This window comes from Clostridium sp. MCC345, assembly GCF_018785345.1.
Taxonomy (GTDB): Bacteria; Bacillota; Clostridia; order Lachnospirales; family Anaerotignaceae; genus Anaerotignum_A; species Anaerotignum_A faecicola.
Genome location: NZ_WQPP01000064.1, coordinates 265015 through 322685, shown reverse-complemented (window position 1 = coordinate 322685; position 57671 = coordinate 265015). Strand labels below are relative to the sequence as shown.

Here is a 57671-nt window from a genome sequence, read left to right as displayed (position 1 = left end):
CCATCATAATCTTTCCCATCAGATCGGAAAGTGTCGGAGACAGATCATCCGGGCAGGGATTGCCCAAACTGACCGTCAGGGAAGCCTGGGGATCGGTGTCTACCAGAAGCACCTTTTTTCCTTCAAGAGCCAAGCCAACGCCCAGATTCTCGGTGGTGGTGGTCTTTCCAGTGCCTCCTTTCTGATTGACCACCGCAATGATGGTTGCTTTTTTCGACATTTATCGTCACTCTCCTTCCTCTCGCTTCATTTTCAATTTCTTAAATCCTCCTTCCAAATATCCGTGTGACATATCGTGCCGAACAAGAGCATCGTAGTAGGTGTCTATTGTCGTCGGCGCATTGTATATCGTAGTCAGCATATACTGACGGATATTTCTAATCTTTGTGGTGTTCTCCTTGAAGCAGTCCATAACATATCGAATGTGTTCGGCATTCAGTTTCATAAACCGACTGCGGACAATTTCTGCCGGACGCTCCTCTGCACCAATGCGAATCAACGGTCGCTTCGTGCAAACTGTTTCAACGATCAACTCCAGAATGTTATCCAGCATTTCGGAATCGTAAGGGTAATCCTTCTTCAACAAATCCATACTGAGCTGATCCGAGAAATAATCAAAGTATTCTTGATACCGGTCATTCTCGTCCATCATTCCACCATTTCCGGAAGGAAAGATAGAATCAGTATCACTAAATTCAGTATTTTTAATATCAGTATTATTACATTGTGATTTCGGAAGTTCTTGAGTTGTGATTTCCATTGTTCCAGAATTGTGATTTTCACAATTCAAGAGTTGTGAATCCACAGCAGAGATAAAGTTCTTCACATAGATCAGGTTGGGCTTTCCCAAACCCTGGCGCTTACGTTCAATCAATCCTGCTTTCTTCTCAAGTTCACTGAGCAGCTTGATAGCCTTTTGTTCAGCACAGTTCAGAGCCATCTTCGCTTCGTCGATTGTAAAAATGATATACACTCTACCGTTTTTATCTATCCAACCATTCTTGGCAGACAGGCTCATGCGGTCAAGCAAAATGCCATACAGCATCTTGGCATCGGCAGAAATATTCCAGAACCTCTCGTTCGTGAACAACACCTTCGGAACTCGATAGAATGTGAATAGATCGGATTGCTGACCGTAAAAATAATCAAAACTCACACGGCTTCACCACCTTCTTTCTGCGGAAAACTTTCTGTTGTCAGCGGAATGCTGCGGAAAGTCGTATCCGTCTTTTCGTAAGGACATCGGGCAAAATAGTAGAAGCGGTATTCCTGTTCATACACATCCATATCAACGAAGCCCCACTTCACGCATAACCTTCTTCGTACACCAACCAATGCACGGGTGATCTCGCCCATAGGGACAGCCATCACATTCCGACTTGGGTTTCGGCGGCAAAGAGATTAAGTAGTAGCAATTATTTCTACCCAGACGGCAGCCCTTTCTGCCATTCGTCCAGAAGTAGCAGTAATGACAGTCGCTCGGCTTGTCTGCGGTATAAACAGGCTTGCTCAAATAAAACACCTCCAATCTCTTGTATTTGCCCATGGGTTTGGGCATAAAAAAAGAGCGCCTATCCATCCCCAATGCGGGGCAAATAGACGCTCTATGTACATAACGATATTTAATTTTATCTGCTATAACTGCATGGTATTCAAAACATCCGCCTTTTTTGATTAGCTGGATTTTTGGCACGATTTTGGGGCTGATTAGCAGGAAGGGCATTTTCATTAGCAAGAACAGCCCGTTTTCTGCTAAAAATTAGCTGGCGATTTTGTCTTATAACAACCGTTCGATTCTGGAGGGGTTGTCAAAAATCAAATTTTGGAGTAGAATTTTATCTCATACAGTGAAAGAGCTTTTTCGTAGCTTTTTATATAAGAAAAGCCGAAAACCCTTGAAAACAAAGGCTTTCGGCGTTGTTCACTGGCGTCCATAAGAGGATTTGAACCTCCGACCCCACGCTTAGGAGGCGTGTGCTCTATCCAGCTGAGCTATATGGACGTGTCTGATATATGATTATAGCCCGATCAAAGTCGAACTGCAATCCCTTATTTAGTTTTTTTTGAGGTGGCCGTTGTAACGCAACCTTAGGAGGCGAACGCTCTATCCTGCTGAGCTACAGAGACATCTATTCAATTAAAATTGGTAACGATCACTTTTCATCGTAAGGCGGCCGGTAGAGCATAACCTTAGGAGGCGGACGCTCTATCCAACTGAGCAGAAGGACAGCATGGTCGGAGAGTTCTCCGACCTATATTCCAATCTATATTGTAACGGGAAAGGAATTTTCTGTCAATCCTCAGAAATCACTGCAAACGTTCTTCGATGAGCGCAGCAAGCTTTCTTGCCTCTGCATCCATTTTTTTAATATCTGTCCCTTCAATCATCACGCGTACCAGTGGCTCTGTGCCGGAGGTACGAATCAGCACGCGTCCGTCCTGTGCGAATTTTTCCTCCAGCTCCGCAATCCCTCTGCGTACCACATCATCCTCCATGTAGCTGTTTTTCTTTGCATTATTCACGCGTGCATTGACCAGAACCTGTGGCATGGTCTGCATAATGCCTGCCAGCTCGGAGGCCTTCTTGCCGCTGCGTTTCAGTACGGAAAGCAGCTGAATGGCAGTCAGCGTACCGTCGCCCGTAGTGTTGTGGTCAAGGAAGATAACATGACCGCTCTGCTCGCCGCCGATGTTGTAGCCATCCGCAAGCATCCGTTCCAAAACGTATCTGTCCCCGACAGAGGTCTGCAAAATATGGATATCCTTTTCCTTGCCCATCATCGTCAGCCCAAGGTTGGACATCACCGTTCCGACAATCGTATCCTTCGCCAATGCGCCTCTTTCCTTCATATCCAGACCGCAAATGGCAAGAATCTTATCCCCGTCGATTAGGTTGCCCTTTTCATCCACAGCCAGACAGCGGTCAGCGTCCCCGTCAAAGGCGAAGCCGATATCTGCGCCGTTTTTCACAACCATTTCTTTCAAATCATCCATGTGGGTGGAGCCGCATTTATCATTGATATTTGTGCCGTCAGGCTCATTATGGATGATGCACAGGCTTGCGCCCAAATCAAGCATGGCAATGGGAGCCGCTTTATAGGCTGCCCCGTTTGCGCAGTCCAATGCAACCTTGATGCCGTCAAATTTTTCGGTGGTTGTCCGTGTCAGAAATGCAATATAATCATCTAATGCATCCTCGGCATATTCCTTCGTGCCAAGCCCGATGCCGGTAGGACTGGGCAGAATTTCCGGATGACTCATGATAATGTTTTCGATTTCATCCTCCAGTGCATCGCTCAGCTTATAGCCCTGATTGTTGAAGAATTTAATCCCGTTATATTCCACAGGGTTATGGGATGCGGAAATCATAACACCTGCATCCAGTCTGTATTTTCTTACCAGATACGCAACCGCAGGCGTGGGGATCACCCCTGCCACAACTGCGTGCGCGCCGACAGAGCAGATGCCGGAAACCAGTGCGCTTTCCAGCATATCCCCACTGATACGGGTATCCATAGCAACCAGAATACGAGGGGCGTGCTTTGTTTCCTTTGTCAGCACATACGCACCGGCTCTGCCTAAGCGAAACGCCAGCTCGCCTGTCAATTCTGTGTTTGCAACACCTCTTACGCCGTCTGTACCAAATAATCTAGCCATTTTTCTTCCTCCAAAACCTTATTCGTTCGCCGATGCACTGCCGTCACCGGAAACGGTTACATCAATATAAACAGGGCTTGCGTTCAAGCCGTTGGGCAAATCCAGATGCACCAGAACTCGATGCGTCCCTTCGGACATGCCGTTTACATGCACACTGCCATTCAGATCCTCTGCGCGCAGTCCGTTCAGGCTGCTGCTGTCGCCTGTAACGGTGACATGTGCCGTCCCGAAAGAGTAGGTCTTGCCGTCCTCCTGCCCCAGAATGGTTAAACGGGATTCATCCAGTGTGAACTGCTTTCCTTTCTGCGCCGTCTCGATGGCAACCGTTACCTGTACGCTGCTGCGGCTGTCATCATTTAAGGAAATGCCGTCCGGCAGATAATTTTCCAGATTGAATGTCTTTGTCACTGCGGCAGTGCGCCCCGAAACGTCAATGCTGTCCAGATGAATGGAAAGCAGGGCATCCAAATCCTCTTTAGAGCCTGTCACCTCTGCATATTTCGGCGAGCAGGAAACCGTGCCGACCTGATAGCCGTTTGCAGGCGTGCCTGTGATATCCACCTGAATCAGCACCTGCTTTGCATCATGTACCGCATAGGAAACCGTTACCTCGCGGATGTTCAGCGAAACGCCCGTTACCTCTGCGCCATGGTAATCATAGCAGGCAAGCTTTGCGTGAATATCTGTATTTTCTTCCAGCTCCTCCGCGTTGATGATTGCCTTTACCTTCGCAACCTGCCGCACCAGAGATACGGGACCGGAAACGGTTACGGTCTCTGCGCTCAGAACAGGGTCGGAAAGGGTAATGTCACTGTCGGGCTTGCCGTTTAATTCTACCTCAATTGGAAATTCCTTTGTTCGCAGGGTTTCCACCTGTGCCTCCACAACGGCAGGTGCCTTGCTGCTGATGGCATAGGCTGTACCGCCCTGATCAATGGAAACATTGACGGGCAGCGCAACGGAATCCCCGTTCACTGCATAAGCCAGCTCGGATAAATCCACCGAGGCGGTAATCCAGTCGGGGTTCTGGCTCAGTCTGTCCAGTGCGGTTCGCTGTGCCTTCACCTTTACGGTAATTTTTGTGTTTTTCAGCTCCTCTGCGTTGCCGACGGTCAGCCCGCGGGAGGTCAGTGTATCCATATTTTCCAAGGTTAAAGGTCTGCTGTAGCTGCGCGTATCCACAGGCTGTGTGATGTTGATTACCATAAACCACATGGTCGCGGCAATGGCAATGGAAAGCAGCTTCCAGCCAAGATCCTTCGTCAGTAATTCCTGAAATTTTTTCATTCTTTCTCCTGCCGTCCTTTCCAAATGGTTGCAAATGTCTTCTTGCTGCCTTCCTTGCGCGGCTGAGAAATCATATTTTTCAGCTGCTCAGGGGAGAGGTCACGGTAAAGCACGCCGCCCCTTGCCAGAGAGATGGCGCCGGTTTCCTCGGAAACCACAATAACATACGCATCGGAAACCTCGCTTGCGCCGATAGCGGCTCTGTGCCTTGTGCCAAGCTCCATGCTGACCTCGTTGCTGTCCGTCAGGGGCAGAAAGCATGTAGCGGCGGCTACGCGGTTGCGCCGCACAATCACTGCGCCGTCATGCAGTGGTGTATTGTGTTCAAAAATATTGATGAGCAGCTGACTGGAAACGATGGCATCCACAGGAATCCCCGTGCGTTCAAAGTCTCCAAGAGGAACCTTCTGCTCAATCAGGATTAAGGCACCTGTTTTCACAGAACCCATTTTTTCAGCAGCCTTCACAATTTCATCCACGGTTCGTTGTGCAGCTTTATCATCGGTTTCTTCAGAGCTTCTGGCGAAGGCGGTGAAGAATTTTCCTTTGCCCAGCTGCTCCAGTGCCTTTCGCAGCTCCGGCTGGAATACAACGATAACCGCAATGATGCCGACGGAAATGGTGTTGGAAAGAATCCAAAGAATCGTATTCAGCTTTAAGAGCATGGCAACCGCCGCAAGGGCGAAAATAACCAGAATCCCCTTGAACAGCACCCACGCGCGTGTTTCCTTGATCCAGAATATGATTTTATAAATAATATAGGCAACAATGAGGATATCCAGAATATCGGAAATGCCGAGGGATGGCCTTGCGAATTCTGTGATTCCGAGGTTGTCGAAAATGTTTTTGAAAACTTCCATCGTTCACACCCTGTCTATGCTTGTTTTCTCTGTCATGAAATGGTAAGATGTACTTCGTTCGGTACATCAATATGGGCGCAGAAGCCCAATATTTTTCATTATAGCATAAACTATGACAAAGTAACATGAAAAGATGCGGAAAAAATGAAACTTCTTTTCCTATTTTTCCTATGAAAATAGAATGTATATGATTTTTCTATCGGTTTGCTAAAAATATCGAATTGATGTAAAATTCCTGAAAATCATTTCCATGTTTTGGTTGTTTTTGTTTTTGTACAAAAGGCAGAAGGGATTGACTTTGTTTATTTTTTGTGTTTTAATAACGGTATGAAGGAATATTTTTGATATTTTGCCAAAATAAAAGAAAATTCCTTTATTGTTGTCTGACACTAATGCACGTATTCATTTTATATTCTTAAGGAGGAAGATCCAATGGCAGTTAAATTTGCAAACAGAATGAATCTGTTAAAAGGTTCCGAAATCAGAGCTTTGTTGGCACTGACAGCAAAACCCGAAGTTATCTCTTTCGCAGGTGGTATGCCCGCACCCGAGCTGTTCCCTACAGAAGGCGTTAAGGAAGCGGCTTGTAAGGTAATGGATAATATGGGTAGAGTTGCGCTGCAGTACACAGGTACAGACGGTTTTGCATCCCTGCGTGAAAAAATCGTTGCAAGAATGGCAGCGAAAAACGATATCCATGTAAGCATCGATGATATCCTGATTACAAGCGGTTCTCAGCAGGGTCTGGATTTCTCCGCTCGTGTATTCCTGAACCCCGGCGATGTTGTTCTGGTAGAAAGCCCCTCTTATCTGGGTGCAATCAATGCATTCAAGGCTTGTGAACCTACTTTCGTAGAAGTTCCTACAGATGATGCAGGTATGATTCCCGAAGAGCTGGATAAGATTCTGGCTACAACAGAAAACGTAAAAATGATTTACGTTATCCCCGATTTCCAGAACCCTACAGGCAAAACATGGACTCTGGAAAGAAGACAGAAATTCATGGAACTGATTAACAAATATGAAATCCCCGTTATCGAAGATAACCCTTACGGCGAACTGCGTTTTGAAGGCGAATTCCTGCCCTCCTTGAAATCCATGGATACAAAGGATCTGGTAATCTTCCTGGGCACAATGTCCAAGATTTTCGCACCTGGTCTGCGTATCGGTTGGGTTTGCTCCACAAACGCAGAGGTTCTGGGCAAATACAACTTCATCAAACAGGGTGCTGACCTGCAGTCCTCCACAATCGACCAGCTGATTACAAATCAGTTCTTGGAGGATAACGATCTGGATGCACACGTTGAAAAGATCAAAGCAGTTTACGTTAAGAGACGTGACGCAATGCTGAAAACAATGGAAGAAACCTTCCCGAAGGAAGTAAAATTCACACATCCCGAAGGGGGTCTGTTCACATGGTGCGTACTGCCCGAATACATGGACGCAAAGGTTATCGCGCCTCAGTGTCTGGAAAAGAACGTTGCTTACGTTCCCGGCGGCAGCTTCTTCCCTAACGGCGGTAAGGAAAACCACTTCCGTCTGAACTACTCCTGCATGCCTGAAGACAAGATTGTTGAAGGTATCACAAAGATTGCAGAGGTTCTGAAAGCAAACTTGAAATAATTTCTGCTTACACAGAGAATCAAGCCCTCCTTTTTGGAGGGCTTTTTTATGCCGAAATTGACAGTCTGTTTCAAGGAGAATATAATGGATACAGTATGAAAAAGGGTGGACAGAGGATAGACAAAGTGGACAGAGTGGACAGGTAAAAAACACGAAAAAATTGCGAAAGCGGACAGGCAAAGGGTGGACGAAAGAAAGGAAAATTCCAATGGCAAAAGAGAATTTGTCCATACAGATTGAATACGAAAAAAAAGAGGGCGGCGTGGTGCTGAAAAAGCTGCATGGCCGCTGTGCGGAGCTGCATGTTCCTGCCAAGATTGACGGACTGCCCGTCATTGCGGTTGCCGAAAGGGCATTTGCGGCAGAAAAGGAGGCACCCCCTGCGGAAATCGGCGAGGAGAAGGAGGCGAGCCTTTCCTTTGTGACGGAGCCACCTGCCGAAACCGCGGAGGGGCAGGCATTGCGAAGGGTTTTCCTGCCGGATACGATTGCGGAAATTGGGGCGTTTGCCTTTTCGGGCTGTGCCGCACTGGAGCGGGTACATCTGCCGGAGAGATTGACGGCGGTTTCCAAGCGGATGTTCGATGGCTGCGGGGCGCTGCAGGAAATTTCCCTGCCGAGGGCGGTCAGAAGCATCGGGGATTATGCGTTTTACGGCTGTGAACGGCTGAAGGAGCTTCGCCTGCCGGAGAGCGTGGAAAGCATCGGGCGATATGCCTTTTATAACTGCCGCAGGATGGAGAAAATCAATATCCCGCTGGCGGCAAGGGAATTAAATACGGGGCTGTTTCTGAACTGCGACAGTCTGAAACACCTTTCCTTCGGGCGTTGCAGATATATCTCCGATTTGATTTCGGGACTGAACCATGAATTGCAGCTGTCGATTGATTTCCCCATCGAGGGCGGCGAAACGAAGCACGCAGAGCTGGTACTGCCCGATTTTCAGTATGAATATATTGAGGATACGCCGGCAAGGCTGTTCCATCAGGTGAATTATGGCACGGGGCATATTTTCCGCCAGTGCATCGGGAATTCCGAGATTGACTTCCGCCGCTATGATGAGATTTTCTATCTGACGAAGCGCGAGGATGCCGCGGAAACGGTGCTCTTGCTTGCCATGAGCCGCCTGCGGTATCCGTATCGCTTGCAGGAGAAGCACAGGGAGGTCTACCTTGATTATCTGCGGGAGCATTTGCTCTGGGCGGCGGCGTATTTCATGGAGCAGAAGGAGGGGGAAACCCTGCGGCTGTTCGCGGATTGGGGACTGCTGACGGCGGAAACCACACCCGAATTGATTGCCCTTGCGCAGAAAAAGGGGCAGACCGCAGTGCTGAGCTTTTTGATGGATTATCAGCATAGGCATTTTGCCGCAACCAAAAAGAAAAAAACATTCGACCTATAATAATACATATTTTTGATATACCGCAGAACCATGAAATGGTTCTGCAAATGGGGGTACAGGGGAATCATTCCCCTGTCAGGGTGTGGGACAGCGTCCCACGGTTTTAGGGTTATAGGAGGTGAGAAGGCATGAACGAAACACATCAAAACCTCATCCGTATCGGTACGGATATTTTAAGCGCATCGCGTAACGAGCTTTACCTTTCCATGCGCTTTCTTGATTTGGCACTCAGCGGTCTTAGGTACGAAATGAACCTTTCCTCCCTGTACGTCGGGACAGACGGCGAAAAGATACTGTTTAACCCGCGCTACCTCGTACAGCGCTATCTGAGCGACCGCGTGCTTGTCAATCGCGCCTATCTGCACATGGTTCTGCATTGCCTGTTCCGCCATCCCTTCCATCTGAACCATCGGGATGAGGAGCTCTGGCACCTCGCCTGCGATATCGCGGTGGAATCTATCGTGGATTCGCTGTCTGTGAAGGCGGTGCGGCTCGTTGTCTCCGATAAACGAAACGAAATGTACGATATGCTCCGCAGAGAATTGAAGGTGCTTTCCGCCGAGGGCATTTATCGCGTGCTGGAAGAAAAAAAGCTTTCCTTGCAGGAATTCGGTAAGCTACAGCTGGAATTTTGGGTAGACGACCATGTCTTCTGGGAGCATCAGAAGGATGACGAGGACGAGAATAACAAGGACGGAGATAACCAGGATAACAGCAACGACCAACAGCAGGAGCAGGAGGAACAGGACGAAAAGCAGCAGCAGCTGGAGGAAAAATGGACAGAAATCGGGGAAAAGACCGAAACTAACCTCGAAACCTTCTCCAAGGATATGGACGCAGAGGCAGGGGAGCTTCTGCAATATCTGAAGGTCGAGAACAGGGAACGCTACGATTATCGGCAGTTTTTGCAGAAATTCGTGACGCTCAAGGAGGATATGCGCGTGGATGACGATGCCTTCGATTTTATCTTCTATACCTATGGCTTGCAGATGTACGGCAATTTGCCGTTGATTGAAGCACTGGAATATAAGGAAGTGAAGAAGGTGGAGGAGCTGGTGATTGCCATTGATACCTCCGAATCCTGCGAGGGGGAAACGGTGAAGCGGTTCTTAGAGGAAACCTACGCGATTCTTTCAAGCAGTGAAAGCTTTTTCCATAAAATGAACGTGCATATCATACAGTGCGATGCGGCGGTGCAGATGGATAAAAGGATCACCTCCAAGGAAGAACTGGCGCAGTTTATGGAGGACTTTGAGCTGAGAGGGAGCGGCGGTACGGATTTCCGCCCTGTGTTCCAATACGTTGATCAATTGATTGCCGAAAGGGCGTTTCAGAACCTAAAGGGTCTGATTTATTTCACAGACGGCTATGGCACCTTCCCCAAGCGCCGACCGCCTTATGATGCCGCCTTTGTGTTCTATCATGAGGATTATACGGATGTCGGCGTGCCGCCATGGGCGATGAAGCTGATACTGGGGAAAGAGGATTTGTCCTTGGGACTGCCGTCTCATGGGCGTTAGGAGGATAGCATGAATATTAAAAAAGCGAAGGAAGAAATCAAATATGCCATTCAGGCGTATCTGGCGAAGGACGAGTTTGGGGAATACCGTATTCCGGCGGTCAGACAAAGACCCGTTCTGCTGATGGGCGCGCCCGGTATCGGGAAAACCGCTGTGATGGAGCAGGTAGCGAGGGAGTGCGGCGTGGCACTGGTATCCTACAGCATTACGCATCATACGCGTCAGTCTGCCATCGGGCTGCCCTTTATCAGCAAGAAGGAATACGGCGGAAAGGAATACACCGTAACGGAATACACCATGAGCGAAATTATCGCATCGGTTTATGATAAAATGGAGGAAACCGGTTTACAGGAGGGGATTTTGTTTATTGATGAAATCAACTGTGCCTCCGAAACGCTTGCGCCTGCCATGCTCCAATTTTTGCAGTGCAAGACCTTTGGCGCGCATAAGGTGCCGGAGGGGTGGCTGATTGCCGCGGCAGGCAATCCCCCCGAATACAACAAAAGCGTGCGTGAATTTGATGTGGTAACGCTTGACCGTGTGAAGAAAATCGACGTAGAGCCTGATTTTTCCGTCTGGAAGGAATATGCCTATCAGCAGGGCATCCATGGGGCGATTCTGTCCTATCTGGAAATTCGCAAGGATCATTTTTATGCCATGGAGACAACGGTGGATGGCAAGCGGTTTGTGACGGCGAGAGGATGGGAGGATCTTTCTACCATCCTGAGGGTGTATGAGGATATGAATCTGCCGGTAGAGGAGGGGCTGATTTATCAGTACTTGCAGCACCGCAGGATTGCAAAGGATTTTGCGAATTATCTGGATTTGTACCGCAAATATCGCACCGATTACCGCGTGGACGATATTTTGCAGGGGAAATATACCAAGCAGGCGGTGACGAAGTTGCAGGATGCACCGTTTGACGAGCGACTGAGCGTGATGGGACTTTTGCTGAGCAGGCTTTCCGAGGGCTTCCGAGGGGCATACGAGGCGGATTTGACCGTAACGGGACTGCATGGCGCGCTGCTGGAGCTGAAGGATCGGTTCAACAGCCCCTATTGCCAGGAAACGCCATGGGAGAACCTCTTTACGGGACTGCTGGAGGAAAGAGAAGCCGCCTTTGCGAAGGAACGGAAGGCGGGACTTCTGGAGAAAACGGCGGAGCATGCCTGCTTGAAGGAATTGGAGCGGCTGCATTTCTTCCTTGCGGAGGGAAAACGGAGCGGCTGTCGGGAAAAGGAGGAGGCGTTTGCGCTGGTGAAGGGACTTTTCGCAAAAGAGGCGGAAGGACGGGAAAACGCCATTGCGGATGCGTCTGCGATGCTGGACAATGCCTTTGCATTTCTGGAGGAAGCCTTCGGCGCAGGGCAGGAGATGGTTATCTTCATTACGGAGCTGACCACGAACTTCTATAGCGTGAAATTCATCAGCGAGAATGGCTCGGAGAAATATTATCGGTATAACGCGGAGCTGCTGTTTGATGAAAAGCAAAAGACGATTTTGCAGGATATTGAGAAGGCGAAAACGGAGCTGAATCTTCTGTTTTAAAGAAAAGAAAAAGGCTGTCATCCCTTTTACTGGAATGACAGCCTTTTTGATTGCTTTCGTTTAATATTTGCTCCAATCCGGCTCTGCGGTCAGTGCTGTCCATGTTTCATACTTGGAATCCTTCTGCTCATAGGTGTGGCTGTTGGTTGCCTCCTGCACAGCCAGATAATACCATGCGCCGGGCTGATTATCGGGCCATTTGGTCATGCTGTCCAAAAGGTCGGCCTTTGTTTCGGGCATACGGCAAAGCACACGGTTAATCAGTGTCATTGCCTCTGCTCTTGTAATCGGGGCATCGGGGTGGAAGCTGCCGTCCGTATAGCCGCTTACCCAGCCAAGGGTGGCGGCACGCTCAATTTCCTTTTCCGCCCAATGGCCGGAAATATCCGTAAAGCCGCTGTTTTCCTCTGCCTTACCGCTGTCAAAACGGGCGCAGATGGCGGCAAATTCCGCACGGGTGATGGGGGCCTGCGGTGCAAAGCTGTTTGCTGTGCGGCCCTTGAGAATATTCATGCCTGCCATGGTGGAAACTGCTGTGTTGTACCAGCTGTCCTCTGTTACATCGGCAAAATCGTTGTGCTTGCTGAGGTTTTCGCTGCGCACCTCCTCCTTCAGCAGGCGGAAGAAGATAGCGGCGGTTTCCGCACGGGTGATGTTGCCCTGCGGCCTTACGTTGCCGTCTTTATAGCCTACAACATAAGCAAAATGATTGCTGCCGTTGAGCAAAGCGGGAACCTTTGTCGGCGTGGTTTCGTCGGTATTGTTGTCTTTGTTATTTTCTTTGTTGTTATCCTTGTCCTTGTTTTCGTCTTTGCTGCTATTGCTGTTGTCATCACTGCTGCTGTGGTGCTTTTTGCCGAAGATATAGGTATAGGTTACATTGCCGCTGATACCGTTTTCTTCGGTATTTGGTGTCACATCCCAATGACCGGGGGTGTTTTCATAGCCTGCGGCAGGAATCATAATGGCGGGAACATGGCTTGCATCCAATGTGCCGCTTGCAGAACCATTTGCCTGCGGATGCAGCACAACGGTAACCGTTTTATCCTCTGCGGTATTGCCCGACCAATAGCCGTTTACGATTTTGAAGGTGACGGTGGCATTTTTTGCCCAGTGTGCATAAACGGTTGCCGCACCATCGAAGGTTTGGGTTTTAAAATCAATGGGTTTTTCGGAGGAATTTTCTTTACTGTCATACCATCCAAGGAAGGTGTAGCCTTCCCTTGCGGGGGGACGCAGGGCATCAATATGGTCGCTGTTTGCAGGTACGGGGACGTAGCGTTCGGTAGGTCTGTCCTCCATAAGCTCCCAATCGCCGCCGTTGGCATTAAAGGTAACAATGGGCCACCATTGTGCCACGAAATTCAAGTCAGACTTTATCGTCATATCCTGAATTGCCTTACTGGTGTAGAAGGTGCCTGTGACGGCAGAGGAATCCGCCGCATGGGTCGCAGGCTCGTCTGTGTCCTCTGCATCCTGTGTATCCTCCTGCTCTTCCTCTGTATCCTCCTGCTCTTCCTCTGTATCGAGGAGAGATGTTTTATAATCATCCCTCCAACCCTCGAAGTAGTAGGTGTGCGCAAGCTCTGTGACGGGTGTGGGAACGGTATCCTGTTCCTTGGCAAGTGTAGAGCCGTAAGGAACGGTATAGCTTATTGAGTAATCATCTGTATTAAAATGCCCCTGTGCAGGCTGGAAGTAGTCCGCATAGAAGGTTACGGTGCAGGGATCGTGTGTCCATTTGCCGTAAAGCGTGAGGTTTTTTGTGTCATTTGCGTTGTCTTCAGGGAAGGTATACCTGTCGCTAATTGCTGTGCCGGCTAATGCTTCGTTTGTATACCAACCGCTAAAGCTCCATTTTTTATCAGCAGAGGTTACGGTTGCAATCTCAAAGGTCGGATTTTTGCCGGCACTGCTTTCTTGTTCTGTCTGCTGTGCAGGCAGGCGCACACCCTCAGGTACCTCTGTGCCTACCCAACGATAGGTAATCGTATAGGTGTCTGCTTCGGGGAAGGTATAGGTGTAGGCATAGGTGCCGTTCTCGGTGATGGCATCCGCATTGGTATCGGGGGCGTTGTTCCCCCAAGTGCCGGGTGCTTTGTAGCTTTTTGCGGGTTTCATATCCAGATTATCTACATGAGGAACCAAATCGGGTGTCAGCGTGCCTTTGCCGTTGCGCAGGGGAACATTGACGGTGACGGTTTCAGTAGTTGTATCTGCATCTGTATTTCCGATGTTATTTTGGTACCAATCGCTTTTCGTATTCCAGCTGCCGTTTACAACGGTAAAGGTAACCTTTTTTGTGCCGATTTTTGTCCAACGGCCATAGAGGGTGATATTTCCTGTCAGGGCTTCGCCGCTTTTGTTATAAGGCTTTGTGCAGGCGGAATCCTTATACCAGCCGTCAAATTCATACCCCTCTTGGGATGGTACGGCGGGGGTAAAGGAAGCGGTTCCGTCATCGCTCAGTGCAAGGGAAACGGTGGAAGGCGGTGTGGCATCTGCGGGGATGACAGAGCCAATCCATTGGAAATTTACATCAATGGAAGGAATCCAACGCCCATACAGGGTTAAATCACTGCCGAAGGCATCATATACGTTATCCTGATAGGCAACGTATTTTTTCCCGTCATACGTCGTCCAAGTTTTCTTTCCATTCTCCTCATGGTCAATGTTGTCATCCCAAAGACGGTACCAACCGTCAAATTTTAATTTCATGGTGTCGCTTGTGGTTTCATTTTGTTCCGGATTTGTGGGGCTGTGCTTCACACCACGCGCGGCGTGCTCGTGGTCGGGCGGATTGAAATCCGGTGTCCAACGCCCTGCCCATTTATAGTCCACACAGACGGGATCGGTAATGGTAATGACTGCTTTTTCGCCGTAGGCAGTCCCTGTTGTTTTTGCAGGGGGAATCGGCTGAAGGCTGAGTGCCGTTTGAATACTGTCGTTACTGCCGCTACTGTCGCTACTGTCGATACTGGAAAGGCTCAGCTCGAAGTGCCGAAAGGGGGTTGCGGCAAATTGCGGATTGCCGTTTTCATACCCCGTAAAGCGGTAATAATCCACAGAGGCAGTTTCGTTGATGGCACTGCTTGTAAGAATATGGTGTTTCTCTTTCAATTCCTTCCAAGTATGCGAGGTATGCGAGGTAGGCTCTGTGGATTTTTCTTGGAAGTTCTCCACATTGATATGCCGGCGTTCCGCATTTGGATTGACATTTGCGTCAATCTGAATCAGCAGTTCATTGAGCGCCTCATCAATATCATGCACTTGGCTCAAGCCCTTGAAATAGGGTGTGCCATCCAGTGTGTTGGAATTGCCGCAGATTCCGGCCATGGTTTCATTGAATTGTGTACGCTGTTCCTCTGAGGACATTCCGCTTTGCAAGGTCAGCGGACGGAAGTCGCCAAAGCCGAAGATGGTAGCGCCATAATCATCTTTCAATTTCTGTGCCGCTGCTTGTGCCGCCTCGGGGCGGAGATTCTGAACGCCTACGCCGTTCTGATAGGGCAGAGAGCTGGCGGCAACAAAGATGATAAGGTTGCGGTCCTTGCTGTTTGCTTTGTGTGCTTGTGCAATTTTTGCCAACTGCTCTGTGATTTGCAGACCTGCATCCATACGGGAGGCACCTGCGTGCCAAGATACCATTTTATCAACATCAATGACATCCTCTGCATCGGAGATGCTCATAAAGACTTTATCGTAGCTTTCATCGGCAAGATAGCCTTCCGGCATCTGCGGCAGGGTTGTGTTGTCGCCGCTCCACTCTGTCCAACCGCCTTGGGAATGGAATACAGGTGAGCCATCTGCGTTGGTATAATAGCCTGTGTTCAAGCTGGGGTTTTGGGTTACAGATAGCCTTGTGCCGGGGTGCTGACTTGGGATGTATGGATCGGATGAGCCGTTGTTATTGATACGCCCAAAGCCTGCGATTGCCACCCGATGTGCGCCTGTGGTGGGGGCAGGAAGATTTTGCAGCAGACTTTCCATGGAATTGAGAATATCCGCTCGCTCCTGCCCATACTGCGTTGTATCATTTTGCGTATTCATAAAGGCGGATTGCTCTATCAAGAAGATGATATCGCAGGGCTTAACGGTGCGGGATTGGTTATCCTTATCCGTCAGATAGGCTTCGATTTGCGCTGTAATCTGCCCCGTTTCCGCTCCGCCGCTGTCCAAAGCGTGTTTCACTGTGGCGGTGATGTGCGGCGTTGTGGTACTTTCCTCTTCTGCCAATGCGGAAGCAGGCAAAAGGGCGAGTATCATGGAAAACACCAAAAGATAAGAGAGTATGCGTGTTTTCATGAGATTCCTTCCTTTCTGCTATGAATGATTTTCGATAAAATTTGCTGTTTTTTGACAATTTTTATTTTATTATAAGGGAAATACCAAGTCAAGCGGCTGCAAATAATTTCGAGTGATTTTGTATGGATCGAACAATCGCTATCAGGTTATTCTTCTGCCTAAATAAGTCGAAAGCCTGCTTTCGACTTTACTCAAAATGCTCCGGATGAAGCCCCGACCAGCCTGTCTGGGGCATAGTCAGCAGACGATAGATATCCTCCTGCTCTATTTCGAAATCGAAGATATCGAGGTTTGCCTTCATGCGCTCCGGTGCAGAGGATTTCGGCAGGGGCAGGACGTTATTTTGCAGGCAGAAGCGCAGACAGATTTGCGCCGGACTTTTGCCGTATTTTTTCGCAAGCTCCAGAACCAGAGGGTCCTCCAGAAGCCGCCCTCTGCCAAGGGGACTCCATGCCTCCGCCTGTATGCCGCGGCTCTGGCAGAACTGTAATGTTTCATACTGCGGATAGCCGGGGTGGAATTCAAACTGATCAATCATGGGGACGGTATTGGCGGTTTTCAGAACGTGCAGGAGGTGCTGCGGCAGGAAATTGCAGACACCGATGGCGCGCACTGCGCCTTCATCATAGAGCCGCTCCAAAGCACGCCAGCTTTCCGTTACCAGCGGCTTCCAATCTGCGCCGGGGAAGGGCAGGGGCCAATGAATGAGGAACAAATCCAGATACTGCACCTGCAAATCTTTGAGGGAGGCTTCAAAGCTTGCCATGGTTTTATCATAGCCTAAGTCCGTTTTCCAGACCTTAGAGGTCAGGAACAGCTCTCTGCGAGGGATGCCGCACTGCCGCAGGGCGTTGCCGACCATTTTTTCGTTTTCGTATCTTCTGGCGGTGTCAATATGGCGGTAGCCGGATGCTAAGGCATCCAGAATGATTTTTTCCTCCTTTACAAGCCAGGTGCCAAAACCCAGAAAGGGCAGCTCCGTCCCGTTTTCCAGAACAAATCCTTTTTCGCTAATCATGGTTGTTTCCTCCTTATAATTCTTCCAACAGCGCAAGTGCAAGTGCTGTCAGCGTTTCTTTTGTGTTTTTTTCGGGCGCACGCAGAACGATATCCAGTAGCTCCGCAAGGATAGTGCCTAGAATTTTGCCGTGCGGCGCACCGAGTGCCATCAAGTCCTGTCCCGTTAGGGCAAGCGTTTTCAGAGAAAGACAATCCCCTGCCGCAAGGATTTTTTCCAAGGCGGCTTTTGTCTCGGCGTGGGGAGAGGCAGGGCGCAGGATGCTTTGCAGAAGCAGAAGCTGCTCTGTTGCCTCCTGCCCGATGGTGCTGAGCTTTTTGCGGAGCGGATAGGGCTCTGTCGGCAAATCCGCGGACAGCTCCTCCAGAAGCAGGGAAATCCGCTTGAGGGAGTGGTTATCGAGCCGCATACCTTTTAAAAAGCCCTTCACCTCGCCGATGGGGTAATGCTGCAAAACAATGCACCACCGCAGAATATTATCCTTCGGGCAAAGGGAAATTTCCTCCAAAAGGGTCTGGCTGTTTGCGATAAGGCTTGCGGAAAGGGTCGCATCTATCTGTGCGAGCAGACCGCTTTCCCAGAGCAGGGGCATTTTATTCGCAAAGGGCGCAAGCCAGAGCTTTTGCAGCTCTTCACGAATTCGCTCCGCACTGATTTTCTGAATCAGCGCCGTATTGGCGCAGAGCGCCGCCCATGTTTCGGGGTCAATCGCAAAGCCAAGCTGCGCGGAAAAGCGCACACAGCGCAGCATCCGCAGGGCATCCTCCTGAAAGCGCCTTGCCGGCTCACCTACGCCGCGAATGATGCCTGCGGCAATATCCTCCTGCCCATGGAAGGGGTCGCGAAAGCCCTCCTTGGGGTGATAGGCAATGGCGTTCATGGTAAAATCGCGGCGGAGCAAATCCTCATTCAGCTTTTTGGTGAAGGAGACCTCGTCCGGATGGCGGCAGTCGGCATATTCGCCATCGATGCGATAGGTTGTGACCTCATAATTTTCATGATGCAGGACGACGGTAATGGTGCCATGCTTGATGCCCGTATCAAAGGTATGGTCGAAGATGGTCTTGGTTTCCTCGGGCAGGGCGGAGGTGGTGATATCCCAATCCTGCGGTATGCGCCCCAGAATGGAATCGCGGACACAGCCCCCGACGATATACGCCTCATGACCGCCCTCATTCAGTTTATTCAGAATCCAGACCGCGTCCTGCGGAATGGCAATATTCAGCTTCTGCAAGGCTTCTCCTCCTTTTCGGAATTTTTTATAAATGAATTATATCATAAAATTACTATATGGACAAAAAAAGAACATCTGCGGAGAACAGATGCTCTTTTTTTCTATAGGGGAAATAATACAATGGATTTCGGGAATTATTTCTTATCGTAAGGCTTTACCGTAACCTCTTTTTTATCGAAGTCGATGAAAATCTGATACGCGTAGTTATCCTCGCTGGTATCCCAGACTTCAACGAATTTCGGGGTTACCTCAATGATGATTTCGGAATCCTCGTGGCTGTATTTATTGTAGCTGCCCCAGAGGTGCTTTTTATAAAGGCCTTCAAACACTCTGCCGGGCTCATCTACAACCAGACCGCAGTTTTTCGCAGTCCCTTCCACCTGAATGCCGCCATAGCAGAGGGCAACATTGGGGTTTTCGTAAAGCTGCTTTGTTTTGCGGAAGTCCTTGTCTGTTTTGAAATAGATTTTGTCATTGTAGAACAGGCAGCTGACGTTGCGCACCATAACGTAATCGTTTACGCTGCTGGCAAGCGCCATAATCTTCCAATCGCCCAGCTGTTCAAAGAAAAGGGCTTTTGCCTGTTCAAAGGTAAGGTTTTTGTCTAAGCTGAATTTCATTTCGGTTTCTCCTTTACTTCTCCGTGCTTTTTATACTCAGATTTTTGTTTCGTCAGCTTTCTTTATGGTGCTTGCCTTTTTATTTTTTGCAGAGGCATTGCCGTGGATGATGGGGCTTAAGTGCTTATACAGCAGCATTGCGCCAACGGAGTTGATGCCGCATTTAATCAGGTTGAAGGGCAGAATCCCAAGGATTGCCAGTGTGAATACATTGGAAATCAGAGGGTTGACCTCGGTACACATGGCTACGAAATAGCTCATATCCTGTCCCATCAGTGCCATATAGAAGGGAATGATGATATATAGGTTGGTAAAGATGGCAACGATGCCTGTGAAGACAGAGCTGATTGCCATACCGATGATTGCGGTTCTTTTAGATTTTTTCTGGTGATACATGATAACGGGAGGCAGCACATACGCACAGCTGAGCAGGAAATTCTGCAGCTCGCCCGTAAATGCGGAGGAGGTGCCCTCGGTTGCCAGCTTCAGCAGGATTTTCACCAGAATGATGCAGACTGCCTGCAAAGGACCCATGGCAAAGCCGCCGATGATTTCTACCAGACCTGCCAGATCAAAATTCATGAAGGGGGGGCAGGAAGGGAAGCGGGAAATCAATATGCAGCAGGATGCAGCAGATGGCACCCATCATGGCAATCATGGTTAAATCTCTGGTTTTGAATTTCGTTTTCATGTTTCATTCCTCCAATTTTTCTGATTGGATTCTTCTTAAGACTTGCGATTGACACTGCATTTTCGCAATAAAAAAGCCCTCGGAACACATTCCAAGGGGCATTGCATGCGCAAACAAATTTTCATGCGAGAAACGCATGAACAGCATCAAAGTTTCTTCTCTCATCCGGACTGTTACCGTCGGTCATGGAATTGCACCATATCAGCCTTTTGTATCTTTCGGCACTTCGCGCTTTAAGATACTGGAGGGTCGCGGACTTTTACCGCCGGTAGGGAATTGCACCCTGCCCCGAAGAATCACGTTATATTTTTCACATTCCAACCATAACACAAAAGGCTGTTGTGTGCAAGAGGGAAATGTAAAATTTGTGAAAAAATTATTTTTTAAAAAATTTGAAAAATGTTGTTGACAGAAGAACAAGTTCGTGATAATATATCTCTTGCAGTTAGGAATTGCAAAACAAAGCAAACAAACATTATGCGCCTTTAGCTCAGTTGGTAGAGCAACTGACTCTTAATCAGTGGGTCTAGGGTTCGAGTCCCTAAAGGCGCAGCTTGAAAAAAGCGGGATGGATTAACTTAGGGTTGGTTCATTCCGTTTTTATATTTTATAATTTTATATTTTAAAGGATAACAGCCATTCTCGGTACGGTCGGGAATGGTTCTTTTTTTTGCCCTTGCCCCATAGAATGTTTCAGAGACGATGTTCGGTCGCAGTGAAACAGGGGGAGTGAAGTATGGAGGAGATCTATGAAAAAATCATGCGAGAGGGCTACGGCTTGCAGCTGCGCCATGGCACAAGAACGCGGACAGGTCTGGTCTGCCGGACAGACAGGGGGCTTCGCGAGCTGAAAAAGCCGCGCGGCAGTACGGACAGCCTGCGGCTTGCGTTTGATGTGAAAAAGCGGCTTCGGGAAAACGGCTTTGCGAACATCAGCCGTTGCTACCCGACACTGGAGGGAGAGCCGTTTTATCGGCAGGACGGGACGCTTTATATTCTGGAGGACGTGCTGCCGCAGGGGACACTGGCGGAGGACAGCGCACAGACCTTTTTGCAGGGGGCAGAGACCTTAGGCGAGATGCACGCGGCGGCAAAGGGGCTTACAAGCGAGGCGGCACACTGGGAGAAAAACCGCCTGCCGCAGCTATACGCCAAACGGCGGAGCGAGTTGGCGAAGGTGCGCCGCAGGAACGACAAACGGGGCAGCTATGACGCGATTGATTTATTGCTGTTACAATATTATGAGCCATACATGGAACGGGCGGCAGAGGCGGAGGAGCTGCTGTGCAGGGGCGGCTATGCGGAGGCGGTAGCACGGACGGCGCAGGAGGGCGGCTTCTGCCATAATGCCTACAAGGGGGAGGCACTGCGGCAGGAGACGGATGGCAGGATTTTTGTGGGGAATTTCGATAAATGCAGCGCAGAATTGCCATTGGCAGACCTTGCGGCATATATCCGCCGCTATTTCAAGAAAACGGAGGGGACGGCGGCAGGGATTTCTGCTATGCTGGAGCGTTACGGCAGGCATTGCCCCCTTTCCGAGAGAGATATGATTTTATTGCAGGGGATGCTGCTGTATCCGGAGAAATTTCTGCGGCTCATCAATGAATATTATAATCGGCGCAGAACGTGTGTCTCGCCTGCGATGCGCGAGCGGCTTGCGGCGGCGGCGAAGGAGGAGCTGAACGGGGTTCGTTTAAAAAGTATCATTGCGGGCGGCTGCTAGGAGAACACGCTAAGTCGAAATCAGGATTTCGACTTGTCAGGACAGAAGAATAAACCGATGAGTTCCGGCGGCAAAGCCTTGAAACTCCCGGTTTTCCTCAAGTGGGCAAAGCCCCCTTTGCGGATTTTACTCGGGAAACTCTTTGTTTCCCGAACCCTTCCGCTATGATTAGGAGTACTTTCGCGATGGGCGAAGTACTTTTTTTGTTGCAACTTCTCTGACTAGGGATTAAAATAGAGGATGAAGAACTCTGCAAAATTTTCCCCGAAGGAGGAGAAAAGGATGAAGAAATATCATTTTCAGGAAAACGAGAAGGACTTTGGTTCTACCGTTCGTTTGGATGCGATAAATGATAAGGTGAAGGAAATCAAGAAAAAAGAGGAAACAGACGAGCTGGGGGACGCAAACGAATTTCTGAATGTGTTTGAATCGGAAAAATTCGACGACCCTGCGGAAACAGATGGAAATACAGAGGATGCCCTTGTGGATACCCTGGAGGATGCGGATGCTTTGGAGGATGCTCTGGGCGAAACAAGAAGGGACGGCGTTTTCCCTGCGCCTGCCGCGGAAGAAGGCGAGGAGGACGATTGGGAGGACGATGACGAGGAATACGAAGGAGAGGGACGCGGCATTTTTGCCTTGGGCGAATCCTTCGGGCTGAATAAAAAAACGGTTGCACTGGTGATTGTTCTGGCGGTGCTTGCATGCGGAATCGGATTTTCTCTGGTGCGGTGCAGCTTTCACCCGAGCAAGACAATCCCCCTTGTGGAGGAGGAGGCAGGGACACCCCTGCTGATTCAGACAGACCGCGGAGACGGCGAATATCTGGCGTATGATATTGCGGAGCAGGAGCGGAAAACCGTATTCCTGACGGAGAAAACAAAAATGACGGACGCAAGCGGACGCAAGATTTCCAAGGCAAGCCTTGCGGAGGGCGACCTTCTGGCGGCGGAGCTGGATGAGGACGGCAAAACGCTCATCAGCGTGGATTACAGCAGTAATGCCATCCGCACAGAGGAAGCAACGGGGCTGACCGTCAACCGCAAGAAGCGGACGCTGACGAATAAAGCAGAAAATCTTTCTTATTCCTATGAAAAGGAAAGCGTATTTTTCTATGACGGAGAGGAAATTGATGCGGCGGACTTAGCACCCTGCGACGAGCTTCTGCTGAAACTGGTAGGGGATACGGTCTGGTCGGTTGAGGTGCAGGCATACCATGGGTATATCGTGGTGGAAAACACGGATGCAGTGAAAAACGGCAAAATCCAGCTGGATGAGGCGGAGGCCGTTCCGCTTACAGAGGGGATGCAGCTTGCCGCAGCAGAGGGACACCACACCGTAACGGTGACCGGCTCGAATATTGAGACCAGAAAGGATGCCGTTGTGGTGGAGGCAGGCGAGGAAACGGTCTACGACCTTTCCAAGGCGCAGGAGAAAATGGGTGTTATCATCATCAATGCCAATGTGAAGGACTATAAGCTTTACATCAACGGTGCGGCGGCGGAAAGCCCTGCGGTGCTGCCGATGGGAGAATATGATTTGGTTATCCTGAAAAACGGCTATACGGAATGGAGTCAGCATGTGACGCTGGATAAGGACACGCTGAATGTGACAGCGGAGCTGCAAAAGGATGTGCAATATGGCACACTGACCGTTACGGCGGATGTGGACGGCGCATGGGTGTATATCAACGGCGAGGAATACGGCGTAGCACCGATGCAGGTAAATCTGCCCTATGGCTCTTATAACGTGATGCTGGAAAAGAGCGGCTATCAGAGCTATAAGCAGAGCATACAGATTTCGTCCCAAACGGCGGCAATCCATGCAACGATGGAATAAAAAAGCGAAACGGCTTCAGATAAAATTCGAGGAGGAAAGAAGAATGGAAGACTATCGTGTAAGATATCAGCAATGGCTGGAGGATCCTTTTATTGACGAGGAAACAAAAGCGGAGCTGAGAGGCATTACAGACGAAAACGAAATCAAGGAGCGGTTCTTTAAGGAGCTGGAATTCGGGACAGGCGGTCTGCGCGGCATTATCGGCAACGGCAGCAACAGACTGAACCGCTATACCGTTGGGAAGGCTTCGCAGGGACTGGCAAATTATATCAAAAAGGAAGGCACACAGAAGCAGGGCGTAGCGATTGCATACGATTCCCGTTTCATGTCTCCCGAATTTGCGGAGGTGGCAGGGCTGATTTTTGCGGCAAACGGGATTCCCGCGTATGTATATCCCTCTTTGCGCCCCGTTCCCATGCTTTCCTTTGCGGTGAGAGAGCTGGGCTGTACGGCAGGGGTTGTGCTGACGGCAAGCCATAACCCTCCCGAATACAACGGCTATAAGGTATACTGGGCAGACGGCGCACAGGTGGTTGCACCCAGAGACAAGGGGATTATCACAGAGGTGAACGCCGTAGAAAACTTCGGACAGATTCAGCGGATGGAAAAGGCGGAGGCTGTGGAGAAAAAGCTGTATAACCTCATTGGCGAGGAAGTGGACGAAGCGTTTGACAGAAACGTGCAGGCACAGCTGATGAACCCCGAAATGATTGCAAGAATGGGAGATAAGCTGAATATCGTTTATACGCCCCTGCATGGCTCCGGCAATCTGCCGGTGCGCCGCAATCTGGCAAAGGCAGGCTTCAAAAACGTATTTATCGTAAAGGAGCAGGAGTTGCCGGATTCTTCTTTTTCTACTGTGGATTACCCCAATCCGGAGGACACGAAGGTGTTCACATTGGCGCGGAAGCTGGCGGCTGAGGTGAACGCAGATGTGCTGATTGGGACAGACCCCGACTGTGACCGTATGGGTGCGATGGTGAAGGATTCCGAGGGCAATTTTGTTGCGCTGACAGGCAACATGGTTGGCGCACTGGCAACGGATTACATTCTTTCTCAGAGAAAGGAGCAGGGCAGACTGCCCGCAAACGGCGTGGTGGTGAAAACCATCGTAAGCACAGAAATGATTACACCCATTTGCAGGGCATACGGCGTGGGGAAAATTGATGTGCTGACCGGGTTTAAATACATCGGGGAGCAGATTAAGGGCTTTGAGGAAACCGGCTCTCATACCTATCTGTTCGGCTTTGAGGAAAGCTACGGCTGCCTGGCAGGGACTTATGCAAGGGATAAGGATGGCGTTTATGCGGCAGTTCTGGTCTGCGAAATGGCGGCTTATTATAAGGAAAAGAGCATGACGCTGTATGAAGCGTTGCTGAAGCTGTATGAAAAATATGGCTATTACCGCGATGGTGTGAAATCCATGACGATGAAGGGTCTGGAAGGGATGGCAAGAATTCAGCGCATCATGAAAACCTTCCGCGAAAATACGCCGCAGGAGCTGGGCGGCTACAAGGTTGTCATGGCAAAGGATTATCAGACACAGGTGTTCCGGAACCTGGAAACAGGGGAGGAAAGCGGCAGCCCTCTGCCTGTTTCGGATGTACTGCATTATACACTGGAGGATGGAACATGGGTATGTATTCGCCCTTCCGGTACAGAGCCGAAGCTGAAATTCTACATCGGCGTGAAGGCGGATGGCCTGCAGGCGGCACAGGATAAGGTGGACGCTTTGGATGCGGATATTGAAGCAAAGGTTGCTGAGATTGCATAAGGCAAACAAGGGCACGATTTTATAAAACAGCATATTGTTTATTGGGAGCGGCATGCATAAGCATGCCGCTTTTCTGATGTGTGGATTTCGGATACAGAAAAAGGCTTTGACCTTTTATAGTCAAAGCCTTATTTTGCGATTGCAATGCCGCAGTTATTTTTCGGGGACATCGGGCAATCCCTTGAAGCCGATTTCCAAATCTGCATCGGTAGGGATATAATCCGACATTTCGCCGTTATTAAACTTTTCGTATGCCACCATATCGAAGTAGCCTGTGCCGGTCAGACCGAATACAATGGTCTTTTCCTCGCCGGTTTCCTTGCATTTCAGTGCTTCATCAATTGCTACGCGAATGGCGTGAGAGCTTTCGGGTGCGGGCAGAATGCCTTCGATTCTTGCAAACTGCTCTGCCGCCTCGAATATGGCTGTCTGCTCTACGGAGCGCGCCTCCATCAGCCCATCATGATACAGCTGAGAGACAACGGGGCTCATGCCATGATACCGCAGACCGCCTGCGTGGTTGGGGGAGGGGATAAAGCCGCTGCCCAGCGTATACATCTTTGCCAGAGGGGTTACCATGCCTGTATCGCAGAAGTCATACGCAAATTTCCCTCTTGTCAGGCTCGGACAGGATGCAGGCTCAACTGCGATAATCTGATAATCCTTCTCGCCACGCAGCTTTTCGCCCATGAAGGGAGAAATCAGACCGCCCAGATTGGAGCCGCCGCCTGCACAGCCGATGATGATATCAGGCTCGATGCCGTATTTATCGAGCGCTGCCTTTGTTTCCATACCGATGATGGACTGATGCAGCAGAACCTGATTCAGCACACTGCCCAGAACATAACGATAGCCCTCCTTGCCGACTGCCGTTTCTACGGCTTCGGAAATGGCACAGCCAAGGCTGCCCGTTGTGCCGGGATGCTCCGCCAGAATCTTCTTCCCGATTTCCGTTGTAGTGGAGGGGGAAGGGGTTACGGTTGCGCCATAGGTACGCATGACCTCACGGCGGAAGGGCTTCTGTTCATAGGAAACCTTAACCATGTATACGTTGCAGTCCAGACCCAGATATGCACATGCCATGGAAAGCGCTGTGCCCCACTGCCCTGCGCCGGTTTCTGTTGTCACGCCCTTCAGGCCCTGCTTCTTTGCATAATACGCCTGCGCGATGGCAGAATTCAGCTTATGGCTGCCACTGGTGTTATTGCCCTCGAACTTATAATAAATCTTTGCGGGTGTCTGCAATTTTTCTTCCAGACAATATGCACGAACCAAAGGAGATGGTCTGTACATTTTATAAAAATCCAAAATTTCCTGTGGGATGTCGATGTAAGCAGTATCGTTATCCAATTCCTGCTGTACCAATTCATCGCAGAAAACTGCGCCAAGCTCCTCGGCTGTCATGGGCTGCAGTGTGCCGGGGTTCAGAAGCGGTGCCGGTTTATTTTTCATATCCGCACGCACGTTGTACCATTTTTTCGGCATTTCCTGCTCATCCAGATAAATTTTGTAGGGAATGTTCTTTTCTGTTTTCATTCTGTTTTCTCCTCTCGTCTTTTCTTTGCTGTTCTCATCTAGTCTAAAAAATTTTTACTGAAAAAATTTTGTCTATCGTACCTCTTTCAAAGACACCTGTCAATACCGGACGGAGTTTTTCAGCAAAACGCCGCCTCCCACTCGGACAAATGTCCGCCGTATTTGGTATATTCCTATGAAAACAGTTTGTTTTGACCGAGATTATTCATCAAAAATGCTGACAATTTCGCCATCCAGAATACGATTTGTGTTCTTGACTGCACAGAAATTGCCGCACATGCTGCAGGTATCCTCTTTTTCGGGCTTTGCCTCTGCTCTGTAGCGGCGTGCCTTTTCGGGGTCCATGCTCAGGCGGAACATTTCCTCCCAATCCAGACGCTTTCTTGCTTCGCTCATTTTGTAATCCCAATCTGCCGCGTGGGGGATTCCTTTTGCGATATCGGCTGCGTGTGCCGCAATCTTCGCCGCAATGATGCCTTCCTTTACATCTGCTGCGTTGGGCAGGCGCAAATGCTCCGCAGGGGTTACATAGCACAGGAATGCCGCACCCGATGCCGCCGCAAGCGCACCGCCGATGGCAGAGGTGATGTGGTCATAGCCGGGGGCAACATCTGTCACCAAGGGCCCCAATACATAAAACGGTGCGCCGTGGCAGAGTGTTTTCTGAATTTCCATATTTGCGGCAATCTGATTCATGGGCATGTGGCCGGGGCCTTCAATCATTACCTGCACATCCTTCGCCCATGCGCGCTTTGTCAGCTCCCCAAGGGTAATCAGCTCCTCAATCTGTGCCGTATCGGTTGCATCTGCAAGACAGCCGGGGCGGCAGGCATCCCCAAGGCTCATGGTGATATCATATTCCCGACAGACATCCAGAATTTCATCGTAATGCTCATAAAAGGGGTTTTCGTTGCCTGTCATTTCCATCCATGCAAACATGATGGAGCCGCCGCGGGAAACGATATTCATCAGACGCTTATTCTGCTTAAAGCGTGCCGCTGTTGCACGATTCATGCCGCAATGGATGGTCATGAAATCTACGCCGTCCTCTGCGTGCATCCGCACGATATCCAGCCATTCCTCTGCTGTGATTTGTGCCAGAGGCTTATGATAATACACAACGGCATCATAAATCGGCACGGTGCCGATCATAGCAGGGCAATCGGCGGTCAGCTTGCGGCGGAAGCTTCTGGTATCCCCGTAGGAGCTTAAATCCATAATCGCCTCTGCGCCCATTTCTACTGCGGAGCGTACCTTTTCATACTCCATATCCACGTCCTTCCAGTCGCGCGAAACGCCGAGGTTGACGTTGATTTTTGTTGTCAGCCTTGCGCCGACACCGCTGGGGTGCAGGGCTTTATGGTTCTTGTTGCAGGGAATAATAACCTGCCCCTTTGCAACCAGACTGCGGATTTCCTCCGCGTCCATGCGCTCCTTTTCCGCCACAATTTTCATCTGCGGTGTGATGATACCCTGTCTTGCCGCGTCCATCTGTGTTGTGTACATATTCGGTTCCTCCTTGTCCATGTCGCACCAAATTTTGCTGTGCTGCTGTTTTTCTGTGTCGGGCTGTGGTGCATGCAGCCTGCCACAGAGGGAAGCAATCCTCACCCATGGACAATAAAAAAGCTGCACTATGCCAAAAACATAGCGCAGCTTCCTCGCGTCAACAGTATGTCCCTACGTTGGCATTATCCAAATCAGGTTATGGGTCAAAGCATGATAGCTTACTCTCAGCCTACTTACGCAAGCTCCCCTTTTTTGAAGTTTTTTTTCATCATAACATCCTTGCTGCTGTCCGTCAAGGGCGGAGGATGTTCTTTTTTTCAAGCTTTTTTATCAGCTTGCGCTTTTATCAATCTACTTTTGCGGCAGGGCGAGGGCGGTTTGTTAAAAGCACCCGCTCTACGCTCCAGTAGAAGTTTTCATCCCCGATGATTTTATGTAAATCGGAACGATCCATCATTTTCATTGCGTGGGTGGTCATACCGCAGATGGCAACGTCCACGCCTTTTTTGCGCAGACCCTCCACCAGCTCACGCAGGGTCTGTGCGCAGGAAATATCGATATTGGATACGCCTCTCATGGAGAACAGCACCGTATCGGAGCCCGCTACCTTTCCTGCGATATCCGCAACTGCCTGTGTGTTGGCGAAAATCATAGGGCCTGTGATATAAACAACCATTGCATTGCTGTAGCGTTCGCAAAGCACAGGATCGGTTACATGCATACGGTTCATGTCCACGTTTTCATAGTTGATTTCAATGAAGGACAGACGGGATACCAGAAATACCAGACCAATCAGCACACCAATCAGAATTGCAACGGTCAGATCGAAGATGATGGTTGCAAACATGGTTGCCGTAAATTCGAGCATTGCGCCCTTGAATTTATGGGAGAAGATATAGCGGATGGATTCCCATTCGTTCATTCTCCATGCTGTTACCATCAGCACCCCTGCCAGAGCCGCCAGAGGAATCTTGGACATGACGGGAGCCAGCAGGAACATGGAAATCAGAAGCCCAACGGCATGGAATACGCCGGTCAGTCTTGTTTTTGCACCGGATTTGATGGCAACACTGGTACGCGCGATTGCCGCGGTTGCGGGGATGCCGCCGAAGAAGGGCAGCAGGATATTCCCGACCCCCTGTGCAATCAGCTCTTGATTGGCATCCAGACGCACGCCTGTCATGCGCCCTGCGGATGCGCCGCAAAGCAGGCTTTCAATCATGCCCAGAATGGCGATGGAAAACGCAGGTGTGACCAGTGCGCCGATGGTTTTCAGATTCAGCGCGCCAAACAGCAGGCGGTTTTCGGGAATCAGTGTTTTGGGGATTTCCCCAACCACAGCAACATCCAGCTGCATAAAAATGGAAAACGCAGTGGTGAGGATGATGCTGACAAGAGAGGCAGGGACAACGGCGTTCCATTTTTTCGGAAAGAATACCATAAACAGAACCACGAACAGCCCCAGACCGACAGCGGTCAGATTCGGGGAGAAGCCAAGGCGCGCATAGCTGAACAGCTTGCCGATGGCAGAGGTTCCCTCGGAATGTGTTCCGAAGAAATTGTCAACCTGTCCCAAGGCGATGATAACGGCGATACCGGAGGTAAAGCCTGTGATAACGGGGGCGGGGATGAAGGAGGTCAGCTTGCCCAGATGCAGAATCCCTGCCAGAAGCAGGATGATGCCTGCAATCAGCGTTGCGATAAATACGCCGTCCATCCCGTAGGCTGCAACCAGAGACATCAGAATTGCCGCCATGGCACCCGTAGGCCCGGAAATCTGATAATAGCCGCCGGAAAGCAGGCTCATAATCAGCCCGGCAATGATGGCAGTGATTAGCCCCGATGCGGCATCCGCACCACTGCTGACACCGAAGGCAAGCGCCAGAGGCAGAGCAACAGCGGCAACTGTCAGACCTGCCATTAAGTCCTTTGTCAATGCGGCAGCATTATAGCCGCCAAATTCCTGTTTTAAACTGCTGATAAATTTACTCAGCATCACGAATTCCCCTTTCATACGATAACCCTTGAATTTTTGTGGAAAAGCTGCTTTTTCGGAAGAAAGCATGCCTGAATATCATAACAAAGCCGCAGAGACTTCTCAACCGTGAAAAGTGTAGATTTTTCCAACCCTTATTTGTGCAAATTTTGTGTTAAGATTTTACAGCTTGGCAAAGCATGAAAAAGCCCGTCCTACCAATAGGACGGGAATCCTGCTTTTCTGTTATTTTCCTTTTTCTGTTATTTTTCTTCGGTGCTCAATCCTTGAAGGTAATCTGACCATCCTTGATGGCGGTAATGACAGCCAGAGAGTCTACATAATAGCCTGCATCCCGCAGCTTTTTGCTGCCGCCCTGAAATTCCTTTTCAATGACAGCCGCAATGCCGCAGACGGTGCCGCCTGCCTGCTCTACAAGGGAGCAAAGTCCCATGGCTGCCTCGCCGTGCGCAAGGAAATCATCGATAATGAGCACTCTGTCCTCAGGATTGAGGTACTGCTTGGATACGCGTGCAACAGAAACCGTACCCTTTGTGAAGGATTTTACCTCTGCGCCGTAAAAATCCTCTGTCATGGTGTTGGGCTGTGTTTTCTTTGCGAAAACCACAGGCACCAAATCAAAATATAATGCAGTGATGGCAGCAATGCCGATGCCGGAGGATTCGATAGTCAGAATCTTATTGATTCCCAGATGACCGAAACGGCGGCTGATTTCTTTCCCAATCGCCATAAAAAGACCAATATCCAACTGGTGATTCAAAAAAGAATCCACTTTTACAACTTCTGTACCTAATTCTGTACCGTCTTCGATAATTCTTCTCTTTAACAAATCCATGTTGCCGGCTCCCTTTCTAAAATTCCCGCTGCTCTCTCTCATTTTTGCAATGCTTTTGCTTTTTCTCAAGTATTCACTATTATACGGCGCGCATCTGGGGATGTAAACCGCTCTTTGCTGAAAACAGCCGGATTTTAGAGAGAATCGGGAATTTGAATAGAAAGTTTCCTTTTTTTCAAAAAGTTTTGGCGGATTTTCTGAGGAAAATACGGCTATTTTCGCTTTGCCGTTGCATCCAGCTCATCGGGCGTGTTTGCCATGCGGATGCGGTTGAGCACCTCCTGCCGCTCCTCAGTGGAGAGGGTGTAAAAGCGTTCCATGTCCGCGCCGTTATGCAGAATCAGTTGGCGCACCTCCTGCGGCAAGGTGTCCCATTTACGAAGCCAATCCATGTGTCATTCCTCCTTTGTGGTTCTGTTTTCTATTTAATATGAAAGAATTTTGGCTTTTCATGCGGAAAAAACGTGGACAGAAAAAGGAATTTCAGGAAAAAAAGCGAAATTAAATTAAAGAAGCAGATATCTAAGGAGGAATGTGATATGGCTTTTTTTGATAGATTGAATGAAATGGCAAAAACGGTATCCGAAAAGACAAATGACAGCTTGGAAATCAATAAGCTGATTGGGGAGATTAACCTGACAAAGGGCAATATTCAGTCCTTCCAGAGAGAGCTGGGCGAGCATTTCTGGGCGAAATTTGTCACAGGGGAGCAGTTTGATGATGAGGCAATGATGATTTGCGATAAAATCGTAGCCGCGCAGGATAAAATTCATGACATGGAAGCGCAGATTGCGCAAATCAAAGCCGAAGGCGAGGCAAGAAAGGCAGAGCGTGAAGCGGAACGCGCAGAACGCAAGGCGGCAGAAAAGGCGGCGGAGGCGGAGCAGGCGGCAGAAAGGGCGGGCATTGAAAAGGAGCCTGTGCCTGTCTGCACGGAATGCGGCGCGGTGCTTGCCGAGGGACAGAAATTCTGCGGTGAATGTGGCAAGCCGGTAGAGAAATAAAATAAAAGCAACAAGGCTTTTTTGAAGCAGGGGTTTTTCGCATCGAGAGGGGAAGGCAGGTGAAGGCACATGACGGAAACAAAACAGAATAGCTTAGGCACAGAGCCAATCGGGCGGCTGCTGCTGAAATTCTCCGTTCCGACGGCGCTGACGCTGATGGTGAACTGCCTGTATAACATCGTAGACCAGATTTTCATCGGGCATGCGGTGGGCATCAAGGGCGTTGCCGCCACAAATGTGACCTTTCCCATCGGCATCATTGCGGCGGCGCTGGCACTTTTGATTGGGGATGGCTGTGCCGCAAACGTCAGCCTGCACCTTGGCAGAGGGGAGCAGGAGGAGGCAGACCGTACCTTTGCGAATGCGGTTATGCTTCTGTTTGGCGTAGGGATATTGCTTTCGGTGTTCGGGTGCATTTTCGCAAGGCAGCTTGTGGTATTTTTCGGGGCATCGCCCTCTGTTGTGGCGGAGGCGGTTCTGTATATGAGCATCATTCTTCTGGGACAGCCCTTCGGCATGTGCAATATGGCATTTACGGCAATTATCCGCGCGGATGGCAATCCGCAGTATATGATGCGCAGTATGATGATAGGTGCGGCATTAAATGTTGTGCTTGACCCCATTTTTATTTTTGTGTTCCGATGGGGGATTCAGGGCGCGGCATTGGCAACGATTATCGGGCAGATTGTTTCGGGGGTGATTGCACTGGCGTATCTTCCCCGTTTTTCGCATTTTGCCATTCGGAAAAAATATCTTCGCCTGAAATGGAGATTTATCGGGGATATTGTACGGCTTGGCTTTCCCAGCCTTTGCACACAGACCGCAACGGCGGCAACCCAGATTGTGATGAATAACCTCATGCGCAAATATGGTGCGGCGACGATTTATGGCAGCGAAATTGCGCTTTCCTGCTATGGCTTAATGATGAAAATTTATCAGATTGCGCATGCAATGTTCGTTGGGCTTGCTTCGGGGACACAGCCGATTAACGGCTTTAATTTTGGCGCAAGGCAATATGAGAGGGTCAAGCAGACGATTCAGACTGCCGCAAAAATTTCCATCGGGATTTCTGTGCTGTGGTTTCTGGTGTTCCGCTATGGCGGCGGCTTTCTGGCGGCGCTTTTTGTGGAGGAGGAACCGCTCTATCAGGAATTTGCGGTGCATTGCTTCCGCTTGTATATGCTGGGGTTCTTTGTCTATGGACTGCCGAATGTGACGGCATCCTTCTTTCAGGCAATCGGCAGCCCTGTGAAATCTCTGATGGTTTCGCTTTCCAGACAGGTGATTTTCCTGATTCCGTTTGCACTCCTTTTTTCGGCGCATTTTGGGATGGATGGTGCGTTGGGCGCGGCTCCTGTCGCGGATGTGTTGGCGTTTTTGCTTGCGGCTTTGCTCCTGAAAAGGGAGCTGCGCGGCTGGAAAAAGAAAAATATGATTGCATAGTCGAAATCCTGCTTCGACTCAAGGGCATCGGAGGCTTCCGATGTCTTTTTTTCTGCGTAGATTCATATTTATAAAGCACACCAAAAAACAGGGCGGTTATATCATGAGAGAAAACATAAAAACGGGGATAAAATATCTGGCTTTGTTCGGGATGTGCTTTTTGGGCGGCAGAAGTTTGGCGGCAGGGCAGACGGTGCGTGTTGACGGAGAAAAGCCTTGCAGACTGGCAATTCTGATTGATGATTTCGGCTATTGCGGCGCAGGGACAGAGGAAATGCTTGCGCTTTCCATCCCCTTTACGGCGGCGGTTATGCCCTTTTCCTCCTGCACGGCAGAGGATGCAGAGCGAGTGCGGCAGGCAGGCAAGGAAATTTTTATCCACATGCCGATGGAATCCCTCACGGGCAAGCGGGAATGGGTCGGCGAGAAGGGGATTTTTCGGGATATGGAAGATGCCGCCATTCGGGAGCGCGTGGAGGAAGCGTTTTCTGTTCTTCCGGATGCGGCAGGCATGAATAACCACATGGGCTCTGCTATTATGGAGGATGCACGCAGCCTTTCGGCGGTGATGGAGGTGCTAAAGGAAAAGGGCGTTCCCTTTGTAGACAGCATGACAACGGCGAAAAGCCTTGGGAAAGCCGTTGCCGCGGAAAAGGGCGTAGCCCTTCTGGAACGGGATGTGTTTCTGGACAGCACGGATTCTGTTGCGGTCGTCAAGGACAATCTGCGCAAGGCGGGAGAGGTCGCACTGGAAAAGGGGGCTGCGATTGCCATTGGGCATGTCGGCCCCGAAGGCGGAAAAATTACGGCACAGGCAATCAAAGAGGTTGCGCCGGAGCTGGAGCGGGTAGGCATTACCTTTGTGACCGTCAGTGAATTGGCAAAATGACAGCAGATGTGCTATACTGAATACATACAGTGAATAAAGGAGAGAAAAGCAGTGGCACATTGGAATTCCAGAGGACTGCGCGGCAGCAGCTTTGAAGAAATCATCAATTTCACAAATGAACGCTACAGGCAGTCGGGTCTGGCATTATTCCAGAAAATCCCCACGCCCATCACCCCTGTGCGGATGGATGAGGAAACGCGGACGATTACCCTTGCGTATTTTGAAAAGCAGTCTACGGTTGATTATATCGGCGTGGCGCAGGGGATTCCCATTGCCTTTGATGCCAAGGAAACGGCAGGAAAAAGCCTGCCTTTGCAGAATATCCATGCACATCAGATGGCTTTTATGGGGGAATTTCGCCGCCAGCGGGGACTTTCCTTTCTTCTCGTGCATTTTTCTGCGGCAGATGCATATTATCTTTTGCCGTTTGAAACACTGAAGATATATTGGGAAAATGCGGCAAGGGGCGGACGCAAATCGATTCCTCTTGCGGCGTTTGAGGAAAAATACAGCATCCGGCAGACGGGCAATCTCCTGCATTATCTGGAGGCGGTCAGCCTGTATCTGGAGGAAACGGAAAAGCAAGGAAGTGAGAAATCATGCTGAAAAAAGCGGCAGTAGAAAATATACTGGCAGCGGCACTGGAAAGCGGTGCCGATTTTGCCGAGATTTACGCAGAGCGGACAAAGAGAAGCAGCATTGCCATGGTCAACGGCAAGGTGGAAACGGCACTGGGCGGCATGGATTACGGCGCAGGGGTGCGGCTGTTTTTCGGGAATCAGGCGATTTACGGCTTTACGAATGACCTTTCCGAGGAAAGCCTCATTCGCATTGCGAGGGAGGGCGCGGCGGCTCTGCGCGGCGACCGCATTTATGATATCTGCGGCTGGAAAAGGATGGCGGAGCGTTGCATCAACCCCATCCGTATCCTGCCGGAAAGCGTGTCCAAGCAGAGAAAGGCGGAGCAGCTCAGACTGGCAACGGCGGCGGCAAGGGCATATCACGATGCCGTTACGCAGACAAGGGCAGGCTATCTTGAGGTGATGAAGCATGTGCTGGTTGCCAATTCCGAGGGCATCTGGGGCGAGGAGAACCGCACACGCAGCCGCTTTACCATTGAGGCAGTGGCATCCTCTGCGACGGAAAAGCAGAGCGGACATCTGGGGCCGGGCGGCTCTGAGGGGTATGAGCTGTTTGACCGCATCAATGTGGAGGATACCGCAAGGGAGGCGGCACGCATTGCCGTTACCATGCTTGGCGCAAAGCCCTGCCCTGCGGGGAAAATCCCTGTTGTAATTGATAACGGCTTTGGGGGTGTCATTTTCCATGAGGCCTGCGGACATGGTCTGGAGGCAACGGCGGTGGCAAGAAATGCGTCCGTTTTCGCAGGAAGACTGGGACAGCAGATTGCATCCCCTTTGGTGACGGCGCTGGATGATGGGACAATCCCCAATGGCTGGGGCTCTGCCGAAATGGATGACGAGGGCACGCCCACGGCAAAAAATATTCTGATTGAAAACGGAATTCTGCGGTCTTATCTGGTTGACCGCCTGAACAGCAGACGCATGCACACGGCAATTACCGGCTCCTCACGCAGACAGGATTACCGCTTTGCTCCCACCAGCCGTATGACGAATACCTTCATTGCCAACGGCAAAAGCACGCCGGAGGAAATCATCGCGAATACGGAATTTGGACTGTATGCAAAGCAGATGGGCGGCGGCAGCGTTGACCCTGCAACGGGTTCGTTTAACTTTGCCGTTCTGGAGGGCTATATGATTCGCAACGGAAGGATTGCTGAGCCGGTCAGAGGGGCAACCCTTATCGGCAAGGGAGCGGAGGTGCTGCGTGATATTGATATGGTCGGCAATAATCTGAAACGGGCGCAGGGGATGTGCGGCAGCAAGAGCGGCTCTATCCCGACCGATGTAGGGCAGCCTATGATTCGCGTCAGCAGTATGACTGTCGGCGGAAGGGGGTAAGCAGAATGGAACGGAAGGCATTTTTGGAAAAGGTGCTTGCCTACGGCAGACAGGCAGGCTTTACGGACTGCGAGGTTTATTACCGCGGCGGCAAGGCGTTTGAGGTGCTGATTCTGGAGGGTGAGGTCAGCGATTATGAAAACAGCAGGGAGGAGGGTCTGGCGTTTCGCGGAAACATCAACGGGCGGACAGGCTATGCCTATACCGAGCAGCTGACAGAGGATGCCATTGCATATCTGGTGGAAACGGCGAAGGAAAATGCGGCACTCCTTTCCCCGGAGGACTGCGAGGAGCTTTATGCAGGAGAGGAAAGCTACCCTGAGCTGGAGGGCGTAAATGCCGCTCTGGAGGAATTAAGGGTAGAGGAAAAAATCAACGCCGCCATGCGTATGGAAACAGCGGCACTGGCAGGTGCGGAGGAGGTTGCTTCTCTGGATTACTGCGCACTGGGGACATCTCTGGCGGAGGTTGTCATCCGCAACACCAGAGGTCTGGATGTTTCCTTTGCGAAGAATTTTGCGACGGCTTATGTTTCTGCGATTGCAAAAAAAGGCGGAGAAACCAAAACAGGCTCCTATTTCTGGAAGGCACAGGATTGGAATGATTTCAACCCTGAGGAAACGGGCAGAATGGCGGCAAAGCGTGCCGCATCCCATCTGGGGGCAGCGTCTGTGCCAAGCGGAAAATACGATGTGATTTTAGACGGCAGGGCGATGGTTTCTCTTTTGGGCGCGTTTGCAGGGGTATTCTTTGCGGAAAATGCGCAGAAGGGCTTCTCTCTTTTGCAGGGCAAAACGGGCGAAAAAATCGCATCCGAAAGGGTTACACTGCGGGATGATGCCCTGCTTTTGGGCGGCTATGGCACACAGCCCTTCGACAGTGAGGGCGTTTCGGGCAAAAATAAAGCCGTTATCGAAAACGGTGTGCTGAAAACCCTGCTTTATAACCGCAGGACAGCGAAAAAGGATGGCGTGGCATCCACAGGCAATGGCTTTAAGATGGGGCTGACAGGCTCTGTGAAAACTGCGCCCACAAATTTCTATCTGGCAAAGGGAATGCTTTCGCAGGAGGCTTTGCTTGCCCAAATGGGGGATGGTCTGCTGCTTACCAGCCTGATGGGACTGCATGCAGGCACAAATGCCGTTTCGGGCGATTTTTCCCTTTCGGCGGAGGGATTCCGTATCAAAGGCGGCAGAATTGACACGCCTGTGGAGCAGATTACCGTTGCAGGCAATTTTTATCAGCTTCTGGCAGAGGTGGAGGAAATTGCCGATGACTTATATTTCGGCTCCGGCGGTGTCGGCTCTCCGTCTGTTCTGGTGAGAGGACTGGCTATTGCGGGAAGCTAAAAAAAAGACCTAAGAGCGTCTCTCTTAGGTCTTTTTTTATGTAGTCTTTGTAAGCTTATCCGTCTAATTTGTCGCAAAGGTCGTTGATTTGCTTGAGCAGCTTTTCCATATCCCGATTGGTGCCGCCCTTATTCAGATTGATAATCTGCTGCAGGCGTTTATTTGCCAGATCAAGCTGATTTGCCAGATACATCGCGCGCTTGCCGCCCTCGGAGGCTGCATGTCCCCTTGGCAGCTCCTTCGGTGCAACGGGGATTTTTACGCCCTCGGAAATCATCTGATTTGCCGCTAAATCAAAGCAGGCACCGCTGTAAGGCGCAAAGGCATTGTAGCCGTATTCTTCTTTTAAGCATTTTGTGAAGTCCTCGCAGACCAAATCCTCACCATGTACTACAAAAACGCGCTCCGGCTTCTTCTCGAAATGGTTCACCCAATTCAGAAGTCCCTTCTTATCCGCATGACCGCTGACCCCTGCCAGCTCCTCGATATGCGCGTTGACGGTAATTGTCTCGCCAAACAGGCGCACCTCTTTTTCACCCTCGATGATATTTCTGCCAAGTGTGCCGATTGCCTGATATCCAACGAAAAGAATCGTACACTCGGGCCGCCAGAGGTTATGCTTTAAATGATGGCGGATACGTCCTGCCTCACACATCCCCGATGCGGAGATGATAACCTTCGGGCTTTTATCGAAATTGATTGCCATGGAATCATCCGGCGTTACGGCAACCTCAAGACCCTGAAAGGTCAGCGGATTGATGCCCTTCTGTACCAATGCCATTGCGTCGGTGTCATAGCAGCCCAGATAGTTTTCCGCAAACACGCGCGTTGCTTCGATTGCAAGGGGGCTGTCCACATAAACCTTGAAGCCCTCATGCCCCCGCACCAGTCCTCTTTCCTTGATTTCGCGGATGAAATACAGCATTTCCTGCGTTCGCCCGACGGCAAAGGAGGGGATGACCAGATTGCCGCCGCGGTCAAAGGTCTGCTGAATCTGTCCGGCAAGCTCTGCCACATAATCGGGCGGCGCGGTATGGTAACGGTCGCCGTATGTACTTTCCATAATGACAAAATCCGCTTCGGTGGTATAACGGGGGTCATGGATGATGGGCTGATTGATATTGCCGATATCACCGGAGAATACGATTTTTTTCGATACGCCGTTTTCCGTCAGCCAGATTTCGATACTGGAGGAGCCGAGCAGATGCCCGACATCCGTAAAGCGGATTTTCACCCCTTCGCAGACCTCGATTTCCTTCATATAATCGCAGGGAACAAAATGCTCCATGACTGCCATCGCATCCTCTGTGGTATAAAGCGGCTCAAAGGGAGCTTTGCCGGCACGCTTATTTTTGCGGTTGCGCCACTGCGCTTCAAATTCCTGAATATGCGCACTGTCCAGAAGCATGATGCGGCAGAGGTCTGTGGTGGCCTCGGTGGCGTAAATCTGCCCCTGAAAGCCGTTTTTGTGAAGCAGAGGGAGTAGCCCCGAGTGGTCAATATGCGCATGGGAAAGGAATACATAATCAATCCTTCCTGCCGCTACGGGGATTTCCTGATTTTCATAGGTATCCCGTCCCTGCTCCATGCCGCAGTCCAAAAGGATGCTCTTGCCGCAGGCTTCGATATAATGGCAGCTGCCGGTTACCTCGTGGTCAGCACCTAAAAACATCAGTTTCATAGAGATCACTCCTCCTTGATTGCAGTATTTTTATGAAAAATGGACAAATGTCTTTTGTAATTCCTACTGTTAGTATAGACCTTTTGCGTTCTGCTGACAAGTACCGTCTGAAAAACATCAATTTTCGTAAAAAACAGGAACGGTTTTGCCAAAATATGGCTCTGTTTTCATCTGGCAATACGTTGGAAATATGGTATAATAAATAAAATATATCAAGGAAACAAACACAAGCAAAAGGGAGGGAGACTATGCTCACAACCACAAAGCTTTATGATATTTTTCATATCGTCAACGGGGAACACAGCGACCCCCATACGGTGCTGGGGATGCACGAAATGGAGGAGGACGGCAGAAAAGCCGTTGTGGTGCGTGCCTTTTTGCCGAATGCGGCAGGCATTACCGTGATTGACTATGCAAATAAACGGAAAAAATACCCGATGGAGCGGCTGCATGCAGACGGCTTTTTTGAGGTGACGATTGCGGACAGGGAGGAATGGTTCCGCTATCAGCTGGAGTACACCGATGCGGACGGCAACACATGGCGCAGCTATGACCCCTATTCCTTCTCGCCGACCCTTTCTGAATTTGACCGACATCTTTTCGGCGCAGGGACGCATTATGAGATTTACGAAAAAATGGGCGGCAGGCTTATGACGCACGAGGGCGCAAGGGGGGCGGCATTTTCCGTCTGGGCACCCAATGCGAAGGCGGTCAGTGTAATCGGGGATTTCAACAACTGGGATGCGCGCAGAAGTCCCATGCGAAGGCTGGGCGAATCTGGCATCTGGGAGCTGTTTCTGCCTGCGGCGGCAGAGGGGGATAAGTATAAATTCCATGTGACGCAGTGTGATGGCAGGGTGGTTGATAAAACAGACCCCTACGGTGTGTATGCAGAGGTGCGCCCGAACAATGCGTCTGTGCTGTATCCTCTGAAACGCTATAAATGGAAGGATCGCCGTTGGATGACGGCACGAAGGAAATATGATTTCAGGACTGCCCCCATGAATATCTATGAGGTGCATTTGGGCAGCTGGAAGCGGGCGGAGGGCGATCGTTTTCTAACCTATACCGAATTGGCGGAGCAGCTGATTCCCTATGTGAAGGAAATGGGCTATACGCATATCGAGATGCTGCCTGTGGAGGAGCATCCCTTTGACGGCAGCTGGGGCTATCAGGTGACGGGCTATTATGCCCCGACGAGCCGCTATGGCAGCCCGGACGAATTTAAGCAGTTTGTGGATGCCTGCCATCAGAACGGCATTTCCGTCATTCTGGACTGGGTGCCTGCGCATTTCCCGAAGGATGATTTTGCACTGGCACGCTTTGACGGCACGGCACTTTATGAGCATCAGGACCCCCGTCTGGGGGAGCATATCCAGTGGGGGACGTATATTTTCAATTACGGCAGAAAAGAGGTTGCGAATTTCCTGCTTGCAAATGCGCTCTATTGGATGGATATTTTCCATATAGACGGGCTGCGCGTGGACGCGGTGGCATCTCTTTTGCGGCTGGATTTCTGCAAGGAGGAGGGGCAGTGGCTGCCGAATGTATACGGCGGCAGTGAAAACCTTGAGGCAATCGAATTTCTCAAGCACATGAATTCCGTCATTGCCGAGAGGGAGCCGGGCGCACTCATGATTGCGGAGGACAGCACCGCATGGCCCGGTGTGACGAAGAAGGTTGATGAGGGCGGTCTTGGGTTCAGCCTGAAATGGAACATGGGTTGGATGAATGATTTTCTCTCCTATATCAAGCTTGACCCTATTTATCGGAAATACCATCAGAATAAGCTGACCTTCGGCATGGCATATCATTATGCGGAGAATTTTGTGCTGGTGCTTTCGCATGATGAGGTGGTACATACAAAATCCTCGATGATTGGGAAAATGCCGGGGGATGTTTGGCAGAGCTTTGCGAATTTGCGCCTTTCCTATGGCTTCATGATGGGGCATCCGGGGAAAAAGCTGCTGTTTATGGGCGGTGAATTTGCGCAGTACAGCGAATGGAGCGAGGCACGCTCTCTGGATTGGCATCTGCTGCAATATGCCGACCATCAGGAAATGCAGGCGTATGTGAAGGAGCTGAATCACCTTTACACAGAGGAGCCTGCCTTCTGGGCGGAGGATTTCGACCCGAACGGCTTCCAATGGATTGAATGTGACGATGCGGAAAGCTCGATTGTTTCCTTTGTGCGCCGCAGTGAGGAAAAGGAACTGGTTTTCCTCTGCAATTTTACACCGGTGGTGCATCGTGGGTTTTCGCTCGGCGTGCCGCAGGAGGGAGTTTATCATGAACGGCTGAACAGCGATGCCGCACGCTTCGGCGGCAGTGATGTCATCAACGCCGTACCGCTGCAGAGCAAGGCGGAGCCGGCAGGCCGCTGTCCGTTTCGGGTAGAGCTGGATGTGCCGCCTCTGGGGATGGTCATTCTGGAGCGGGAGCAGCCGAAGAAGCAGCCACGGACAAAAAAGCCTAAGACGAGGACAGCGGCAAATGGTACAAAAACAGATGCAAAACGGAAGCATCCCGAAAAAAATACGGAAAAAACCGCAAAACAGGCAGATTTGCCATGATTTTTCTTGAGAATTTCTCTTAGTTCTTATTGACGTTGCGCGAGTTTTTGTGTATAATTCTTAAATGTATGGTAAAAAAAGGCGTAAAAGCACCTTTCTTGCCATCAACGAATCTCGCACTGGGAGGGAGGGAAATTCATGTCAGAGGTAAAAGTTAAAGAAAATGAATCCTTGGACAGCGCACTGCGTCGTTTTAAAAGAACATGTGCCAGAGATGGTATCATGGGCGAAGTACGCAAAAGAGAGCATTATGACAAACCCAGCGTAAAACGCAAAAAGAAATCCGAAGCCGCTAGAAAACGTAAATTCAGATAATCGTATGAAAGCGTTTTCCGTGGCTGTCAACAAAATGACTGCTTGCAGGCATTTTTGAGCAGACACGAGAAAACCTGAGTTGATGAGTAAAACGAAGTTTTACGAATTGCTTTCATGGTTTGATAAATTTTACTAAGTTTTACGAAGCGAAAAGGGATGATTATATGTCATTAAAAGAGCAGCTTTTTGCAGATTTGAAAACTGCTATGAAAGAAAAGGATACCATCAAGAAGGATACGATTCAGCTGATTCGTTCCGGTGTTCTGCAGATCGAAAAGGATAACAAGGTTGAGCTGGATGATGAAGGTGTCATCGAGGTTATCTCCAAGCAGCTGAAAAGCAGAAGGGATTCCCTGCCCGACTATGAAAAAAGCGGCAGACAGGATCTGATCGAAAAACTCAATAAAGAGATCGAAGTTTTGTTAAGTTACCTTCCAGAGCAGTTAAGCGAGGATGAAATTCAGAAGATTGTTGAAGACGCCATCGCACAGACCGGAGCCTCTACCATTAAGGATATGGGCAAAGTCATGGGTATCGTGACAGCCAAGGCAAAAGGTCGCGCAGATATGAAAATTGTCGGCGGTCTTGTGAAAAAAATGCTCCAAGGCAAGTAATAATCGAAACCATAGGGTCACAGGCGATTGCCTGTGACCCTTTTACGTTGAAGGGGGAAAGGCTATGAAATTCAGAAAAATGATGGGCGTAACGGCGGCTTTTTTGTGCGCGGCACTGGCTTTATCCGGCTGCGGCAGCACAGACGAAACGGCATACCGCATCGGCATTGTTCAGCAGGATGAACATTCCTCTCTGGATGCGGCAACGCAGGGCTTTGAGGACAAGCTGATGGAGCTGCTGGGAGAAGAAAATGTCACCTTCGATTATCAGAATGCGCAGGGCGAACAGGCAAACAGCACCACCATTGCTACGAAATTTGTTTCCGATGGCTGCGATTTGATTCTGGCAAACGGCACAACGGCTTTGCAGTCTGCGGCAGCGGCAACGGCGGATATCCCTATTGTGGGTACATCCGTAACGGATTATATCGCAGCAGGTGCAGTAAATTCCAATGAAAAGCCCGGCACAAATGTCACAGGTGTTTCCGATTTGGGCGAAATCAAGGCACAGGTGGATGTGCTGCTTACATTCTGCCAGCCAGATACGAAGATTGCGGTGGTTTACTGCTCCGCAGAGCCTAACTCCATCTATCAGGCGGAGCGTGCGGAAAGATATCTGAAGCGGCTCAAACGGGACTGTGCCATCTACACCGTTGCGGATTCCAATGATGTGCAGGCGGTGCTGACAAAGGCGGTGCAGGAATGTGGCGCTATCTTCATCCCGACCGACAACACCATGGCGAACAGCATGGAAATCGTAAAAAATATCACGATTCCGGCAGGTGTGCCTACCTTTGCAGGGGCGGAATATATGAGCCGTATCGGTGCGCTGGCTACGCTTTCCGTTCGTTATTATGACCTGGGAGTGAAGGCGGCGGAAATGGCGTATAATATTCTGGTAAACGGCACAAAGCCTGCCGAACTGCCAATCGCGTTTGTTTCCGACGGCGTGACACCGAAATATAATGCGGAAATCGCAAGAGCTTTGGGCATCACTCCTCCTGCCGATATGGAAGCGTTGGAGGAAACCATGGAATAACCTTCCCCTTCGCAGAGGATGAAAGCGCCTGTATCGAAGAAACAGTTTTCTCGATACACTTAATCGAAAAATTAGATTTGCTGTTGACAATCAAAACAGGGATGCTATAATTCATTTTGCGATGAAATTATATGTCGAAATCAGACATGAAAAAAATCAAAGAGGGAGAGGGTAGATTATGAAAATGAAAAAAGTAACAAGCCTTCTGGCTATGACCGTAGCGGCAGTAATGGCAATGACAGGCTGCGGCGGCAATGATGCGGCAGATGACAGCGCAGGGAATAAGGTATATCACATCGGCATTATTCAGCAGATGGAGCACGGTTCTCTGGATCAGGCAACAAAGGGCTTTGAGGATAAGCTGACAGAGCTTCTGGGTGAAGATAATGTGGAATTTGACTACCAGAATGCACAGGGGGAGCAGGCAAACTGCACCACCATTTCCACAAAGCTGGTTTCCGATGGCTGCGATTTGATTATGGCAAATGCCACAACAGCATTGCAGACAGCGGCGGCAGCAACCTCCGATATCCCCATCGTCGGTACTTCTGTTACAGATTATGTGACAGCAGGCGTGGTAGAATCCAATGAAGCACCCGGCAAAAATGTTACAGGTGTTTCCGATCTGGCTTCCGTCGAAAAGCAGATTGATGTGCTGATGCAGTTCTGCGATAAGGAAAACACAAAGGTTGCAGTGGTTTACTGCTCCGCAGAGCCAAACTCTACCTATCAGGCAGATCTGGCAAAGAAATATCTGGATGAACAGAAGATTCCTTATGCAATCTACACCGCAGCAGATTCTAACGAAATTCAGGCGGTTGTGACAAAGGCAGTTGCAGACTGCAACGCAATGTATATCCCTACCGATAACACATTTGCAAACAATATGGAAATCGTAAAGAATATCGCAGTTCCTGCACGCGTGCCCACTGTTACAGGTGCGGAAGCAATGTGTGAGGTTGGCGCATTGGCAACATTGTCTATCAGCTACTATGATCTGGGCGCAAAGGCTGCCGAAATGGCTTATGATATTTTGGTGAACGGGAAGAAGCCTGCGGAAATGCCCATTGAATATCTGACAGATGGGCTGGTTCCCAAATATAATGCAGATATCGCAGAGGCATTGGGTGTTACAATCCCCGAAGGGATGGAGCCGGTTGCTTAAGCGAAAGACCTGCGGTTTGATTTGAATTAAATACAGGAATAAGCGAAGCATGTGCTTCGCTTATTCCTGTAAAAAAAGAAAGCATAGAAAGAGGTATATTTATGAATATTATGGCATTGCTCAATGCCCTTCCGGGCTCCATCGCCCAAGGGCTGATTTGGGGTGTTTTTGCCATCGGCGTTTACATCACCTTTAAGGTATTGGATTTTGCGGATATGACCGTAGACGGCAGCATTGCGACAGGCGGCTCCGTTGCAGTTATGATGATGCTTTCCGGGCATAATGTAGCGGTTGCTCTGGTAGCGGCTACGATTGTCGGTATGCTGGCAGGCATGGTAACAGGTATCTTCCATGTGGCTTTGGGTATCCCCGGTATTCTGGCAGGTATCCTGTCCCAGCTGGGTCTGTATTCTGTCAATATGCGTATTTTGGGTAAATCCAATCAGGCAATCAGCGTAGATAAATATAATCTGATTCTCAGCCTGAGAGATATCCATGGTGCAATCATTGTTTCCGCGATTTTCTGTATTGTAGTCATCGCGCTGATGTATGGCTTCTTCGGTACAGAAATGGGTCGTGCCTTCCGTGCAACGGGCAATAATGAAAAAATGGCGCGCGCACAGGGCATCAATACCAATACAATGAAGGTTCTGGGGCTTATGGTATCCAATGGTCTGGTTGCGCTTGCAGGCGGTCTGTATGCGCAGTATCAGGGCAATGCAGACGTAAACATGGGGCGTGGTGCCATCGTTATCGGTCTGGCATCCGTTATCATTGCGGGCGTTGTATTCAAGAGATTTGATTATAACTATGCATTGCGTATGCTTGGCGTTGTCGGCGGTGCAATCCTGTATTATATCGTTATCGCAGTGGTGCTGTGGCTTGGTCTGGAAACCACCGACCTGAAGCTGATCAGTGCTTTGATTGTAGCGGCATTCCTTGCTTTGCCCCACCTGAAGGGCAAATATGCTGCCAGCCATGTAAAGAGAGGAGGCGGCAAGAATGCTTGAGCTGAAAAATATTTATAAAACCTTCAACCCAGGTTCTATCAATGAAAAAAGAGCCTTAAACGGCATCAATCTGACGCTGGAGGATGGCGACTTTGTTACCATCATCGGCGGCAACGGTGCAGGGAAATCCACCATGCTGAATGCCATTGCGGGCGTTTGGCCTGTAGACAGCGGCTCTGTTATCATTGACGGCGAGGATATCACAAAGCTGCCCGAACACAAAAGAGCAAAATATCTGGGGCGCGTATTCCAGGACCCCATGAACGGGACAGCTGCCGATATGGAAATCGAAGAAAATCTGGCTGTGGCAAAACGCCGCGGGCAGACCCGTACCCTCAGATGGGGGATTACAAAAAAAGAGAGAGAAGAATATGTTGAGCTGCTGAAGCCACTGGATTTGGGGCTGGAAACCCGTCTGCGCGCAAAGGTAGGTCTGCTTTCCGGCGGGCAGAGACAGGCACTGACCCTTCTGATGGCAACGCTGAAAAAGCCCAAGCTGCTCCTGCTCGATGAGCATACCGCGGCACTGGACCCTAAAACAGCGGCGAAGGTTCTGGAGCTTTCCGATAAGATTATTGCGGAGCATAACCTGACTGCGCTGATGGTAACGCATAACATGAAGGATGCCATTGTGCATGGCAACCGTCTGATTATGATGTGGGACGGCAAGATTATTCTGGACATCAAGGGAGAGGAAAAGAAAAACCTGACCGTTGATGACCTGCTGCATCAGTTCACCGTTGCCAGCGGCAAGGAATTTGCAAACGACCGTGCTTTGCTCGGCTGATTTGAAAACAGAAAAAACAAAAAGGACACTCTATAGGATGTGTCCTTTTTTTGTGCGCGGACGGCGGATACAGGTATACAAAATACTTGCAGAAAAGGGAGGATTATGCTTGACATTGAAGATTTGAGTGCTATAATGACTTTAACAGTGTGACGCGGATATGCGTGCATGTAATAAAGCAAAACCCGAAAGGGGAAACTGAGGAAAAAGGGAGAGATTCTTATGAAAAAATGGATGAAAATGACAGCCACAATGATGGCTGCAGCGATGGCATTGACAGCCTGCGGCGGCAATGATGCGGCAGACGATTCCGCTGATGCAGGCGAAACATATACAGTCGGCATCATTCAGCAGCTGGAGCACCCTGCATTGGATCAGGCAACAAAGGGCTTTGAGGATAAGCTGACAGAGCTTCTGGGCGATAAGGTAAAATTCGATTATCAGAACGCACAGGGCGAGCAGACAAACTGCACCACGATTGCAACAAAATTTGTTTCCAATGATGTTGATTTGATTATGGCAAACGCAACCACAGCTTTGCAGGCGGCAGCAGCGGCAACAGGGGATATTCCTATCGTTGGTACCTCCGTAACAGACTATAAAACAGCAGGCGTGGTTGATTCCAATGAAAAGCCCGGCAGAAATGTAACCGGTGTTTCCGATCTGGCACCCGTTGATCAGCAGATTCAGCTGCTCATGAAGCTGGTTCCTGATACAAAGAAGGTTGGCATCGTATACTGCTCCGCAGAACCCAACTCTGCATATCAGGCGAAGCTGGCAGAGGCTGAGCTGGATAAGGAAGGCATTGCATGGGCTGAATTTACAGCAGCAGATTCCAACGAGGTACAGTCTGTTGTAACAAAGGCAGTCGGCGAATGTGATGCACTGTATATCCCTACAGACAACACCATCGCAAATAACACAGAAATCGTAAAGAACGTAGCGGTTCCCGCAGGGATTCCTGTTGTAACCGGTGAAGAAGGCATGTGCAGCGGCTGTGGTCTGGCAACTCTGTCCATCAGCTACTATGATTTGGGCGTAAAGGCAGCGGAAATGGCTTATGAAATTCTGACAAACGGCGCAGATCCCGCACAGATGGCAATCGGCTATGTAACTGATGGCATCACAGAAAAATACAATGCTGACATCGCAGAAGCACTGAATATCACCATTCCCGAGGATATGGTAGCAATCGAAAACTAAAGAGCAGCAATCAAAAATGAAGCAGTTCCTCTCACATGAGAGTTCCTCTGAAAAAAATGAATGCGCACAGCGAAAAGGCGGAGCAAAGGCTCTGCCTTTTTGCATGCAGAAAAGCATGTAGAAAATTCTAGTTTATCCCCTGCTTGCATAAAGTGAATAAATGAGGTGATGGCATGGGATTTCGTAGGAATATGACAGAGGCACTGGAGCTGCCGAAGGAAATACTGCTGCATCTGCCGCTGATTTCCTTTATCGGACAGGAGGAGGTTACGATAGAAAATTATAAGGGGATTCTGGAATACAGCGAGGAGACGGTGCGCATCGGCACGGCGGCAGGGGTTCTGCGGCTGGAGGGGCAGGGGCTTTGCCTGAAGCAGCTTTCGGCGGAGTGCATGGTGGTGACGGGCAGAGTGGAAAAAATGGAATTTCTGCAATGAGCATCCGGGCAGGACATTGGGGGGAGGATTTTGTTCCTAGCGTTATGGTATTATTTATGTGGATATGTTAAAATAAGGGTGAAAGGCTTTTCGGCGGAACGCTTTATGAATATGGCGGCGTATCGCGGTGTCTATCTATGGGAGGTGGCGCGCGAAGGTGCCAGCATGACGATGAAAGCAGCAGGAAACAGCCTGGAGCTTTTGCAGGCGTGTGCCGAAAAAACGGGCTGTGCGCTGGAGGTGCTTTCCTATGGCGGTCTGCCCGTTTTTCTGGGGCGATTTGGCAGGCGGCAGGTCTGGACGGCAGGGCTTTTGTGCTTTGCGGCAGGGCTGTATCTTCTGTCCTCCTTTGTCTGGGTAATGCGGATTGAAGGGAATGAACGCCTTTCCAAGGAGGAGCTTCTCTCCGCCTGCAGGGAAATGGGACTATACCCCGGTGTCCGGAAACGGAGTGTGGATACACAGGCTGTCACCAATGGACTTTTGGAGGACTTTGCGGACATTTCGTGGGTAAGCGTCGGGATTCACGGAACAGATGCGACCATCCGACTTGCGGAAACGATTGAAGGGGTCGAAATCATTGATAAGGAAACGCCCTGTGATATTGTTGCATCGACGGACGGTGTGATTTTGCAGATTACTGCGGAACGGGGAACCCCTCTGGTTGCCGCAGGGGATGTAGTGAAAAAGGGGGATGTGCTGATTTCCTCCGCGCTGACGATTGGCTTGGAGGGGGAGGAACAGCATACGGAATACACCGCGGCGGAGGGCACCGTAACGGCGCGCATCTGGCGGCGGCTGACTGAGGAGCTGCCCTTGCAGTATGAGGAAGCCGTCTATAGTGGTGAGGTAAGGAAAAACCACAGCCTTCTCTTTTCGGGAAGGGAATTGGATATCCTTCACCCCGACAGTGATGTGCAGTGGGAAAGAGAGCTGCTTTCCGAGAAAATCCTCGGTCTGGGGGATAGGAAGCTGCCCCTCACATGGCGGAGGGAGCGTTGGCGAGCATACGAAACGGTGCAGAAAACGCGCACCGCGGCGGAAGCAAAAACGCTTCTGGAAGAAAAATTAAGAAAAAATGCAGAGAATTTATTGTCTCCTTACGGTACAATAGAGGATATACAAATCAGATATGAGGTTTACGCCAACAGTGTCCGCGCAGATGCGGAAATTACCATGGCGGAAAGAATAGAGGAGAAAAAGCAGAACATAGAAACAGAAAATCAGAACGAAGAAAAGGAGCAGGAAAACGCGAATGAGCTTTGAAAGAACCATACAGATGGAAAACCATATCATTCTGCCTGTATTTGGGCAGTTTGATGCAAATATCAAGAAAATCGAGAAGGCGTGCGGCGTGAGCATTGTCAATCGTGGGGATGATGTAAAGATTTCGGGCGAGGAAAAGGATGTCCATAAGGCTTGGAATATTCTCCATTCCCTTGTTGCTCTGGTGAAAAAGGGCGAGGAAATTACGGAGCAGAATCTGGAATATTTCATTTCCTCCGCGGAGGAAACCGACCTGCGTGAACTGGAAAAAATGTATGATGATTTCATCTGCATTACCGTAAACGGCAGACCCTTAAAGCCCAAAACACTGGGGCAGAAAAAATATGTTGATTTAATCAAGAATAATACGATTGTGTTCGGCATTGGCCCTGCCGGTACAGGGAAAACCTATCTGGCAATGGCAATGGCGATTACTGCCTTTAAAAATAATGAGGTGAACCGCATTATCCTGACCCGTCCTGCCATTGAAGCGGGGGAAAAGCTGGGCTTTCTGCCCGGAGATTTGCAGCAGAAGGTAGACCCCTATCTGCGTCCCCTGTATGATGCGCTGTATGAAATCATGGGCGCGGAAAATTTCATGAAAAACATGGAAAAGGGTCTGATTGAGGTTGCCCCTCTGGCATATATGCGCGGACGCACGCTGGATAATGCGTTTATCGTTCTGGATGAAGCGCAGAATACGACACCGGAGCAGATGAAAATGTTTCTGACCCGTATCGGGTATGGCTCGAAGGCGGTTATTACGGGAGATGTGACGCAGATTGACTTGACGGAGGGCAAGCGCAGCGGCTTGATGGAGGCAACAAGGATTCTCTCCGGTATCGAGGGTATCGGGCAGATTACCTTGACGAATAAGGACGTTGTGCGTCATCCTCTGGTGCAGAAAATCATTCTGGCATATGAAAAGTTTGAAAACAGGAAACGAGGCGAGCAGGATGGCAAGAAGGAAAGACGAATCCCTCATAAATAACAGAAAGCAGAAAAAGGCGCGCAAGGTGATGTTTGCGGTTGCCTTTCTGCTGACGCTTCTCTGCATCGGCACAGGCTCCTATGTGCAGGAGCTGGATACCGTGCAGGTCGGTTCTGTGGCGGAAAAACGCTATGTTGCCGAAGCGGATGCAGTGGATGAGGTTGCGACCAATAAGCTCAAGGATGCGGCGGCGGACAGCGTTGCCCCTATTTATAAGCAGGATGCCGCGGTGGAGGAAGAAAGCAATGCCGAGGTGAAGGAGCTGTTTCAGGATTTGGAACAGATTCTTGCTAATTTGAAGGAGGGCGAAAGCTTTGTCGTGAAGGCGCAGGAGGCCCCCTGGAAGCTGCCGGTTGTGCTTTCCGAACGGGAGCTTAAGGCGTATCAGGCATTGGGAAAATCCAACCGCACTCTCTTTCAGGAGGATTGTCTGGTCACGATGAACAATCTCTATACCGAGGGCATTACCGCCGATGCGCTGGAGGAGGGCAGGCAGAAGGCAAACGAAGCCTTTGCGGCAACGGCATGGAATAAAGGCTTAAAGGAAATGGCAGGGGCGATTTTCGATGCGGCGATTACACCGAACCTTTTGCCCGATGAAGCGGCAATCGAAGCGGCGCGAGAGGAAAAGCGCGCAGAGGTTGCGGATGTGATGATCCGCAAAAACCAGAAAATTGTGGATGAGGGCGAAATCATCACGCAGGAGATTTATGACAGATTGGTGAGCCTGCATCTGGTCGGCGGTGCCGATTATAAGAGTAGTGTGCTGCCGCTTTTGGGGAGCTTTCTGCTGGTTGTGCTGCTGTTTGTTGCGCTGTACATCTTCTTCGCATGGGGCAGAGGGCAGTTTGTGCTGAAGCCCAATGAAGCGAAAATGCTCTTTACGATTTATGTGATTATGATACTGCTGCTGCGGCTGATGGGCGGCGCGGCTTATTTTACGCTGATTCCCCTTGGGCTGTTTGCCATGCTGACAAGCCTTCTGGTGGGGCGGCGCGTAGCATTGGTGATGAATACGCTGTTCTGCATCATCGGCTGCTTCATCTTCAATGGGGATGTGCAGTTTCTGATGTATTCCCTTCTGGTCGGCACCTTGGGTGCATTGCTCATCCAGAAAACGGAAAAGCGTCAGCGGATGGTCTGGGTGACTGTGGCGATGGCGGCGGTCAGCTTTGCGGCAATGTTTGGGGTAGGGCTGTTTTTTGAAAGCGGCTATTCCGCAGGACTTTTGTTAAAGTGCCTGTTTGCGGCGGTGATGGGACTGGTTTCCGTTGTGATTGCGGTGGGCAGCCTGCCCTTCTGGGAGGCAACCTTTGAGGCGAATACGCCCCTGCGTCTACTGGAGCTGACAAATCCGAATAATGAGCTGCTTCGTCGGCTGATGATTGAAGCACCGGGAACGTATCATCATAGCCTGATTGTGGCAAATCTGGCAGAGACGGCGGCGTATGAAATCGGCGCAAATACTGCTCTGGCAAGAGCAGGTGCATATTATCACGATATCGGCAAGCTGAAAAATCCGCAGATGTTTTCGGAAAATCAGGCGGGCTATAATCCCCATGATGACCTTGCACCCGAAACGAGTGCGAAAATCATTACACAGCACCCGAAGGACGGTGTGGAAATGGGGAGGGCACACGGTCTGCCGAATGTCATTCTGGATGTCATTCGGGAGCATCATGGGACAAGCCTTGTGAAGTTTTTCTATTTTAAGGCACTCAAGCTTTATGGTGCGGATAACGTGAATGAAGCGGATTACCGCTATCAGGGTGTGATTCCGAGCACGAGAGAATCTGCGGTTGTCATGCTTGCGGATACGGTAGAAGCGGCGGTGCGCTCCATGCTTGGCAGCGGAAAAACACTGGCAGAGGCGGAAAGCGTTATTAAAACGCTCATCAAGGACAAGCTGGATGACGGACAGCTGAACAACAGCGGCTTAGGGATTCATGAGCTGGAAATCATCCGCAGAGCATTTTTGAAGGTATTCCAGGGGATGTACCACGAGAGAGTGGCGTATCCCAAGCAGGAAGAAATCAATGCGGCGGCGAAGAAGGGCGCAGAGGAAAGCAAGGCGGAGGAAAAGAAAGAAAAAAGAGAAGAAAAAATAGAAGAAGAAAAAAGAGAGGAAGAAAGCAGTGAATTTACTGATTGACAACAGAACGGACGAGCCATTGACGGCGGAGTTGGAGGATGCCATCCGCAGGGCGGCGGCGGAAGCCCTGCGATACGAAGAATTTGACGAGGACTGCGAAATCAGCGTTTCCATTGTGGATAACGAGGAAATCCGTGAGATTAACCGCCAGTTCAGAAGCATTGACAGAGCAACGGATGTGCTCAGCTTTCCCATGCTGACGTTTGCGGAGGGGGAAGAAGCAGAGGTCAACGAGAATGACGAAATCGTTCTGGGGGATATTATTATTTCTCTGGAGCGTGCGAAGGAGCAGGCGGAGGAATACGGACATTCTCTGAAACGGGAAATTGCGTTTCTGACGGCGCACAGCATGCTGCATCTTTTAGGCTACGACCACATGGAGCCGGAGGAGGAAGCGGAGATGTTCCGCCGCCAGAAGGAGATTTTATTACAGGCAGGCTTTCCGAGGAAGTAAAAGTGCTTGAAGCCGCCCTTGCATAGAAAAAACTTTTCAGAACAGAGACGCAGGCTAAACAGTTCTGAAAAGTATTTTCTATCGGGCGGCGAAAAGTCATCCTTGTGCAGAAAAAACTTTTTTTCATTAGGAAAAGCTAAGCTTTAAAATCTTCAAAAAAGTATTTTCTGCCGGATGGCAGGCAGCAAAGGAGGGATTCCTTTATGACAGACGAAGCATTGATTTTACAGGCGAAGGATGCGATGAAAAACGCCTACGCGCCCTATTCCGAATTCCGGGTCGGGGCGGCGCTTTTAGCGAAGGATGGGGCGGTTTTCAAGGGCTGCAACGTTGAAAATGCGTCCTATGGAGCAACGAACTGTGCCGAGCGGACAGCCGTTTTCAAGGCGGTTTCCGAGGGGTATCGGGAGTTTGAGAAAATCGCAATCGTGGCAAGCAGTGGGGACTATGCCTCTCCCTGCGGCATTTGCAGGCAGGTTTTAGCGGAATTTATGCCCGAAGGCAAAGTCCTGCTTTACAGCGAGGAAAAGGGCATGGTAACATATACAGTCAGAGAGCTGCTTCCGATGGGCTTTCGCAAGGAGGATATTCGGTAAGGAGGAATCCCGATGGAAAAAATGGATTTTTATGTATACCTTTCCCCGAAAGAGGCGGCGGAGAAGGTCAAGGAGGCAGTGACAGCCGGCTTATATTCGGGAGAAATTCTGGATGAATATGTGCGAATCCTGCCGAATGGCAAGGAAATCATCATGGTTTTATTCGAGAAATACTATATGCGCTCCGGCAACAGAGCCACGCTGACCTTTCTGGCGGATAATCTGGAGGAGCACACGAGGGTGCATCTTTCTGCCGGCGGTGGCGGTCAAGGGGTGATTTTCCGATTTGACTGGGGCGCAGGTGCAAGCTTCAGCACTTCGGCGCGGGACGCTTTAGCGGAATATATTTGTAAGTAAGAGTTTGAGGTGGAAGGCATGGCGGAAAAAAGCTGGGAAATTTTAGAGGGCGCGTGCCATTCCTGCAAAAAATGCAGGCTATGGGAAATGCGCACCAATGTTGTCATTGGCAAAGGCAGCCGCAATGCGGATATTCTGTTCATCGGGGAGGGTCCCGGTCAGCAGGAGGATTTGCAGGGCGTACCCTTTGTAGGCCCTGCGGGACAATTATTGGATAAAATGCTGGCAAGGGTCGGACTTTCCTTAGAGGATGCCTATATTGCCAATGTGGTCAAGTGTCGTCCGCCCGGCAACCGTGACCCCCATGATGATGAAAAGGAGGCATGTCTGAATTATCTCAGATATCAGCTGATGCTGATTCAGCCGAAAATCATCGTCTGTCTGGGGCGTATTGCCGCCACAACGATTATCGACCCCGAATTTCGCATTACTCGCCAGAGAGGGCAGTGGTTTGAGCGAAAGGGGTATCATATCATAGCAACCTATCATCCCTCTGCACTGCTCAGGGATGCCACAAAAAAACGTCCTGCATGGGAGGATATGCAGGCGATTCGTGCCAAGTGGGACGAATTGAAGGAACATGGAAAGAGAATTTAGGAGGAAAAAAACATGAACGGCATTGACGCTTTGAAGGCAAAATTTGCAGATGTGGAACTGAAGGCAAACGCAAGAACTATGGAAGAGGTGGTTGCCTATATCGAGGAAAACTGGGGCGCATTTCGTGTGAAAATCACAGAAAGCGAGCTGATGGCGCATTATAAGGCTGCCTGCGAATTTGCAAAAATGATGGGAAAGGATGTAACCGATTTTCAGGATGATATCAGAAGATATCGCCTGCCCAATACCAACAAAATCCACGTTGTTCTGGGGATGAATTCCGAATATATGACAGCCGAAAACGGCATGAAATATTATCAGGCGCTGTGTCTGATTAAGGGGCTGTCGCAGGAGGATATTGATACCAAAAACGAAAGATGGCTGCAATATGTGCTTCTTTTGGATATGGCGAAGGATTGGGAGAAAAAGGATGAAATCTTCCTGGCAGAGCAGAAGGAAATGCTGAAGGAAAGAGGGGTAGAAACAGAATGAAAAAATTTCACTCCGGCTTTGTTGCATTGATCGGCAGACCGAATGTCGGCAAATCCACGCTGATGAACTGCCTGATCGGGGAGAAGATTGCCATTACCTCGCATAAGCCGCAGACCACAAGAAATAAGATTACCTCCATTCTGACGAAGGATGATTTTCAGTGTGTTTTTCTGGATACCCCCGGTATTCATAAGCCGAAATCCAAGCTGGGCGAATATATGATGCGTTCTGCGGAAACAACCTTTAATGAGGTGGATCTGGTGCTGATGCTCATTGAACCCACCACAGAGGTGCAGACAATGGATGAATACGTTCTGGAACGCATCAAAAACGTAAAAACACCCGTTGTACTGGTTATCAATAAAATCGACACCGTAGAACGGGAAGCACTGTTAGAGGTGATTTCCGTTTACAGCAAGGCATATCCCTTTGCGGAGGTGGTGCCGATTTCTGCCATGAAGGACAGAAATACAGGCGAGCTGCTGGAGGTAATTCGGAAATATCTGCCGGAAGGGCCGCAGTATTTCCCTGCGGATATGGTGACGGATCAGCCCGAACGCCAGATTGCATCGGAGATTATCCGCGAAAAGGCGCTGTATTTGTTGCAGGATGAGGTGCCGCATGGGATTGCGGTGGAGATTATGTCCATGAAGAAGCGTCCCGATAAGGATATCGTGGATGTGCAGGCAACCATTTATTGCGAGAGGGATTCGCATAAGGGCATTATCATCGGCAAGCAGGGGGCGATGCTCAAGCGCATTGGCTCCACCGCACGCTATGATATGCAGAGACTGCTTGGTTCGCCCATTTATTTACAGCTTTGGGTAAAGGTGAAGAAGGACTGGCGGGATAGTGATTTCCTGCTGAAAAACTTCGGCTACGACAAGAAGAATATTTAAGACCTTGGGGACTTTGTTCAAGCAGGGTTTTCAACCCTTGCCCTTCGGGCAACCGCCGCCCTGTCTTGGCGGTACTGTACCCTTGCCCCGATACCGCAGAAACATGAAATGTTTCTGCAAAAGTATAAGGGTTCTAGGGAAATTATTTCCCTAGCGGGGTGTGGGGCAGCGCCCCACGGAAGAATGGCAAGTTTTTTATAGTATGGGCGGTTTTCTTTCTCCATATCCTATTCCCGAAAGGGGATGTGCTGTATGAACGAAAGAGAACATTGGCAGAGATTTTTGCAGACAGGACAGGTGGCGGATTATCTGCGCTACCGCAGACAGGCGGAAAAGGAATCGCAAAATCCGCGCCGCCGTATAGAGGAAGCATCAAGGCATAAGCGTTTTTATTAAAGAAATGAGGTCGGCTATGGGAACGGAAAAGCTGCGCGGCATTGTCCTGCGTGAGCAGGCAAAGGGCGAGAGCAATAAGCAGATTGTGCTTCTGGCGCAGGGCGTGGGTCGTGTGTTGCTTTCTGCCCGCGGTGCCAGAAGGGTGAAAAGTAAGCTTCTGGCGGCGACGCAGCTGTTCTGCTATGCCGATTTTGTGGTCTATGAGGGTAAGGGCTTTTATTCCGTCACACAGGCAGAGCTGCAAAATAGCTTTTACGGTCTGCGGCTGGATATGGATAAGTTCTCCGAGGGCATGTATCTGGCAGAGCTGACGGAGCGCAGCTGCCCTGCCGGTATGGAGCAGGATGCTGTGTTGGAGCTTTTGTATTATGCCTTTCTTGTGATGGATAGGGGGATTCTGCCGCCGAAGCTGATTTCCCGTATCTTTGAATTAAAGCTTTTGCAGCTGAATGGGCTCTTTGCGTCAGATGTATGCCATATCTGCGGCGAAGGCAAGGGGACACTCTATTTTGACGGCAGGATGGGTGCGTTTTACTGTGAAAAGCACCGCACAGAGGATAGCATTTTTGTTCTGGATGCCGTCCGAAGGGCGGTTCGGTTTGTGCTGGAAAGAGAGAGCCGCGCGGCGTTTGGCTTTCAGCTTTCCGCCGAAGCACTCGAACAGCTGACCTTTATCCTACGGAAATATTTGGAGGTTCACATGGGCATAAGGCTGAAAACACGCGATTTTTTTGAACAGTGAATAAAGTATCGTACATTTTTTGTCTATTCCTTTGCAGAAAGGCGGAAAAATACACGGATTTAAGTGCAATTTTTTGCCTTGACAGAAAAAGAGAAAAGCGTTATCATAAACCACAAGTTAATCATTACTGCGATGAAGAAGAGGAGTATCTGCGGAGCATTTGCAGAGAGCTGTCGGTTGGTGCAAGACAGCGATGCGAAACAGAGAAGGGCACTTTGGAGCAGTGTCACAAGAGAGGGTTGATGCGTCGGCATCAAT

The 57671-nt window shown here is 50.0% G+C and carries 51 protein-coding genes, 2 tRNA genes and 1 riboswitch (1 of these 54 running past the window's edge); of the genes, 34 read left to right on the top strand and 19 right to left on the bottom strand.

All coding sequences use genetic code 11. The annotated features are described in order from the left end of the window. From GPK49_RS12680 to cdaA, 8 genes are all read right to left on the bottom strand, one after another. A protein-coding gene (locus GPK49_RS12680; protein WP_002304313.1) for a ParA family protein crosses the window boundary here: on the bottom strand, positions 1-220 show its beginning. It extends 608 nt beyond the left edge of the window; only the first 220 of its 828 coding nucleotides appear in the window; its start codon is at positions 218-220; the stop codon falls past the left edge of the window. A 6-nt stretch (positions 221-226) separates the two neighbouring features. Then, complete coding sequence (locus tag GPK49_RS12675) at positions 227-1156, bottom strand: DUF6017 domain-containing protein (protein WP_002304312.1); 930 nt, start codon at positions 1154-1156, stop codon at positions 227-229. Next, positions 1153-1287, bottom strand: a complete 135-nt coding sequence (locus GPK49_RS13095) for a hypothetical protein (protein ID WP_265113830.1) — start codon at positions 1285-1287, stop codon at positions 1153-1155. The genes GPK49_RS12675 and GPK49_RS13095 overlap by 4 nt, the downstream gene beginning before the upstream one ends. 1 nt (position 1288) lies before the next feature. Beyond that, positions 1289-1558 carry a hypothetical protein gene (locus tag GPK49_RS12665; protein WP_318283912.1) on the bottom strand — a complete coding sequence of 90 codons (270 nt, stop codon included), beginning with the start codon at positions 1556-1558 and terminating at the stop codon, positions 1289-1291. Positions 1559-1925: 367 nt separating this feature from the next. Next, positions 1926-2002, bottom strand: a tRNA-Arg gene (locus GPK49_RS12660). Positions 2003-2307: 305 nt separating this feature from the next. Further along, positions 2308-3657 carry a phosphoglucosamine mutase gene (gene glmM, locus GPK49_RS12655; RefSeq protein ID WP_118580281.1) on the bottom strand — a complete coding sequence of 450 codons (1350 nt, stop codon included), beginning with the start codon at positions 3655-3657 and terminating at the stop codon, positions 2308-2310. Between the two features lie 18 nt (positions 3658-3675). After that, complete coding sequence (locus GPK49_RS12650) at positions 3676-4944, bottom strand: CdaR family protein (protein ID WP_215678381.1); 1269 nt, start codon at positions 4942-4944, stop codon at positions 3676-3678. Further along, on the bottom strand, positions 4941-5804 hold the full coding sequence (gene cdaA, locus GPK49_RS12645) for a diadenylate cyclase CdaA (protein ID WP_016406770.1): 864 nt from the start codon (positions 5802-5804) through the stop codon (positions 4941-4943). Before cdaA ends, GPK49_RS12650 begins: the two co-directional genes overlap by 4 nt. Before the next feature lie 432 nt (positions 5805-6236). On the opposite strand from cdaA, the gene GPK49_RS12640 reads away from it, so the two are divergent. From GPK49_RS12640 to GPK49_RS12625, 4 genes are all read left to right on the top strand, one after another. Then, complete coding sequence (locus GPK49_RS12640) at positions 6237-7427, top strand: aminotransferase-like domain-containing protein (RefSeq protein ID WP_118580278.1); 1191 nt, start codon at positions 6237-6239, stop codon at positions 7425-7427. A 208-nt stretch (positions 7428-7635) separates the two neighbouring features. Further along, on the top strand, positions 7636-8829 hold the full coding sequence (locus tag GPK49_RS12635; RefSeq protein WP_215678378.1) for a leucine-rich repeat domain-containing protein: 1194 nt from the start codon (positions 7636-7638) through the stop codon (positions 8827-8829). A 128-nt stretch (positions 8830-8957) separates the two neighbouring features. Further along, positions 8958-10349, top strand: a complete 1392-nt coding sequence (locus GPK49_RS12630) for a VWA-like domain-containing protein (protein WP_215678375.1) — start codon at positions 8958-8960, stop codon at positions 10347-10349. Positions 10350-10358: 9 nt separating this feature from the next. After that, positions 10359-11897 carry an AAA family ATPase gene (locus tag GPK49_RS12625; RefSeq protein ID WP_215678373.1) on the top strand — a complete coding sequence of 513 codons (1539 nt, stop codon included), beginning with the start codon at positions 10359-10361 and terminating at the stop codon, positions 11895-11897. Positions 11898-11957: 60 nt separating this feature from the next. Here the strand turns inward: GPK49_RS12625 and GPK49_RS12620 are convergent, their stop codons facing one another. From GPK49_RS12620 to GPK49_RS12600, 5 genes are all read right to left on the bottom strand, one after another. Then, the gene (locus GPK49_RS12620; protein ID WP_215678372.1) at positions 11958-16202 is read right to left on the bottom strand and encodes an S-layer homology domain-containing protein; all 4245 of its coding nucleotides are present in this window, start codon (positions 16200-16202) and stop codon (positions 11958-11960) included. Positions 16203-16389: 187 nt separating this feature from the next. Next, positions 16390-17220, bottom strand: a complete 831-nt coding sequence (locus tag GPK49_RS12615) for an aldo/keto reductase (RefSeq protein WP_215678369.1) — start codon at positions 17218-17220, stop codon at positions 16390-16392. 13 nt (positions 17221-17233) lie between these two features. Continuing rightward, positions 17234-18454: a CCA tRNA nucleotidyltransferase gene (locus tag GPK49_RS12610; protein ID WP_215678366.1), complete on the bottom strand. Its 1221-nt coding sequence runs from the start codon at positions 18452-18454 to the stop codon at positions 17234-17236. A gap of 134 nt (positions 18455-18588) precedes the next feature. Beyond that, the gene (locus GPK49_RS12605) at positions 18589-19074 is read right to left on the bottom strand and encodes a pyridoxamine 5'-phosphate oxidase family protein (protein WP_016406762.1); all 486 of its coding nucleotides are present in this window, start codon (positions 19072-19074) and stop codon (positions 18589-18591) included. A gap of 36 nt (positions 19075-19110) precedes the next feature. Continuing rightward, the gene (locus GPK49_RS12600) at positions 19111-19656 is read right to left on the bottom strand and encodes an ECF transporter S component (RefSeq protein ID WP_215678363.1); all 546 of its coding nucleotides are present in this window, start codon (positions 19654-19656) and stop codon (positions 19111-19113) included. A 258-nt stretch (positions 19657-19914) separates the two neighbouring features. Further along, positions 19915-20065: riboswitch (FMN riboswitch) on the bottom strand. Between the two features lie 179 nt (positions 20066-20244). On the opposite strand from GPK49_RS12600, the gene GPK49_RS12595 reads away from it, so the two are divergent. The 4 genes from GPK49_RS12595 (at position 20245) to GPK49_RS12580 (ending at position 25104) form a co-directional block, all read left to right on the top strand. Next, positions 20245-20317 (top strand) — tRNA-Lys (locus GPK49_RS12595). A gap of 184 nt (positions 20318-20501) precedes the next feature. After that, positions 20502-21491 (top strand): hypothetical protein, encoded by a 990-nt coding sequence (locus GPK49_RS12590; RefSeq protein WP_215678360.1) that lies wholly within the window; start codon positions 20502-20504, stop codon positions 21489-21491. Between the two features lie 282 nt (positions 21492-21773). Then, positions 21774-23330, top strand: a complete 1557-nt coding sequence (locus GPK49_RS12585) for a PEGA domain-containing protein (RefSeq protein WP_215678357.1) — start codon at positions 21774-21776, stop codon at positions 23328-23330. A gap of 43 nt (positions 23331-23373) precedes the next feature. Continuing rightward, positions 23374-25104: a phospho-sugar mutase gene (locus GPK49_RS12580; protein ID WP_215678355.1), complete on the top strand. Its 1731-nt coding sequence runs from the start codon at positions 23374-23376 to the stop codon at positions 25102-25104. Positions 25105-25257: 153 nt separating this feature from the next. Here GPK49_RS12580 and GPK49_RS12575 read toward each other — a convergent pair whose 3' ends face one another. From GPK49_RS12575 to GPK49_RS12555, 5 genes are all read right to left on the bottom strand, one after another. Next, the gene (locus tag GPK49_RS12575) at positions 25258-26640 is read right to left on the bottom strand and encodes a TrpB-like pyridoxal phosphate-dependent enzyme (RefSeq protein WP_016406757.1); all 1383 of its coding nucleotides are present in this window, start codon (positions 26638-26640) and stop codon (positions 25258-25260) included. A gap of 201 nt (positions 26641-26841) precedes the next feature. Then, positions 26842-28146, bottom strand: coding sequence for a phosphomethylpyrimidine synthase ThiC (thiC, locus tag GPK49_RS12570; protein WP_215678353.1), 1305 nt, complete (start codon positions 28144-28146; stop codon positions 26842-26844). Positions 28147-28495: 349 nt separating this feature from the next. Continuing rightward, positions 28496-30145, bottom strand: a complete 1650-nt coding sequence (locus tag GPK49_RS12565) for a SulP family inorganic anion transporter (RefSeq protein WP_215678350.1) — start codon at positions 30143-30145, stop codon at positions 28496-28498. Positions 30146-30404: 259 nt separating this feature from the next. Beyond that, positions 30405-30980: a xanthine phosphoribosyltransferase gene (locus GPK49_RS12560; RefSeq protein WP_016406754.1), complete on the bottom strand. Its 576-nt coding sequence runs from the start codon at positions 30978-30980 to the stop codon at positions 30405-30407. Between the two features lie 212 nt (positions 30981-31192). Further along, positions 31193-31372 (bottom strand): hypothetical protein, encoded by a 180-nt coding sequence (locus tag GPK49_RS12555; RefSeq protein WP_016406753.1) that lies wholly within the window; start codon positions 31370-31372, stop codon positions 31193-31195. 147 nt (positions 31373-31519) lie between these two features. Between GPK49_RS12555 and GPK49_RS12550 the strand changes: the two genes are divergently transcribed. From GPK49_RS12550 to GPK49_RS12525, 6 genes are all read left to right on the top strand, one after another. Further along, a complete protein-coding gene (locus tag GPK49_RS12550) occupies positions 31520-31984 on the top strand; it encodes a zinc-ribbon domain-containing protein (protein ID WP_016406752.1) in 465 nt (154 codons plus the stop codon). A gap of 69 nt (positions 31985-32053) precedes the next feature. After that, complete coding sequence (locus GPK49_RS12545; RefSeq protein ID WP_215678347.1) at positions 32054-33427, top strand: MATE family efflux transporter; 1374 nt, start codon at positions 32054-32056, stop codon at positions 33425-33427. Positions 33428-33530: 103 nt separating this feature from the next. Beyond that, positions 33531-34316 (top strand): divergent polysaccharide deacetylase family protein, encoded by a 786-nt coding sequence (locus GPK49_RS12540; RefSeq protein ID WP_215678345.1) that lies wholly within the window; start codon positions 33531-33533, stop codon positions 34314-34316. A 51-nt stretch (positions 34317-34367) separates the two neighbouring features. Next, the gene (locus tag GPK49_RS12535; protein WP_215678342.1) at positions 34368-34922 is read left to right on the top strand and encodes a Holliday junction resolvase RecU; all 555 of its coding nucleotides are present in this window, start codon (positions 34368-34370) and stop codon (positions 34920-34922) included. After that, the gene (locus GPK49_RS12530; protein ID WP_215678340.1) at positions 34916-36298 is read left to right on the top strand and encodes a TldD/PmbA family protein; all 1383 of its coding nucleotides are present in this window, start codon (positions 34916-34918) and stop codon (positions 36296-36298) included. Before GPK49_RS12535 ends, GPK49_RS12530 begins: the two co-directional genes overlap by 7 nt. A gap of 5 nt (positions 36299-36303) precedes the next feature. Beyond that, positions 36304-37647 (top strand): TldD/PmbA family protein, encoded by a 1344-nt coding sequence (locus GPK49_RS12525; RefSeq protein ID WP_215678337.1) that lies wholly within the window; start codon positions 36304-36306, stop codon positions 37645-37647. 55 nt (positions 37648-37702) lie between these two features. Here GPK49_RS12525 and GPK49_RS12520 read toward each other — a convergent pair whose 3' ends face one another. Continuing rightward, entirely contained in the window at positions 37703-39328 is a 1626-nt protein-coding gene (locus GPK49_RS12520) for an MBL fold/beta-CASP domain-containing RNA metallo-hydrolase (protein ID WP_016406746.1), read from the bottom strand. Between the two features lie 248 nt (positions 39329-39576). Here GPK49_RS12520 and glgB point away from each other — a divergent pair, with 248 nt between their 5' ends. From glgB to recO, 20 genes are all read left to right on the top strand, one after another. Beyond that, on the top strand, positions 39577-41901 hold the full coding sequence (gene glgB / locus GPK49_RS12515; RefSeq protein ID WP_215678333.1) for a 1,4-alpha-glucan branching protein GlgB: 2325 nt from the start codon (positions 39577-39579) through the stop codon (positions 41899-41901). 138 nt (positions 41902-42039) lie between these two features. Next, positions 42040-42216 (top strand): 30S ribosomal protein S21, encoded by a 177-nt coding sequence (gene rpsU, locus GPK49_RS12510; protein ID WP_016406744.1) that lies wholly within the window; start codon positions 42040-42042, stop codon positions 42214-42216. 164 nt (positions 42217-42380) lie between these two features. Continuing rightward, a complete protein-coding gene (locus tag GPK49_RS12505; protein WP_016406743.1) occupies positions 42381-42830 on the top strand; it encodes a GatB/YqeY domain-containing protein in 450 nt (149 codons plus the stop codon). Between the two features lie 64 nt (positions 42831-42894). After that, positions 42895-43869, top strand: coding sequence for an ABC transporter substrate binding protein (locus tag GPK49_RS12500; RefSeq protein ID WP_215678330.1), 975 nt, complete (start codon positions 42895-42897; stop codon positions 43867-43869). 178 nt (positions 43870-44047) lie between these two features. Continuing rightward, on the top strand, positions 44048-45034 hold the full coding sequence (locus tag GPK49_RS12495; protein ID WP_215678327.1) for an ABC transporter substrate-binding protein: 987 nt from the start codon (positions 44048-44050) through the stop codon (positions 45032-45034). A gap of 101 nt (positions 45035-45135) precedes the next feature. Then, positions 45136-46044, top strand: a complete 909-nt coding sequence (locus GPK49_RS12490) for an ABC transporter permease (protein WP_016406740.1) — start codon at positions 45136-45138, stop codon at positions 46042-46044. Then, entirely contained in the window at positions 46037-46831 is a 795-nt protein-coding gene (locus GPK49_RS12485) for an ABC transporter ATP-binding protein (RefSeq protein WP_016406739.1), read from the top strand. The genes GPK49_RS12490 and GPK49_RS12485 overlap by 8 nt, the downstream gene beginning before the upstream one ends. 222 nt (positions 46832-47053) lie before the next feature. Next, positions 47054-48034 (top strand): ABC transporter substrate-binding protein, encoded by a 981-nt coding sequence (locus GPK49_RS12480; RefSeq protein WP_215678324.1) that lies wholly within the window; start codon positions 47054-47056, stop codon positions 48032-48034. A gap of 173 nt (positions 48035-48207) precedes the next feature. Continuing rightward, positions 48208-48471: a sporulation protein YqfC gene (yqfC, locus tag GPK49_RS12475; protein WP_016406737.1), complete on the top strand. Its 264-nt coding sequence runs from the start codon at positions 48208-48210 to the stop codon at positions 48469-48471. Between the two features lie 30 nt (positions 48472-48501). Further along, positions 48502-49737, top strand: coding sequence for a sporulation protein YqfD (locus GPK49_RS12470; protein ID WP_215678321.1), 1236 nt, complete (start codon positions 48502-48504; stop codon positions 49735-49737). Beyond that, a complete protein-coding gene (locus GPK49_RS12465) occupies positions 49727-50728 on the top strand; it encodes a PhoH family protein (RefSeq protein WP_215678318.1) in 1002 nt (333 codons plus the stop codon). The genes GPK49_RS12470 and GPK49_RS12465 overlap by 11 nt, the downstream gene beginning before the upstream one ends. Beyond that, positions 50694-52880: an HDIG domain-containing metalloprotein gene (locus GPK49_RS12460; RefSeq protein ID WP_215678315.1), complete on the top strand. Its 2187-nt coding sequence runs from the start codon at positions 50694-50696 to the stop codon at positions 52878-52880. Before GPK49_RS12465 ends, GPK49_RS12460 begins: the two co-directional genes overlap by 35 nt. Beyond that, the gene (ybeY, locus tag GPK49_RS12455) at positions 52864-53334 is read left to right on the top strand and encodes an rRNA maturation RNase YbeY (RefSeq protein WP_016406733.1); all 471 of its coding nucleotides are present in this window, start codon (positions 52864-52866) and stop codon (positions 53332-53334) included. The genes GPK49_RS12460 and ybeY overlap by 17 nt, the downstream gene beginning before the upstream one ends. A 203-nt stretch (positions 53335-53537) precedes the next feature. Further along, the gene (cdd, locus tag GPK49_RS12450) at positions 53538-53930 is read left to right on the top strand and encodes a cytidine deaminase (protein WP_215678312.1); all 393 of its coding nucleotides are present in this window, start codon (positions 53538-53540) and stop codon (positions 53928-53930) included. Positions 53931-53942: 12 nt separating this feature from the next. Beyond that, on the top strand, positions 53943-54287 hold the full coding sequence (locus GPK49_RS12445; protein ID WP_016406731.1) for a DUF6054 family protein: 345 nt from the start codon (positions 53943-53945) through the stop codon (positions 54285-54287). A gap of 18 nt (positions 54288-54305) precedes the next feature. After that, positions 54306-54884, top strand: coding sequence for a uracil-DNA glycosylase (locus GPK49_RS12440; RefSeq protein WP_215678308.1), 579 nt, complete (start codon positions 54306-54308; stop codon positions 54882-54884). Positions 54885-54896: 12 nt separating this feature from the next. Continuing rightward, entirely contained in the window at positions 54897-55376 is a 480-nt protein-coding gene (locus GPK49_RS12435) for a hypothetical protein (RefSeq protein ID WP_016406729.1), read from the top strand. Next, complete coding sequence (gene era, locus GPK49_RS12430) at positions 55373-56275, top strand: GTPase Era (protein ID WP_016406728.1); 903 nt, start codon at positions 55373-55375, stop codon at positions 56273-56275. The genes GPK49_RS12435 and era overlap by 4 nt, the downstream gene beginning before the upstream one ends. A 252-nt stretch (positions 56276-56527) precedes the next feature. Beyond that, on the top strand, positions 56528-56671 hold the full coding sequence (locus tag GPK49_RS12425; RefSeq protein ID WP_215678305.1) for a hypothetical protein: 144 nt from the start codon (positions 56528-56530) through the stop codon (positions 56669-56671). 16 nt (positions 56672-56687) lie between these two features. After that, positions 56688-57413, top strand: a complete 726-nt coding sequence (gene recO / locus GPK49_RS12420) for a DNA repair protein RecO (protein ID WP_215678303.1) — start codon at positions 56688-56690, stop codon at positions 57411-57413. The last annotated feature ends 258 nt before the right edge of the window (positions 57414-57671 follow it).

What these genes read in the sequence shown, in the direction of transcription:
- GPK49_RS13095 (WP_265113830.1), bottom strand. Translation starts at nt 1,287, where the DNA reads ATGGATGTGTATGAACAGGAATACCGCTTCTACTATTTTGCCCGATGT.
- GPK49_RS12665 (WP_318283912.1), bottom strand. Translation starts at nt 1,558, where the DNA reads ATGCCCAAACCCATGGGCAAATACAAGAGATTGGAGGTGTTTTATTTG.
- glmM (WP_118580281.1), bottom strand. Translation starts at nt 3,657, where the DNA reads ATGGCTAGATTATTTGGTACAGACGGCGTAAGAGGTGTTGCAAACACA.
- GPK49_RS12650 (WP_215678381.1), bottom strand. Translation starts at nt 4,944, where the DNA reads ATGAAAAAATTTCAGGAATTACTGACGAAGGATCTTGGCTGGAAGCTG.
- cdaA (WP_016406770.1), bottom strand. Translation starts at nt 5,804, where the DNA reads ATGGAAGTTTTCAAAAACATTTTCGACAACCTCGGAATCACAGAATTC.
- GPK49_RS12640 (WP_118580278.1), top strand. Translation starts at nt 6,237, where the DNA reads ATGGCAGTTAAATTTGCAAACAGAATGAATCTGTTAAAAGGTTCCGAA.
- GPK49_RS12635 (WP_215678378.1), top strand. Translation starts at nt 7,636, where the DNA reads ATGGCAAAAGAGAATTTGTCCATACAGATTGAATACGAAAAAAAAGAG.
- GPK49_RS12630 (WP_215678375.1), top strand. Translation starts at nt 8,958, where the DNA reads ATGAACGAAACACATCAAAACCTCATCCGTATCGGTACGGATATTTTA.
- GPK49_RS12625 (WP_215678373.1), top strand. Translation starts at nt 10,359, where the DNA reads ATGAATATTAAAAAAGCGAAGGAAGAAATCAAATATGCCATTCAGGCG.
- GPK49_RS12620 (WP_215678372.1), bottom strand. Translation starts at nt 16,202, where the DNA reads ATGAAAACACGCATACTCTCTTATCTTTTGGTGTTTTCCATGATACTC.
- GPK49_RS12615 (WP_215678369.1), bottom strand. Translation starts at nt 17,220, where the DNA reads ATGATTAGCGAAAAAGGATTTGTTCTGGAAAACGGGACGGAGCTGCCC.
- GPK49_RS12605 (WP_016406762.1), bottom strand. Translation starts at nt 19,074, where the DNA reads ATGAAATTCAGCTTAGACAAAAACCTTACCTTTGAACAGGCAAAAGCC.
- GPK49_RS12600 (WP_215678363.1), bottom strand. Translation starts at nt 19,656, where the DNA reads ATGAATTTTGATCTGGCAGGTCTGGTAGAAATCATCGGCGGCTTTGCC.
- GPK49_RS12590 (WP_215678360.1), top strand. Translation starts at nt 20,502, where the DNA reads ATGGAGGAGATCTATGAAAAAATCATGCGAGAGGGCTACGGCTTGCAG.
- GPK49_RS12585 (WP_215678357.1), top strand. Translation starts at nt 21,774, where the DNA reads ATGAAGAAATATCATTTTCAGGAAAACGAGAAGGACTTTGGTTCTACC.
- GPK49_RS12580 (WP_215678355.1), top strand. Translation starts at nt 23,374, where the DNA reads ATGGAAGACTATCGTGTAAGATATCAGCAATGGCTGGAGGATCCTTTT.
- GPK49_RS12575 (WP_016406757.1), bottom strand. Translation starts at nt 26,640, where the DNA reads ATGAAAACAGAAAAGAACATTCCCTACAAAATTTATCTGGATGAGCAG.
- thiC (WP_215678353.1), bottom strand. Translation starts at nt 28,146, where the DNA reads ATGTACACAACACAGATGGACGCGGCAAGACAGGGTATCATCACACCG.
- GPK49_RS12565 (WP_215678350.1), bottom strand. Translation starts at nt 30,145, where the DNA reads ATGCTGAGTAAATTTATCAGCAGTTTAAAACAGGAATTTGGCGGCTAT.
- GPK49_RS12560 (WP_016406754.1), bottom strand. Translation starts at nt 30,980, where the DNA reads ATGGATTTGTTAAAGAGAAGAATTATCGAAGACGGTACAGAATTAGGT.
- GPK49_RS12555 (WP_016406753.1), bottom strand. Translation starts at nt 31,372, where the DNA reads ATGGATTGGCTTCGTAAATGGGACACCTTGCCGCAGGAGGTGCGCCAA.
- GPK49_RS12550 (WP_016406752.1), top strand. Translation starts at nt 31,520, where the DNA reads ATGGCTTTTTTTGATAGATTGAATGAAATGGCAAAAACGGTATCCGAA.
- GPK49_RS12545 (WP_215678347.1), top strand. Translation starts at nt 32,054, where the DNA reads ATGACGGAAACAAAACAGAATAGCTTAGGCACAGAGCCAATCGGGCGG.
- GPK49_RS12540 (WP_215678345.1), top strand. Translation starts at nt 33,531, where the DNA reads ATGAGAGAAAACATAAAAACGGGGATAAAATATCTGGCTTTGTTCGGG.
- GPK49_RS12530 (WP_215678340.1), top strand. Translation starts at nt 34,916, where the DNA reads ATGCTGAAAAAAGCGGCAGTAGAAAATATACTGGCAGCGGCACTGGAA.
- GPK49_RS12525 (WP_215678337.1), top strand. Translation starts at nt 36,304, where the DNA reads ATGGAACGGAAGGCATTTTTGGAAAAGGTGCTTGCCTACGGCAGACAG.
- GPK49_RS12520 (WP_016406746.1), bottom strand. Translation starts at nt 39,328, where the DNA reads ATGAAACTGATGTTTTTAGGTGCTGACCACGAGGTAACCGGCAGCTGC.
- glgB (WP_215678333.1), top strand. Translation starts at nt 39,577, where the DNA reads ATGCTCACAACCACAAAGCTTTATGATATTTTTCATATCGTCAACGGG.
- rpsU (WP_016406744.1), top strand. Translation starts at nt 42,040, where the DNA reads ATGTCAGAGGTAAAAGTTAAAGAAAATGAATCCTTGGACAGCGCACTG.
- GPK49_RS12505 (WP_016406743.1), top strand. Translation starts at nt 42,381, where the DNA reads ATGTCATTAAAAGAGCAGCTTTTTGCAGATTTGAAAACTGCTATGAAA.
- GPK49_RS12500 (WP_215678330.1), top strand. Translation starts at nt 42,895, where the DNA reads ATGAAATTCAGAAAAATGATGGGCGTAACGGCGGCTTTTTTGTGCGCG.
- GPK49_RS12495 (WP_215678327.1), top strand. Translation starts at nt 44,048, where the DNA reads ATGAAAATGAAAAAAGTAACAAGCCTTCTGGCTATGACCGTAGCGGCA.
- GPK49_RS12490 (WP_016406740.1), top strand. Translation starts at nt 45,136, where the DNA reads ATGAATATTATGGCATTGCTCAATGCCCTTCCGGGCTCCATCGCCCAA.
- GPK49_RS12485 (WP_016406739.1), top strand. Translation starts at nt 46,037, where the DNA reads ATGCTTGAGCTGAAAAATATTTATAAAACCTTCAACCCAGGTTCTATC.
- GPK49_RS12480 (WP_215678324.1), top strand. Translation starts at nt 47,054, where the DNA reads ATGAAAAAATGGATGAAAATGACAGCCACAATGATGGCTGCAGCGATG.
- yqfC (WP_016406737.1), top strand. Translation starts at nt 48,208, where the DNA reads ATGGGATTTCGTAGGAATATGACAGAGGCACTGGAGCTGCCGAAGGAA.
- GPK49_RS12465 (WP_215678318.1), top strand. Translation starts at nt 49,727, where the DNA reads ATGAGCTTTGAAAGAACCATACAGATGGAAAACCATATCATTCTGCCT.
- GPK49_RS12460 (WP_215678315.1), top strand. Translation starts at nt 50,694, where the DNA reads ATGGCAAGAAGGAAAGACGAATCCCTCATAAATAACAGAAAGCAGAAA.
- cdd (WP_215678312.1), top strand. Translation starts at nt 53,538, where the DNA reads ATGACAGACGAAGCATTGATTTTACAGGCGAAGGATGCGATGAAAAAC.
- GPK49_RS12445 (WP_016406731.1), top strand. Translation starts at nt 53,943, where the DNA reads ATGGAAAAAATGGATTTTTATGTATACCTTTCCCCGAAAGAGGCGGCG.
- GPK49_RS12440 (WP_215678308.1), top strand. Translation starts at nt 54,306, where the DNA reads ATGGCGGAAAAAAGCTGGGAAATTTTAGAGGGCGCGTGCCATTCCTGC.
- GPK49_RS12435 (WP_016406729.1), top strand. Translation starts at nt 54,897, where the DNA reads ATGAACGGCATTGACGCTTTGAAGGCAAAATTTGCAGATGTGGAACTG.
- era (WP_016406728.1), top strand. Translation starts at nt 55,373, where the DNA reads ATGAAAAAATTTCACTCCGGCTTTGTTGCATTGATCGGCAGACCGAAT.
- GPK49_RS12425 (WP_215678305.1), top strand. Translation starts at nt 56,528, where the DNA reads ATGAACGAAAGAGAACATTGGCAGAGATTTTTGCAGACAGGACAGGTG.
- recO (WP_215678303.1), top strand. Translation starts at nt 56,688, where the DNA reads ATGGGAACGGAAAAGCTGCGCGGCATTGTCCTGCGTGAGCAGGCAAAG.